At 62.8% G+C, this 57,671-nt stretch carries 46 protein-coding genes and 1 tRNA gene (2 of these 47 running past the window's edge); 30 read left to right on the plus strand and 17 right to left on the minus strand.

Features of this window, described 5'->3' with window-relative positions; translation table 11 throughout:
- Positions 1 to 15, minus strand: the beginning of a protein-coding gene (gene pgsA / locus ACKAMS_RS13500; protein WP_003942125.1) for a CDP-diacylglycerol--glycerol-3-phosphate 3-phosphatidyltransferase. Its footprint begins 627 nt before the window's first position; only the first 15 of its 642 coding nucleotides appear in the window; the start codon lies at positions 13 to 15; the stop codon falls past the left edge of the window.
- A gap of 120 nt (positions 16 to 135) precedes the next feature.
- On the opposite strand from pgsA, the gene ACKAMS_RS13505 reads away from it, so the two are divergent.
- Positions 136 to 660, plus strand: a complete 525-nt coding sequence (locus ACKAMS_RS13505) for an amino-acid N-acetyltransferase (RefSeq protein WP_019748183.1) — start codon at positions 136 to 138, stop codon at positions 658 to 660.
- Positions 661 to 719: 59 nt separating this feature from the next.
- Positions 720 to 1,004, plus strand: a complete 285-nt coding sequence (locus ACKAMS_RS13510; protein ID WP_019748182.1) for a YciI family protein — start codon at positions 720 to 722, stop codon at positions 1,002 to 1,004.
- A gap of 8 nt (positions 1,005 to 1,012) precedes the next feature.
- Here the strand turns inward: ACKAMS_RS13510 and ACKAMS_RS13515 are convergent, their stop codons facing one another.
- From ACKAMS_RS13515 to thyX, 6 genes are all read right to left on the minus strand, one after another.
- Positions 1,013 to 1,993 carry a TerC family protein gene (locus tag ACKAMS_RS13515; RefSeq protein ID WP_019748181.1) on the minus strand — a complete coding sequence of 327 codons (981 nt, stop codon included), beginning with the start codon at positions 1,991 to 1,993 and terminating at the stop codon, positions 1,013 to 1,015.
- Between the two features lie 45 nt (positions 1,994 to 2,038).
- A complete protein-coding gene (locus ACKAMS_RS13520) occupies positions 2,039 to 4,810 on the minus strand; it encodes a DNA translocase FtsK (RefSeq protein WP_019748180.1) in 2,772 nt (923 codons plus the stop codon).
- Positions 4,811 to 4,934: 124 nt separating this feature from the next.
- On the minus strand, positions 4,935 to 5,558 hold the full coding sequence (locus ACKAMS_RS13525) for a TIGR03085 family metal-binding protein (protein ID WP_408989120.1): 624 nt from the start codon (positions 5,556 to 5,558) through the stop codon (positions 4,935 to 4,937).
- 59 nt (positions 5,559 to 5,617) lie between these two features.
- Positions 5,618 to 7,627 (minus strand): ribonuclease J, encoded by a 2,010-nt coding sequence (locus tag ACKAMS_RS13530; RefSeq protein ID WP_019748179.1) that lies wholly within the window; start codon positions 7,625 to 7,627, stop codon positions 5,618 to 5,620.
- Positions 7,628 to 8,533 (minus strand): 4-hydroxy-tetrahydrodipicolinate synthase, encoded by a 906-nt coding sequence (gene dapA, locus ACKAMS_RS13535; RefSeq protein WP_003942142.1) that lies wholly within the window; start codon positions 8,531 to 8,533, stop codon positions 7,628 to 7,630.
- A gap of 43 nt (positions 8,534 to 8,576) precedes the next feature.
- Complete coding sequence (gene thyX / locus ACKAMS_RS13540) at positions 8,577 to 9,329, minus strand: FAD-dependent thymidylate synthase (protein WP_020907513.1); 753 nt, start codon at positions 9,327 to 9,329, stop codon at positions 8,577 to 8,579.
- A 154-nt stretch (positions 9,330 to 9,483) separates the two neighbouring features.
- Here thyX and ACKAMS_RS13545 point away from each other — a divergent pair, with 154 nt between their 5' ends.
- The 25 genes from ACKAMS_RS13545 to ACKAMS_RS13665 all read left to right on the plus strand — a co-directional run bounded on the left by ACKAMS_RS13545 (position 9,484) and on the right by ACKAMS_RS13665 (position 34,781).
- The gene (locus ACKAMS_RS13545) at positions 9,484 to 9,963 is read left to right on the plus strand and encodes a toxin-antitoxin system HicB family antitoxin (protein WP_021344051.1); all 480 of its coding nucleotides are present in this window, start codon (positions 9,484 to 9,486) and stop codon (positions 9,961 to 9,963) included.
- 86 nt (positions 9,964 to 10,049) lie between these two features.
- On the plus strand, positions 10,050 to 10,484 hold the full coding sequence (locus tag ACKAMS_RS13550) for an SRPBCC family protein (protein WP_020907512.1): 435 nt from the start codon (positions 10,050 to 10,052) through the stop codon (positions 10,482 to 10,484).
- Positions 10,485 to 10,664: 180 nt separating this feature from the next.
- Positions 10,665 to 11,057, plus strand: a complete 393-nt coding sequence (locus tag ACKAMS_RS13555) for a response regulator transcription factor (RefSeq protein WP_044480360.1) — start codon at positions 10,665 to 10,667, stop codon at positions 11,055 to 11,057.
- A gap of 262 nt (positions 11,058 to 11,319) precedes the next feature.
- Positions 11,320 to 11,679 carry an NADH-quinone oxidoreductase subunit A gene (locus ACKAMS_RS13560; RefSeq protein ID WP_003942165.1) on the plus strand — a complete coding sequence of 120 codons (360 nt, stop codon included), beginning with the start codon at positions 11,320 to 11,322 and terminating at the stop codon, positions 11,677 to 11,679.
- Positions 11,680 to 11,759: 80 nt separating this feature from the next.
- Entirely contained in the window at positions 11,760 to 12,314 is a 555-nt protein-coding gene (locus ACKAMS_RS13565; protein WP_003942234.1) for an NADH-quinone oxidoreductase subunit B family protein, read from the plus strand.
- Positions 12,311 to 12,973, plus strand: coding sequence for an NADH-quinone oxidoreductase subunit C (locus ACKAMS_RS13570; RefSeq protein ID WP_019748174.1), 663 nt, complete (start codon positions 12,311 to 12,313; stop codon positions 12,971 to 12,973). Before ACKAMS_RS13565 ends, ACKAMS_RS13570 begins: the two co-directional genes overlap by 4 nt.
- Positions 12,973 to 14,304, plus strand: coding sequence for an NADH dehydrogenase (quinone) subunit D (gene nuoD / locus ACKAMS_RS13575; protein ID WP_408989121.1), 1,332 nt, complete (start codon positions 12,973 to 12,975; stop codon positions 14,302 to 14,304). Before ACKAMS_RS13570 ends, nuoD begins: the two co-directional genes overlap by 1 nt.
- The gene (gene nuoE, locus ACKAMS_RS13580; RefSeq protein ID WP_020969458.1) at positions 14,301 to 15,125 is read left to right on the plus strand and encodes an NADH-quinone oxidoreductase subunit NuoE; all 825 of its coding nucleotides are present in this window, start codon (positions 14,301 to 14,303) and stop codon (positions 15,123 to 15,125) included. The genes nuoD and nuoE overlap by 4 nt, the downstream gene beginning before the upstream one ends.
- 1 nt (position 15,126) lies before the next feature.
- Positions 15,127 to 16,446 carry an NADH-quinone oxidoreductase subunit NuoF gene (gene nuoF, locus ACKAMS_RS13585; protein ID WP_019748171.1) on the plus strand — a complete coding sequence of 440 codons (1,320 nt, stop codon included), beginning with the start codon at positions 15,127 to 15,129 and terminating at the stop codon, positions 16,444 to 16,446.
- Positions 16,443 to 18,860 (plus strand): NADH-quinone oxidoreductase subunit G, encoded by a 2,418-nt coding sequence (locus ACKAMS_RS13590; RefSeq protein ID WP_408989122.1) that lies wholly within the window; start codon positions 16,443 to 16,445, stop codon positions 18,858 to 18,860. The genes nuoF and ACKAMS_RS13590 overlap by 4 nt, the downstream gene beginning before the upstream one ends.
- On the plus strand, positions 18,857 to 20,197 hold the full coding sequence (nuoH, locus tag ACKAMS_RS13595) for an NADH-quinone oxidoreductase subunit NuoH (RefSeq protein WP_042951737.1): 1,341 nt from the start codon (positions 18,857 to 18,859) through the stop codon (positions 20,195 to 20,197). The genes ACKAMS_RS13590 and nuoH overlap by 4 nt, the downstream gene beginning before the upstream one ends.
- Positions 20,190 to 20,762, plus strand: coding sequence for an NADH-quinone oxidoreductase subunit NuoI (gene nuoI, locus ACKAMS_RS13600; RefSeq protein WP_408989123.1), 573 nt, complete (start codon positions 20,190 to 20,192; stop codon positions 20,760 to 20,762). The genes nuoH and nuoI overlap by 8 nt, the downstream gene beginning before the upstream one ends.
- Positions 20,759 to 21,556, plus strand: coding sequence for an NADH-quinone oxidoreductase subunit J (locus ACKAMS_RS13605; RefSeq protein WP_070385269.1), 798 nt, complete (start codon positions 20,759 to 20,761; stop codon positions 21,554 to 21,556). Before nuoI ends, ACKAMS_RS13605 begins: the two co-directional genes overlap by 4 nt.
- Positions 21,553 to 21,852: an NADH-quinone oxidoreductase subunit NuoK gene (gene nuoK / locus ACKAMS_RS13610; protein WP_003942238.1), complete on the plus strand. Its 300-nt coding sequence runs from the start codon at positions 21,553 to 21,555 to the stop codon at positions 21,850 to 21,852. The genes ACKAMS_RS13605 and nuoK overlap by 4 nt, the downstream gene beginning before the upstream one ends.
- A gap of 1 nt (position 21,853) precedes the next feature.
- Complete coding sequence (gene nuoL / locus ACKAMS_RS13615; protein ID WP_021333588.1) at positions 21,854 to 23,746, plus strand: NADH-quinone oxidoreductase subunit L; 1,893 nt, start codon at positions 21,854 to 21,856, stop codon at positions 23,744 to 23,746.
- Positions 23,740 to 25,344 carry an NADH-quinone oxidoreductase subunit M gene (locus tag ACKAMS_RS13620; RefSeq protein ID WP_408989124.1) on the plus strand — a complete coding sequence of 535 codons (1,605 nt, stop codon included), beginning with the start codon at positions 23,740 to 23,742 and terminating at the stop codon, positions 25,342 to 25,344. The genes nuoL and ACKAMS_RS13620 overlap by 7 nt, the downstream gene beginning before the upstream one ends.
- The gene (gene nuoN, locus ACKAMS_RS13625; protein WP_408989125.1) at positions 25,341 to 26,936 is read left to right on the plus strand and encodes an NADH-quinone oxidoreductase subunit NuoN; all 1,596 of its coding nucleotides are present in this window, start codon (positions 25,341 to 25,343) and stop codon (positions 26,934 to 26,936) included. Before ACKAMS_RS13620 ends, nuoN begins: the two co-directional genes overlap by 4 nt.
- A 4-nt stretch (positions 26,937 to 26,940) precedes the next feature.
- Positions 26,941 to 27,624, plus strand: a complete 684-nt coding sequence (locus ACKAMS_RS13630) for a lysoplasmalogenase family protein (protein ID WP_408989126.1) — start codon at positions 26,941 to 26,943, stop codon at positions 27,622 to 27,624.
- 30 nt (positions 27,625 to 27,654) lie between these two features.
- Positions 27,655 to 28,239 carry an RNA polymerase sigma factor gene (locus ACKAMS_RS13635; RefSeq protein ID WP_046378461.1) on the plus strand — a complete coding sequence of 195 codons (585 nt, stop codon included), beginning with the start codon at positions 27,655 to 27,657 and terminating at the stop codon, positions 28,237 to 28,239.
- Positions 28,236 to 28,955 (plus strand): hypothetical protein, encoded by a 720-nt coding sequence (locus ACKAMS_RS13640; RefSeq protein WP_408989127.1) that lies wholly within the window; start codon positions 28,236 to 28,238, stop codon positions 28,953 to 28,955. The genes ACKAMS_RS13635 and ACKAMS_RS13640 overlap by 4 nt, the downstream gene beginning before the upstream one ends.
- Positions 28,956 to 28,975: 20 nt before the next feature.
- Positions 28,976 to 29,602 carry a trans-aconitate 2-methyltransferase gene (locus tag ACKAMS_RS13645; protein WP_020969448.1) on the plus strand — a complete coding sequence of 209 codons (627 nt, stop codon included), beginning with the start codon at positions 28,976 to 28,978 and terminating at the stop codon, positions 29,600 to 29,602.
- Positions 29,603 to 29,705: 103 nt separating this feature from the next.
- Positions 29,706 to 29,776: transfer RNA gene (locus tag ACKAMS_RS13650), tRNA-Cys, on the plus strand.
- Between the two features lie 121 nt (positions 29,777 to 29,897).
- Positions 29,898 to 30,689, plus strand: coding sequence for an ABC transporter ATP-binding protein (locus tag ACKAMS_RS13655; protein ID WP_019748159.1), 792 nt, complete (start codon positions 29,898 to 29,900; stop codon positions 30,687 to 30,689).
- Complete coding sequence (locus tag ACKAMS_RS13660; RefSeq protein ID WP_408989128.1) at positions 30,686 to 32,311, plus strand: ABC transporter permease; 1,626 nt, start codon at positions 30,686 to 30,688, stop codon at positions 32,309 to 32,311. The genes ACKAMS_RS13655 and ACKAMS_RS13660 overlap by 4 nt, the downstream gene beginning before the upstream one ends.
- Positions 32,312 to 33,332: 1,021 nt before the next feature.
- Positions 33,333 to 34,781, plus strand: a complete 1,449-nt coding sequence (locus tag ACKAMS_RS13665) for an MFS transporter (protein WP_408989129.1) — start codon at positions 33,333 to 33,335, stop codon at positions 34,779 to 34,781.
- Here ACKAMS_RS13665 and ACKAMS_RS13670 read toward each other — a convergent pair.
- The 9 genes from ACKAMS_RS13670 to ACKAMS_RS13710 form a co-directional block, all read right to left on the minus strand.
- Positions 34,730 to 35,575: a siderophore-interacting protein gene (locus ACKAMS_RS13670; protein ID WP_020907492.1), complete on the minus strand. Its 846-nt coding sequence runs from the start codon at positions 35,573 to 35,575 to the stop codon at positions 34,730 to 34,732. The genes ACKAMS_RS13665 and ACKAMS_RS13670 overlap by 52 nt on opposite strands.
- Complete coding sequence (gene entS, locus ACKAMS_RS13675) at positions 35,572 to 36,873, minus strand: enterobactin transporter EntS (RefSeq protein WP_007735127.1); 1,302 nt, start codon at positions 36,871 to 36,873, stop codon at positions 35,572 to 35,574. The genes ACKAMS_RS13670 and entS overlap by 4 nt, the downstream gene beginning before the upstream one ends.
- The gene (locus ACKAMS_RS13680) at positions 36,870 to 37,883 is read right to left on the minus strand and encodes a Fe2+-enterobactin ABC transporter substrate-binding protein (RefSeq protein ID WP_408989142.1); all 1,014 of its coding nucleotides are present in this window, start codon (positions 37,881 to 37,883) and stop codon (positions 36,870 to 36,872) included. The genes entS and ACKAMS_RS13680 overlap by 4 nt, the downstream gene beginning before the upstream one ends.
- Positions 37,884 to 37,923: 40 nt before the next feature.
- Positions 37,924 to 50,385, minus strand: coding sequence for an amino acid adenylation domain-containing protein (locus ACKAMS_RS13685; RefSeq protein ID WP_408989130.1), 12,462 nt, complete (start codon positions 50,383 to 50,385; stop codon positions 37,924 to 37,926).
- Between the two features lie 207 nt (positions 50,386 to 50,592).
- Entirely contained in the window at positions 50,593 to 51,045 is a 453-nt protein-coding gene (locus tag ACKAMS_RS13690) for a flavodoxin family protein (RefSeq protein ID WP_021333576.1), read from the minus strand.
- Positions 51,046 to 51,092: 47 nt separating this feature from the next.
- A complete protein-coding gene (locus ACKAMS_RS13695; RefSeq protein ID WP_019748152.1) occupies positions 51,093 to 51,740 on the minus strand; it encodes an isochorismatase family protein in 648 nt (215 codons plus the stop codon).
- A 36-nt stretch (positions 51,741 to 51,776) separates the two neighbouring features.
- On the minus strand, positions 51,777 to 53,441 hold the full coding sequence (locus ACKAMS_RS13700) for a (2,3-dihydroxybenzoyl)adenylate synthase (RefSeq protein WP_408989131.1): 1,665 nt from the start codon (positions 53,439 to 53,441) through the stop codon (positions 51,777 to 51,779).
- Positions 53,442 to 53,482: 41 nt separating this feature from the next.
- Positions 53,483 to 54,283 (minus strand): 2,3-dihydro-2,3-dihydroxybenzoate dehydrogenase, encoded by an 801-nt coding sequence (locus ACKAMS_RS13705; protein ID WP_021333573.1) that lies wholly within the window; start codon positions 54,281 to 54,283, stop codon positions 53,483 to 53,485.
- Positions 54,271 to 54,501, minus strand: coding sequence for a phosphopantetheine-binding protein (locus ACKAMS_RS13710; protein ID WP_003942230.1), 231 nt, complete (start codon positions 54,499 to 54,501; stop codon positions 54,271 to 54,273). The genes ACKAMS_RS13705 and ACKAMS_RS13710 overlap by 13 nt, the downstream gene beginning before the upstream one ends.
- Before the next feature lie 201 nt (positions 54,502 to 54,702).
- On the opposite strand from ACKAMS_RS13710, the gene ACKAMS_RS13715 reads away from it, so the two are divergent.
- Positions 54,703 to 55,860, plus strand: a complete 1,158-nt coding sequence (locus ACKAMS_RS13715; protein WP_408989132.1) for an isochorismate synthase MenF — start codon at positions 54,703 to 54,705, stop codon at positions 55,858 to 55,860.
- A 7-nt stretch (positions 55,861 to 55,867) separates the two neighbouring features.
- On the opposite strand, the gene ACKAMS_RS13720 is transcribed toward ACKAMS_RS13715, so the two are convergent.
- Positions 55,868 to 56,266, minus strand: coding sequence for a DUF1801 domain-containing protein (locus ACKAMS_RS13720; RefSeq protein WP_020907486.1), 399 nt, complete (start codon positions 56,264 to 56,266; stop codon positions 55,868 to 55,870).
- A 106-nt stretch (positions 56,267 to 56,372) separates the two neighbouring features.
- Here ACKAMS_RS13720 and ACKAMS_RS13725 point away from each other — a divergent pair, with 106 nt between their 5' ends.
- Together ACKAMS_RS13725 and ACKAMS_RS13730 are read left to right on the plus strand one after the other, a co-directional pair.
- Positions 56,373 to 57,416: a hypothetical protein gene (locus tag ACKAMS_RS13725; RefSeq protein WP_408989133.1), complete on the plus strand. Its 1,044-nt coding sequence runs from the start codon at positions 56,373 to 56,375 to the stop codon at positions 57,414 to 57,416.
- A gap of 47 nt (positions 57,417 to 57,463) precedes the next feature.
- Positions 57,464 to 57,671: the beginning of a DUF3105 domain-containing protein gene (locus ACKAMS_RS13730; protein ID WP_019748146.1), read on the plus strand. Its footprint extends 449 nt past the window's final position; only the first 208 of its 657 coding nucleotides appear in the window; the start codon lies at positions 57,464 to 57,466; the stop codon falls past the right edge of the window.

Here is a 57,671-nt window from a genome sequence, read left to right on the forward strand (position 1 = left end):
GCGCGGGGTACTCATCGGATCACCGCACAGGCGGTGAGCCGAACCCGGGATACAGCCGAGCGGCGCGGGAATTGCGTGGGGCGGACAGGCACGCGACTTAGAATATCGGTAGGGCCATTGACTAATGTGCACCACATGACTTCGACCGCGCCGACCTATACCGAGAGCCAGTTGATCGTGCGTCGCGCGCGAACGTCGGACATCCCCGAAATCAAGCGTCTGATCGACATCTACGCCGGCAAGATCCTCCTCGAGAAGAATCTCGTGACGCTGTACGAGGCAGTCCAGGAGTTCTGGGTCGCCGAGCGGGGCGACCAGGTAATCGCTTGCGGCGCACTGCATGTGCTGTGGGCGGACCTGGGTGAGATCCGCACCGTCGCAGTCGATCCGACTGCGAAAGGGCAGGGCGCAGGTTTCCACGTCGTCGACAAACTCATCGAGGTCGCCAAGGAATTGGAGTTGGAACGGTTGTTCGTTTTGACGTTCGAGACCGAGTTCTTCCACCGTCACGGATTCGCGGAGATCGACGGCACTCCCGTCACCGCCGAGGTCTATGCCGAAATGTGTCGGTCCTACGACGCCGGCGTCGCCGAGTTCCTCGATCTGAGCTATGTGAAACCCAACACACTCGGCAATACTCGCATGCTCCTGACTCTCTGAACCGTTCAGACTCTTCAAACACACCTGTCTCGATCACCAGCCTCCGAAAGCGGTTCACGATGTCGTTGTTCCTCGTCGAATACACCTACGCACCCGAGAAGACCCCTCAGCGCGACGAAGTCCGCAGCGATCACCGCGCCTGGCTCGCGGATCTGGTTTCCCGCTCGATCGTTCTGTCATCTGGCCCGTTTGCAGATGGAAACGGCGCGCTGATCATCGTCGACGCCGCTGACGCCGACACCGTTTCACTCCTCTTCACCCACGACCCGTTCGCGATCGCCGATTTGATCGAGAAGGTCCGGATCACCGAGTGGGTTCCGGTGTTGGGTCAGTTCAGCGCCTGAGCGTCGGCCTACTCCCCGGCCCGGTCGCGAGTCTTCAACAGGCTCGCGACCGTCGTCACCGCCAATACTCCGATGATCACTCCGAGTGAGAGTGCCGTGGAGATTTCCGGCACGGAGACGTGTTCACCTCCGTTGACGAACGAGAGGGTGTTCTCGTGCAACGCGTGAAGTACCAGTTTCACACCGATGAACGCCAAGATTATCGAGAGCCCGTACGAGAGATAGACCAGCCGTTCGAGCAACCCACCGATCAGGAAGTACAGCTGCCGTAGGCCCATCAGCGCGAAGGCGTTGGCGGTGAAGACCAGATACGGTTCCTGGGTCAGACCGTAGATCGCCGGAATCGAATCGAGCGCGAAGAGCACGTCGGCAAAGCCGATTGCGATGAGCGCCAACAACAACGGAGTCACGACGCGCTTGCCGTCGATCCGGGTGATCAGTTTGTCGCCGTCGTATTCCTCGGTAGTCGGCAGCACCCGTTTCACGAGCGAGATGATGCGACTGTCGCGCTTCTCCTCGGCTTCCTTCTCATGCCCGTGATCGCGGATCAGGGTGTACGCGGTGTAGATCAGGAACGCACCGAAGAGGTAGAACACCCAACTGTATGCGTTGATGGCGGCGGCACCGACACCGATGAAGATTCCGCGCATCACCAACGCGAGGACGATGCCGATCAGCAATACCTTCTGCTGGAACTCTCGTGGTACCGCGAAGGTCGACATGATGATCACGAAGACGAACAGATTGTCGACCGAGAGCGCCTTTTCCGTGACATAGCCGGCGAAGTACTCACCACCGTACGTGGTGCCCCAGATCCACATCACGACGAGGCCGAAGACGATGGCGATCGAGATGTAGACCGTCGACCAGAACGCGGACTCCCGGAAGGTCGGCGCATGCGGCGTGCGGACGTGGGCGAAGAAGTCGAAGACGAACAGGCCGAGGATCACCACGATCGTGATTCCCCAAGCCAACGGCGTCACATGCACGGGTTCCTCCGGTCGTCTGTCGACGGCTTGTCCGCCGAGGTGTCCCTACTCGTCTGCGGGTGCCTCATCCGGGTCGCCGCCGCGAATCGACCACAGCAGACCGTCGAGTTCCTCAGGCTTCATGAGTACCTCGCGGGCCTTCGAGCCCTCGCTGGGGCCGACGACGCCACGATTTTCCATGAGGTCCATCAGTCGGCCGGCCTTGGCGAACCCGACTCGCAGCTTGCGCTGAAGCATCGACGTCGAACCGAACTGGCTGGTGATCACCAATTCCACGGCCTGCAAGAGGACATCCATGTCGTCGCCGATGTCGGGGTCGACGTCTTTCTTCTCCCCGGCCTTCTGCGCGGTGACACCTTCGGTGTACTCGGGCTCCGCCTGGTTCTTCGCGAAGTCGACGACCGCCGAGATTTCTTCGTCGGTGATGAACGCGCCCTGCATACGGGTCGGCTTACCCGCACCCATGGGCAGGAAGAGGCCGTCACCCATACCGATGAGCTTCTCGGCGCCTGGCTGATCGAGGATGACTCGCGAGTCCGTCAGTGAAGACGTCGCGAACGCCAGACGAGACGGCACGTTGGTCTTGATCAGGCCGGTGACGACGTCGACGGAGGGGCGCTGCGTTGCCAGCACCAGGTGGATACCGGCAGCACGGGCTTTCTGCGTGATGCGGACGATCGCTTCTTCGACGTCGCGGGGAGCGGTCATCATGAGGTCGGCCAGCTCGTCCACAATTGCCAGGATGTACGGGTACGGACGGTAGACGCGCTCGCTGCCCAGCGGGGCGGTGATTTCGCCGGACTTGACCTTGGAGTTGAAGTCGTCGATATGACGCACCCGGTTGGCCTGCATGTCCTGGTAACGCTGTTCCATCTCCTCGACCAACCAGGCCAGCGCTGCCGCGGCCTTCTTCGGCTGAGTGATGATCGGCGTGATCAGGTGCGGGATACCTTCGTACGGCGTGAGCTCGACCATCTTCGGGTCGATGAGGATCATCCGTACTTCTTCCGGCGTTGCTCGGGTGAGCAACGAGACGAGCATCGAGTTCACGAAGCTCGACTTACCCGAGCCGGTCGAACCTGCCACCAGAAGGTGGGGCATCTTCGCGAGGTTGGCACTGACGAAGTCACCTTCGATGTCCTTGCCCAGACCGATCACCAGTGGGTGGTGATCGCGTCGGGTGCTCGGCGCGTTCAGCACGTCGGCGAGGCGAACCATTTCGCGGTCGGAGTTCGGTACCTCGATGCCCACCGCGGACTTACCCGGAATGGGGGCCAGGAGGCGGACGTTGTCGGTAGCCACTGCATAGGCGATGTTGCGGGCGAGCGCGGTGATCTTCTCGACCTTGACGCCCGGGCCGAGTTCGACCTCGTACCGCGTCACTGTCGGGCCGCGGGTGAATCCGGTAACGGCGGCGTCGATCTTGAACTGTTCGAGGACCTCGCTGATCGCTTCGATCATCGCGTCGTTCGCAGAACTGCGGAGCTTGGGCGGGTCCCCTTCGATCAGCAACGTCGTCGGAGGGAGGTTGTAGTCGCCGTCGGTGACCCGATCGGTGACGAAGTGTTCCTTCTCCTCCGGCTCCGGTTCGGGTTTCGGCACAGGCTTGGCGATAGGGACGGAACGGGCCGGCACCTTGGGGCGCGGCGCCGGAGTCTCCACGACGGGCGCGGCAGCAGCCACGACGGGCTCGTCGGGTACTGCGGTGTCGTCGGCGTTCCACAGACCGAGTACTTCGGTCTTCTTGTCGCCGGATTCGAACTCGTCCGTCGGGTAGTTGTCGATCGGTGCGCGTCGGCTGGTCCGCTTGGCGGGCTTGAGCGGTGGCTCGGCGTAGGTGTCGACCGGGTAGCCGTCGGCGTCGAACAGTGAAGGATCGTAAGCAGATTCGCCGTAGTGGTGCTCGCCGTCCTCGTCGAATTCGGATCCGTAGTCGCCGTATTCGTCCGAGCGATACGAGGCACCGAAGAAGGACTGGAACTTGCTCGGCACCTCACGCAGCGTGGTTCCGGTCAGAAGGAGGATTCCGAATCCGGCGGCGATGACCAGCAGCGGCGCAGACAGCCAGACGGTGAGCCCGTTGGTGAGCGGGCCGCCCACGACGTACCCGACGAACCCTGCTCCGTTGGAGCGACCGGTGGAGTCTGTCGGTGAACCCGAGATGATGTGCCAGAGGCCGAGCGCCGGCAGACCGACCAGCAACGATCCCATGATCAGTCGGGGGCGGATCTCAGGTTTCGGTTCTGTGCGCATCAACAGGATCGCGAGGCCGACGCCGACGATGGGGAGCACGGCCGAGGCCGCGCCGAAGATAGCGCGCACAAGGGTGTCGATGCCGCCGCCGATCGGACCACCGGCCTTGAACCAGACTCCGCCGGCGATGACGACGCTGAATGCGATCAGGCCGAGCGCTATTCCGTCGCGGCGGTGGCCGGCTTCGATCTCGCCGACCTTACTGACGGTGCGTGTGGTGGCGCCGACGCCGCGGGCAGCCAGGGACCACCCGGCTCCGATTCCCTTGCCGACAGCCGCCAACGGGCTGGCCCGCTGAGACGTTTTCGATACCGGGCGGCGCGCGGCCGACGACGTACCGGAGGCCTTCTTGGGCGCTGGCTTGGAGCCTTTGCCCGAGGCCGGGCGCCCACCAGCCCTGGCCGAAGTCGTGACGTTCCGAGGAGTCGACACGGTCCGTGTGGTGCGCGAGGTGCGAGGTTTTGCGGTCGTGCGCGCACTCGGAGTGGAGGCTGACGACCTGGTCGATGCCCTGGACGTGGACGTGCTTGTACTGGATCCCCGGGCGCTCGACTTACCTGCCATGGAGTTCAGGCTAGTCTGTGCGACCCCATCTGGACCATCCGCAACACCAGCAACACTGGTCGCGAGTGCGAAACGTGATCTTCGCAACCCGTCGTTCGAGCGCCACTCAGGTAGAAAAAGGCAATCAGAAACTGCGATCGAGCGCCATCACGGATTGGACGTCGGCCAGTTCACCTTTGGCTTCGATCTTCACTTCGTTGCGACCGAAAGCGTGCAGCAGCAACTCGGCGGGTTCGCCCTGCAAGACAACACTGCGAGAGCCGGATTTATGGACGACCGCACTCTCGCCGGAGGGAAGTTCGAGAATTACCTCGACAGCGGCCTTGCGGTAGCCCATCTTGCCGATCTGGCGTGCGTACTTCCACAGCTGAGCCTGCCGACCCTCCGACAACGGACGCGGCGCCCAGTTCAGATGTGCGCGGCGTACGTCTTCGTGGTGAACGAACATCTCGGTGGTGTTGACCTGCGCGTCGAGCCAGTACATCGGCGACCATCGCGGCGGCCCGCTCCGAACGTCGTCGAGGATCTCCTCCCACGGACGCGCCGCTGCGGCCTTTCGAACGCTCTCGGTGTGACCGGCAAGAGGGCTCAACATGATTCCGGGAGCGGCGTCGAGACGCCGCTCCCGGACAATCAGATGTGCTGCCAGGTCACGATTGGTCCACTCCCCACACAGTGTCGGAGCATCGGGGCCGAACTCGACCATGCTGTCCACCAGGGCGAGTCGTTCGTCATGAGCGAAGGTCACCTTCGCCAAAGTACTCGAACCGGACCGGGTTCGAGCGGAAGCGACCTGCTGTGCCGAATCTACGGAACCGCGATGACCGTCGGAATGATCATCGGACGGCGGCGGTACTTGTCCGCGACCCAGCGTCCGACGACGCGGCGCACGGACTGCGCGATGCGATGAGCGTCGATGACGCCTTCGCTCGCCAACCGGGCCAGGTCCGATTCCACGAGATCCGCGGCGGCCTTGAGTGCCGTCGGATCGTCGGAGAAGCCGCGACCGGACACCTCGGGAGTGCTGACTGCACGTCCTGTCGACTCGTTGATGACGATGGTGATGGCGATGAAGCCACCTTCGCCGAGTACGAGGCGATCGGAGAGCGTCGGCTCGCCGACGTCGCCGACTGAAAGACCGTCGACGTAGACGTGTCCGACCGGTACGCGTCCGACGATCTCGGCGAGGCCGTCGACCATGTCGACCACGACGCCGTCCTCGGCCAGCACGATGCGCTCTTCCGGAACGCCGGTGGCCTTGGCAAGGGCGGCGTTGGCACGCAGGTGCCGCCATTCACCGTGGACGGGCATGGCGTTGGTGGGCCGAACCGCGTTGTACAGGTAGAGCAACTCACCGGCGGACGCGTGGCCCGAGACGTGAACCTTGGCGCTCTGCTGCGTCACGACGGTGGCACCGCGCTTGGCCAAGCCGTTGACCACGGCAAAAACGGAGTTCTCGTTACCCGGAATCAGCGAGGATGCGAGAACGACCAGGTCGTTGGCACGGATGTTGATTTGGCGGTGTTCGCCGCGTGCCATCCGCGAGAGCGCTGCCAACGGCTCACCCTGCGAACCCGTCGAAATGAGCACCAGGCGATCGTCGGGAAGGGTGGCGGCGGTGTCGATGTCGACGACCAGTCCGTCTGGCACCGTGAGGTAGCCGAGATCCTGGGCGATCTGCATGTTGCGGACCATCGAGCGGCCGACGAAGACGATGCGACGGTTGTACCGAGCGGCAACGTCGACGACCTGCTGGATGCGGTGCACGTGGCTGGCGAACGATGCCACGATGACGCGCTGCTTCGCCTTGCCGATGACGTTGTCGAGCACTCCCCCGATTTCACGCTCGGGCGTGACGAATCCCGGGACCTCGGCGTTGGTCGAGTCCACGAGGAACAGGTCGACACCCTCGTCGCCCAGGCGGGAGAAACCGGCGAGGTCGGTCAGGCGGCCGTCGAGAGGCAGCTGATCGAGCTTGATGTCACCGGTGTGCAGTACAACTCCGGCGTCGGTGCGAATCGCGATCGCGAGCGCGTCGGGTATCGAGTGGTTGACGGCGAAGTACTCGCAGTCGAACGGGCCGTGAGTGGTGGTGTTTCCTTCGACGACCTCGACGAGGTTCGGTCGCAGGCGATGCTCGCGGCACTTGGCGGCAACGAGGGCGAGAGTGAACTTCGCGCCGATGACCGGAATGTCCGCGCGCAGGCGCAGCAAGAACGGCAGAGCACCGATGTGGTCCTCGTGGCCGTGAGTCAAGATGACGGCTTCGACGTCGTCCATACGGTCTTCGATGTAGCGGAAGTCCGGGAGGATCAGGTCGACGCCGGGCTGCTGGTCCTCGGGGAACAGCACACCGCAGTCGACGATCAGCAACTTGCCGCGGTGCTCGAACACCGTCATGTTGCGACCGATTTCGCCGATGCCGCCGAGAGCAACGATGCGCAGACCTGATGCCGGCGCCTTCGGGGGTGTTCCGAGGCGACCTGTGGGATCGACGGCCGGACGGTTCTCGGGGCGCTTGTTTCCGCGCCCGTTGCCCGCCTTCGACGCTGCCGGACGGTTGCCGCCGGCAGATTTGCGTGGCGACCTGTCTTCGGTCGATTTCTTGGGTGCAGCAGATTTGGTGGCTGCGGACTTGGTCGCTGCAGATTTGGCTGCTGCGGCCTTCTTGGGCGGGGCGGCTGCGGCGGGGGCCGCTTCTGCCGCCGGCGCAGCTGGTGCCTCTACCGGTGCGGCCTTCGCGGCCGTTTCGGGAGCCGGAGGCGAAGGCGGACCGGCTTGACGACTGGCACTACGACGTCGGGGGGGACGGGTCATTTACAAAACTCCTGCCGCATGCAGATCGGCGGCAAGACCGTCGATCTGCTCTTTAGTGGGTGCAACCTGCGGAAGGCGTGGTTCTCCGACATCGATTCCGATGAGTCGCAGACCCGCCTTCGAAGCGCTGACACCGCCGAGGCGGGCAACGGAACGAATCACAGGGATCAAACTGAGGTTTATCTCGCGTGCGCGGGCGATGTCGCCGGACACGAACGCGGTGTGGAGGTCGCGGAGGCGACCCGGAACGAGATGGCCGATGACGCTGACGAAGCCGGTAGCACCGACAGCGAGCCACGGCAGGTTCAGCGGGTCGTCACCGGAGAAGAACTGAAGCTCGGTGGTGCCGATCAACTCTGCGCCGGCGTTGAGGTCACCCTTGGCATCCTTGACGGCCTTGATCCGCGGGTGCTCGGCGAGTCGGCGGATCGTTTCGGTCTCGATGGGGACGACGGAGCGGGGCGGAATGTCGTACAACATGACGGGCAGGTCGGTCGCGTTGGCGACGGCGGTGAAGTGTGCAAAGAGTCCGGCCTGGGGCGGACGCGAGTAGTACGGGGTGACGACGAGCAGACCGTGCGCTCCGGCGCGAGCCGCGTCACGGGCGAGTTCGACACTGTGGGCGGTGTCGTTGCTCCCGGCGCCTGCAACGATCTTCGCGCGGTTGCCGACGGCGTCGATCACTGCGCGGAGCAGGTCGAGCTTCTCGGACTCGGTGGTGGTGGGAGACTCACCGGTCGTGCCGGCAAGAACGAGGCCGTCGCAGCCGTTGTCGACGAGATGGGCTGCGAGGCGCACTCCCGCGTCGACGTCCAACTTCCCGTCGGCAGTGAACGGGGTCACCATCGCAACGGAAATGGTGCCGAACGGACGCTCGACAAGAGAAGCGGAATCACCGTAGGTCATGGTCAGAAGGTTACCCGGTTCAGCTCTTACTTCTGCACACGAGTCACGACTCGGCCGCAAATGCACTGACGGCGATTTCCGATCCGTCGCTTCCGCGGAGAATCTCGTAGTCCCCGAACACATTTGGGGCGACGTCACGAAGCTGACGTAGGCACTCGATCGCGACTCGCCGGATCTCGACGTCGGCATGTTCGGTGGCGCGCATCTCGACGAAGTGCCGCCAGGCCCGATAGTTCCCGGTCACGACCAAGCGCGTCTCGGTTGCGTTGGGCAGCACCGAGCGCGCAGCTTGCCTGGCTTGCTTCCCACGCATCGGGGCACCGGGCACTGATTGCAATTTCCCCTCGAGGGCGGTCAGCAGTTCGCCGTAAGCGCGACGGCTCTCGTCGGTGGCAGACAGAAACAGTGCTTCGAGCTCAGGATCACCTTCGACCGCGGGAGGCACGACAACGTTCGCATCATTCTCGCGAACGAATCGCTGCGAGAGTTGCGAGTACGAGAAGTGCCGGTGACGAATCAATTCGTGAGTGCACGAGCGCGAGATACCAGTGATGTAGAAGCTCACCGTCGCGTGCTCTAGCACCGAAACGTGTCCGACCTCGAGCAGATGCCTGAGGTAGCCGGCGTTGGTTGCGGTTCGCGGATTCGGCTTGGACCAACTCTGGTAGCAGGCTCGGCCGGAGAACTCGACGAGCGCTTCGCCGCCATCCGCGTCCGTCTCCCACGGAATGTCCTCGGGCGGGAAGAACTCGGACTTCGCCACCAACTGCACTTTCAGCGACACCGTGTTCGGCACAACCCACTCCTCGACAAGCACGAAACGACCAGCACGAAACCCGGGCGCCGTTCGCCTCAGGTGCTGGGCAACTCTATAGCGGTTGCGCTCCCCCGAGATCGAGTGACGTCACCACACCCTTGACTGACGTCACTTTTGACGCCACTCTGGTGTCATGGACATTTCGGAGTACACCGCGAAGCTGCAGAATGACCTCGTCACCGCAGCCGAACTCGGCGACGATCACACGCGCCGGATTGCGGCGTCGTTGTCCGCCGCCATCGAACCCTCGGTCCGCCTGGTCTTGTTGGCCGCGGCGACGGAGTTGGCCAAGGAGATCGGGACCAAACTCGACGGCCGCGAGGTCAGGGTCAACCTCGACGGCAACGAGATCGTGACCGACGTAGTCCGCCCGACGAATTCGACCGGCGGCGAGGGCGGAAACGAGAAGGCAGACGATGAAAGAAAGGACTCCACTTACTCGTTCGACGACGTCAGCGGCGATATCAGCCGAGTGACGTTGAGGATGATGGAGCAGATCAAAGCTCGCGCCGAGGAGGCAGCCAATCAGAACGGAGTCTCCCTCAACTCGTGGGTTTCACAAGCCGTTCAGGGCGCATTGCGGGACCAGATGCGCAAGAACGGCATGGACTAGTTCGACGCCACCCTGATCGCCGATGATCTAATTGCGCAACTGCAGTAATCACGAACCGTTGCCGCAAGGCGAGAAGGAGCACGTTCATGGCCGTTTCGGGCGTCAAGGAATTCGAGATCAAGGCTGATCCGGAAACGGTGATGAAGGCCGTAGCTGCAGTCGATCGGCTGCCGGAGTGGTCGTCTGCGCACAAGAAGATCACCATCGAGAGCACTCACGACGACGGTCGACCCCATCGCGTTCGCATGGCCGTGTCCATTCTGGGAATCAACGACGAGCAGGTAGTCGACTACACCTTCGAGGGCGACGACAAGGTGACCTGGACCCTCGTCGAGAGCGGCCAGCAGAACCAGCAGGACGGCTCGTACGTCTTGACTCCCACCGACGGTGGAACCAAGGTCACCTTCGAACTGACCATCGATCCCAAGATCCCGCTGCCGGGCTTCCTGGTGAAGAAGGCGCAGAAGACGGCCCTGGAAACTGCAAGCAAGGGCCTGACGAAGTTCGTCGAAAACTTCTGAGCGCACACGCAATTCAGGCGGCCCTTACTTCGGCGTTCATCGCCGGGTAGGGGCCGTTTGCTGTGAAGCCCAGCTGCGATTTCTCGGAAGTTCTTGCCGATGTTGAACATTCGCCGGTAGCCGGGGACCGCCCGGAGTAACGTCGGCCGCGTGTCCGCCGAGACCGCAGAGCCCAACTCCATGGCACCCGTGCGCATCCTCGTCTACAGCGACGACGCACACACCCGCGAGCAAGTTCGGCTCGCTCTCGGAGAGCGCCCACATCCTTCGATGCCCACCATCGATTACGTCGAGGTCGCGACGGCGCCGATCGTCGTCGACAAGCTCGATGCCGGCGGAATCGATCTCGCCATCCTCGACGGCGAGGCGAGTCCGGCGGGCGGCATGGGCGTCGCGAAACAACTCAAGGACGAGATCGTCGACTGTCCGCCGATCCTCGTACTGACCGGTCGACCCGACGATGCGTGGCTGGCGTCGTGGTCGCGAGCGGAAGCCTCAGTGCCGCAGCCGATAGATCCGATGGAACTCTCTTCCACCGTCATCGCGCTTCTGCGTCGGCAACTGAGCCGGTGAGCACCCGTTGCAGCGGTGATTCGTTGCGGCGCCGACTACTTCGGACTTTCGAGAGCGAAACTCGGCACCTCGAAAATCAACCCAATGTCGGAGGCCTCCCCTAGTGTGGGTGTCGCAGGTCACATAAGTGTCGAATTGCTGGCAGTATCGAAATCGAACGGCACCTTCGGGTTAACGGCACCTTCGGGTTAACGGCACCTTCGGGTTAACGGCACCTTCGGGCTAGGCGGACATCCGCACAGCGGAGAGGAGTTCGGGTGAGATGAACGCTTACATCCCCATTCTCGTTCTCGGGGTCATCGCGATGGCCTTCGCTGTGGTGTCGGTTGTTCTCGCGTCCGTGGTCGGCCCGAAGCGGTACAACAGGGCGAAACTCGAAGCCTACGAATGCGGAATCGAACCGGCACCCCGTACCGCTGGTGGCGGACGGTTTCCCGTCAAGTTCTATCTGACGGCAATGCTGTTCATCATCTTCGACATCGAGATCGTTTTCCTCTATCCGTGGGCGGTGCATTTCGATTCGCTCGGCTTGTTCGGCCTCGCGGCGATGGGCCTTTTCATAGTCAACGTCTCGGTGGCATACGCATACGAATGGCGACGAGGCGGTCTCGGTTGGGACTAGCTCAGCGAACACAGGAACAGCACACACGAGTCAGACAAAACCGGTCACACCGCAGCTGTTACGACTGAAAAGAGTCGGATATGGGTCTCGAAGAAAAGCTCCCCAGCGGATTTCTACTGACCACGGTCGAGGGCCTGGCAGGTTATGCCCGCAAAGGATCACTGTGGCCTGCCACCTTCGGGCTCGCGTGCTGCGCCATCGAGATGATGGCAACCACGTCGGGTCGCTTCGACCTGGCGCGGTTCGGTATGGAGGCATTCCGCGCGTCGCCGCGACAGGCAGACCTTCTGATCGTGGCCGGGCGGGTCAGTCAAAAGATGGGCCCGGTACTTCGTCAGGTCTACGACCAGATGGCCGAGCCGAAATGGGTTCTGGCCATGGGTGTATGCGCGTCGTCCGGCGGAATGTTCAACAACTACGCAGTGGTTCAGGGCGTCGACCACATCGTGCCGGTCGACATCTACTTGCCCGGCTGTCCGCCGCGGCCGGAGATGCTCCTGAACGCGATCATCGAACTGCACCGAAAGATCCAGGAAATGCCCCTCGGCGTGAACCGCGAAGAGGCACGCGCGGCAGCCGAGCGCGCCGCACTGGCATCCACCCCCACCATCGACATGAAGGGGCTGCTGCGATGACCTCGGGTAACACCGGCGCGAGAGGGATGTTCGGGGTCCGCGGCACTGGCGACACCTCGGGCTACAGCAGGCTTGCCCCTCCGATCTCTCTAGAGGACAAGGCTTCTCGACCCTTCGGCGGTTATTTCGATGCAGTCGCGGATTCGTTGGACGCGGCATTGAGCAGCGCGGGTGGCACTTTCACCGCTGCAGTCGAGCGTGTGGTGATCTTTCGAGACGAGATGACGCTGCACGTCGAACGCTCCCACTTGCCGCAGGTTGCGCGAAGACTGCGCGACGAACCGGACCTTCGCTTCGAGCTCTGCCTGGGTGTCGACGGAGTGCACTACCCGCAGGACACCGGTCGTGAACTGCACGCCGTGTATCCACTTGCCTCGATTACGCACAACCGCCGAATCAGGCTGGAAGTATCTGTGCCGGATTCCGATCCGCATATTCCGTCGATTGTCGGGATCTACCCGACCAATGACTGGCATGAACGCGAGACGTACGACTTCTTCGGGATCGTCTTCGACGGTCATCCGGCCCTGACCCGCATCGAGATGCCCGACGACTGGAAAGGCCACCCCCAGCGGAAGGACTATCCGCTCGGCGGTATCCCGGTCGAGTACAAGGGCGCCCAGACTCCGCCTCCCGACGAGCGTAGGTCGTACAACTGATGAACGAGACGACAGGAAGCAACTCCGGTGCCACGACGGAAACCGTCGTCACGGCATCGGGTCAGGACTGGGACGACATCGTCACCGCGGCCGCCCGCCAGCGAACCGGCGAGGCGGAACGGATCGTGGTCAACATGGGCCCACAGCATCCGTCCACTCACGGGGTCTTGCGCCTCATTCTCGAGATCGAGGGTGAGACGGTCGTGGAAGCTCGATGTGGAATCGGGTACCTGCACACCGGAATCGAGAAGAATCTCGAATTCCGGAACTGGACGCAGGGTGTCACTTTCGTTACTCGAATGGACTACCTGTCACCGTTCTTCAACGAAACCGCGTACTGCCTCGGAGTCGAGAAACTTCTCGACATCACCGACGACATTCCCGAGCGAGCCACCGTCATTCGCGTGATGATGATGGAACTCAATCGGATCTCCTCACATCTCGTGGCCCTGGCGACCGGCGGAATGGAACTCGGCGCCGTAACGGCGATGCTGTTCGGATTCCGCGAACGCGAATTGATTCTGGACGTGTTCGAGACGATCACCGGACTGCGGATGAATCACGCCTACATCAGGCCTGGTGGTCTCGCTCAGGATCTACCCGACGGGTCGGTCGCGAAGGTTCGGGAATTGTTGAAGGTCCTACCGAAACGGTTACGTGACGTCGAACTGATGCTCAGCGACAACTCCGTCTGGAAAGCACGTACCCAGGGAATCGGATATCTCGATCTCACCGGCTGTATGGCGCTCGGGGTGACGGGGCCGGTCCTTCGCGCCACAGGTCTCCCCCACGATCAGCGTCGAGCGCAGCCGTACTGCGGCTACGAGAACTACGAGTTCGACGTAGTGACACACGACGGATCCGATTGCTACGGAAGGTACGTCATCCGCGTCGAGGAGATGAAGGAGTCCCTCAAGATCGTGGAGCAGTGCCTCGACAAGCTACAACCGGGCCCGGTCATGGTGGACGACAAGAAGATCGCCTGGCCTGCCGATCTCGCTGTGGGACCGGATGGCCTCGGCAACTCGCAGAAGCACATCGCCAAGATCATGGAGTCCTCCATGGAAGGTCTGATTCACCATTTCAAACTGGTCACCGAGGGTATCCGCGTGCCGCCAGGTCAGGTGTACGTCGCCGTCGAGTCTCCGCGTGGCGAACTGGGGGTGCACATGGTCAGCGACGGGGGAACCCGGCCGTACCGCGTCCATTTCCGGGACCCGTCGTTCACCAACCTTCAGGCAGTAGCCGCGATGTGTGAGGGAGGCATGGTGTCCGACGTGATCGCTTCGGTTGCCAGTATCGATCCCGTCATGGGCGGAGTGGACCGATGACCGGCCCGAACGGCTCGTCACGCGTGTTCATCGAACTCGGGCCGCGCCCGGAGGAGCCCACGCAATTGGTACGCCCTGGCGCACGATCGAGCTATCCACCCGACGTACTGGCCCGACTCGACGCCGACGCCGAAACCGTCATCGCTCGCTACCGTGAGCCTGACGCCGCCGCGACCACCAGTCGATCCGCCCTCTTGCCGCTCCTTCATCTCGTGCAATCCGAGGACGGGTACATCACCCCGGCCGGGATCGATTTCTGCAGTGCCAAGCTGGGTTTGACGGGCGCCGAGGTCGCCGCAGTTTCCACCTTCTACTCCATGTATCGCCGGGGGCCGACGGGTGAGTATCTGGTCGGAGTCTGCACCAACACGCTGTGCGCGATCATGGGCGGCGACGACATCCTCGCGGCACTCGAAGAGCACCTGGGCTCGACAGGCTCCAGAGATGAAGGTGGACACTCCATCTCGACGTCCGACGGTAAGATCACCCTCGAACACATCGAGTGCAATGCGGCGTGCGACTACGCCCCCGTCATGATGATCAACTGGGAGTTCTTCGACAATCAGACCCCGGAATCGGCGCGCTCACTCGTCGATGCGCTCCGCGCCGGAGAGCGCGTGACACCCGATCGCGGTGCCACGCTGTGCTCGTTCCGGCAGACTGCGCGCACTCTGGCTGGTTTTCCGGATACGCGAATCGAGGCAGCCGAAGCGCAGACCGTCGGCGATGCAACTCTTGCCGGACTACGTATCAGCCGATCTCTCGACGACAATCCACCCGGCTCGGCTTCCGCGGCCGACGCTCCCGGCGAAGGGAAGTGACATGACACTCGCCCCCGTCCTGAGTCGATACTGGGATCAACCGAATTCATGGACCCTCGACAGCTACCTTCGCCGCGACGGCTACCAGGCGCTGCGCAAAGCGCTGGCCACGCCCCCCGACGCCGTGATCGAAACCGTCAAGGACGCGGGCCTGCGCGGACGTGGCGGCGCGGGCTTCCCGACAGGCCTCAAGTGGAGCTTCATCCCCCAGGTCTCCGAAGACAAGCCAGGAGACGGCAAGCCTCACTACCTCGTCGTCAATGCCGACGAGTCCGAACCGGGCACATGCAAGGACATGCCGTTGATGATGGCGACCCCACACACGTTGGTGGAGGGAGTGATCATCGCGGCGTACGCAATTCGAGCAGCGAAGGCGTTCATCTACGTCAGAGGTGAGGTTGTCCCGGTTCTGCGACGCCTGCAGACCGCTGTCGCCGAGGCTTACGCGGCCGGATATCTGGGCCGCAACGTCCTCGGTTCGGGTTTCGATCTGGATCTCGTCGTCCATGCCGGAGCCGGCGCCTATATCTGTGGGGAAGAGACGGCCCTCCTCGATTCGTTGGAGGGACGACGCGGTCAGCCTCGACTGCGGCCGCCGTTCCCCGCTGTCGCCGGTCTCTATGCCTGCCCGACCGTCGTCAACAACGTCGAGTCCATCGCGAGTGTTCCGTCGATCGTCCTGGGCGGCCCGGAGTGGTTCCGGTCGATGGGAAGTGAGAAGTCACCGGGATTCACGCTGTATTCGCTCTCGGGTCATGTCACCACCCCCGGCCAGTACGAGGCTGAACTCGGGATCACCTTGCGCGAGCTGCTCGAATACGCAGGCGGGGTCCGCGCTGGACACACCCTCAAATTCTGGACTCCCGGCGGATCCTCGACACCGATCTTCACCGACGAACATCTCGATGTCCCACTCGACTACGAGGGCGTCGGCGCCGCGGGATCCATGCTCGGTACCAAGGCCTTGCAGATATTCGACGAGACAACCTGCATCGTGCGTGCGGTGTTGCGATGGACCGAGTTCTACGCTCACGAATCCTGCGGTAAATGCACGCCGTGCCGCGAGGGCACGTACTGGCTGGTGCAGATCCTGCGTCGGCTCGAAGGTGGAACAGGAACCGAGGCCGATCTCACCAAACTTCTCGATATCTCGGACACGATCCTCGGAAAGTCCTTCTGCGCGTTGGGTGATGGAGCGACCAGCCCGATCATGTCTTCCTTGAAGTACTTCCGCGAGGAATACGTAGCGCATTTCGACGGGAACGGATGCCCGTTCGATCCTCACCGGTCCGTTCTCGCGACAGGAGCGTTCGTCTCATGACTGCAGCCGACGCCACCACTGGAACCGATGCGGCACCGCCGATTGATCTCGTCACCCTCACCATCGACGGCCGGGAACTCCAGGTCCCCCAGGGCACGTTGATCATTCGCGCTGCGGAGATGATCGGCACCCAGATTCCGCGGTTCTGCGATCATCCTCTACTGGACCCGGTCGGTGCTTGCCGCCAGTGCATCGTGGAAGTCGAAGGTCAACGCAAGCCGGTGGCGTCCTGCACGACACCGGTTGCGGACGGAATGGTCGTCACCACACAGCTCACGTCGCCTGTGGCCGAGAAGGCGCAACGCGGGGTGATGGAACTCCTGCTCATCAACCACCCTCTGGACTGCCCCGTGTGCGACAAGGGCGGCGAGTGTCCGCTCCAGAACCAGGCGATGTCGACCGGTCGCACCGAATCCCGGTTCGGTGAGGAGAAAAGGACCTACCCCAAGCCCATCCCCCTCTCGTCCGAGATCCTCCTCGACCGCGAGCGTTGTGTCCTCTGCGCCAGGTGCACGCGATTCTCGAGTCAGATCGCCGGCGACCCGTTCATCGATCTCCTCGAGCGCGGCGCGCTTCAACAGGTCGGGATCTACGCCAACGAGCCCTTCGAGTCCTACTTCTCGGGCAACACCATCCAGGTTTGCCCGGTCGGCGCGCTCACCAGTACGGCATATCGATTCCGGGCGCGACCGTTCGATCTGGTGTCCAGCCCCAGCGTGTGTGAACACTGCGCCGACGGATGTGCTCAGCGCACCGACCACCGTCGCGGAAAGGTTCTCCGTCGTCTCGCCGGGGACGACCCCGACGTCAACGAGGAATGGAACTGCGACAAGGGGCGCTTCGCTTTCACGTACACGACCCAAGGTGATCGGATCACCACTCCCCTGATCCGCAATGCTGACGGCGAATTGATTCCGGCGTCGTGGCCCATGGCACTCGACCTCGTTGCGCGATCCTTCGCGCAGGCCCGCGGTGACGCAGGCGTACTCGTCGGCGGACGCTCTACCTTGGAGGACGCCTACGCCTACGGTAAGTTCGCGCGAGTTGCTCTCGCTACCAACAACATCGACTTCCGAATCCGCGCTCACTCAGCCGAAGAGGAAGATTTCCTCTCAGCTCACGTCGCTGGCCGCACACTTGAAGGGTCGGTGACGTACCAGGACCTCGAATCTGCCCCGACCGCGTTGCTGGTAGCTCTCGAGCCAGAGGAGGAGTCACCGATCATCTTCCTGCGACTGCGCAAGGCCGCACGTTTCGGCAAGACGACGGTGCTCTCCAGCGCGCCATTCGCTACGCGCGGCCTGCAGAAGATGGGCGGTGGTCTACTTCGGACCGTACCCGGAAGTGAAGCAGCTCTGATGGATTCGTTGTCCCACCCCAGCAGTGAGGAGGGTCAACTCCTCCGGCAGCCCGGTGCTGTGATCCTGCTGGGTGAGCGACTGAGTGCGGTAGCAGGCGGCTTCGCCGCGGCGCTGCGACTCGCCGAATCGACGGGAGCTTCTTTGGCCTGGGTGCCACGCCGCGCTGGTGATCGCGGCGCCGTCGAGACCGGCGCGCTACCGGGATTGCTTCCCGGCGGACGCCCCGTTGCGGACCCGGCAGCACGTCAGGAGGTGGAATCAGTGTGGGGGGCCTCCATCCCGGCATCCGACGGTCGCGACGCCGCGAGTCTGCTGGATCCGGGGCAGACGACTGCTGCGCTTCTTGTCGGCGGCGTCGAGTTGAGTGATCTCCCGAACCCGGCGAGGGCAAGGGCCGCGATCGAAGCCGCAGGGTTCGTTGTGAGTTTGGAGATCCGTCACAGCGGAGTCACCGAACTCGCCGACGTCGTCTTCCCGGTGGCACCGGTCGCCGAGAAGCCCGGAACCTTCCTCGACTGGGAAGGCCGCGAGCGCGTGTTCGACACCGCGTTGAGAACGACAGGAGTAATGCCGGATCAGCGCGTTCTCCACGCGATCGCAGCCGAGATGGGCATCGATCTGGGCCTACCCGACGCAGATTCCGCACGCTCGGAGATACACCGCCTCGGCGCTTGGTCCGGATCGCGCCCCACCTCGCCACAGGTCCCGTCAGGCACCATGCCCACACCGGCACTGGGCGAGGCAGTGTTGTCGAGTTGGCGAATGTTGCTCGACAACGGCCGATTGCAAGACGGCGAGCCCAACCTGGCGGGTACGGCACGGCCGTCGCTCGTGCGTTTGTCGGCCGAGACCGCTGCCGAGATCGGCGCCGACAACGGCGATCACGTTGCGGTGTCGACTGAATCCGGTTCCATCACATTACCGTTGGAGATCACCGAACTCCCGCCTCGAACAGTCTGGCTCCCGCTCAATTCACCGGGTAGCACGATCTACGAAACGCTCTGCGTCACCGCGGGGTCCGTGGTGAAGATTGCGAAGGCGGGAGCGCAATGAACACCCACGAGTACGGGACGGTCGCAGCTCCGGTCGACCTGTCGGCGTTCGGGCACGACCCGTGGTGGTTGGTGATCGGCAAGGCTCTCGCTATCTTCGTGTTCCTCGTACTCACCCCGCTGGTGGCGATCTACGCGGAACGAAAGGTCATGGCACGCATGCAGATGCGTGTCGGACCGAACCGCGTCGGCCCCCGTGGAATGCTCCAGAGCCTCGCTGACGGAATCAAGCTCGCCCTCAAGGAGGGCATCACACCGACCGGCGCCGACAAACCGATTTACCTCCTCGCGCCCGTCATCGCGGTCGTGCCCGCCTTCATGGCGTTTGCTGTCATCCCGTTCGGTCCACAGGTGTCGATTTTCGGAACCCGGTCACCCCTGCAACTGACCGATCTACCGGTCGGCGTTCTGTACATCCTGGCCGTCACTTCTATCGGTGTGTACGGGATCGTCCTTGCCGGCTGGTCTTCGGGATCGACGTATCCCCTACTGGGCGCACTTCGATCGACCGCTCAGGTCATCTCGTACGAGGTAGCGATGGGCCTGTCTTTCGCTGCCGTTTTCCTCTACGCCGGCACGATGTCCACGTCCGGCATCGTCGACGCCCAACAGGGAGCCTGGTACGTCTTTCTCCTCCTGCCGTCCTTCCTGATCTACGTGACAGCCATGGTCGGCGAAACCAACAGGGCTCCCTTCGACCTTCCCGAGGCCGAGGGTGAGCTGGTAGGTGGGTTCCACACCGAGTACTCCTCCCTCAAGTTCGCGATGTTCATGCTGGCCGAGTACGTGAACATGGTGACGGTGTCCGCTCTGGCCACCACGCTGTTTCTGGGCGGGTGGCACGCACCGTTCCCGTTCAATCTTTGGGACGGCGCCAATTCCGGTTGGTGGCCGGTGCTGTGGTTTGTCGCGAAAGTGTGGGGCTTCCTCTTCGTCTTCATCTGGTTGCGCAGCACGCTTCCTCGATTGCGCTACGACCAGTTCATGAATCTCGGCTGGAAGGTTTTGATCCCAGCAGCTTTGGTATGGGTGATGGTGATCGCGACCGTTCGTGCGTTCCGCAACGAGGGCTACAACACCTGGGTCGTACTTCTCTGCGTCGCACTGGTTCTCGGAGCTGCGCTCCTGATCGTGTTGGCCGGGACTTACCGCGGCCGACGCCGAACTGCCGCGTTGGTCACCGCTTCGGGGACCTTGCCTTTCGATGCAATGTCGGGCGGCTTCCCGGTTCCACCGCTGCCTGGTCAAAAACTGCCTGGTCAAAAACTGCCTGGTCAGAACGTGCCACCGCCGCGACGCACAGATGTTTCCGACACATCGGAGGACTCCCATGCCTGAATTCCTCGGACCTATCGCGGGTTTCGGAGTGACGCTCTCGACCATGTTCAAGAAACCCGAGACCGAGTTCTATCCGGAGGAGAAGCGCCCCACCGCGCCCGGATACCACGGTCGCCATCAACTCAACCGGTATGCGGACGGACTCGAGAAGTGCATCGGTTGCGAACTGTGTGCCTGGGCCTGCCCCGCCGACGCGATCTATGTCGAGGGTGCTGACAACACCGAAGAAGAACGGTTCTCCCCCGGTGAGCGCTACGGGCAGGTGTATCAGATCAACTACCTGCGGTGCATCGGCTGCGGCCTCTGCGTCGAGGCCTGCCCCACTCGGGCCCTCACGATGACCAACGAGTACGAGATGGTCGACGACAATCGAGCTGGATTGATCTACGAGAAGGACCGACTGCTCGCGCCCCTGAAACCCGACATGACAGCGCCACCACACGCGCTGCGTCCCGGCACAACTCAGGACGACTACTACCGCGGCGACATCACAGCAGTACCCGAACAAGCAGTATCCGAGCAAGCAGCACCCGAGCGAGAGCCGAACCCGGAGACCGAGAAATGATCGCGGCGGTCACGACCACGATCCTGGCGGAGGGAACGATGACATCGACCTCCACCGGCGAGGCGGTGCAGTTCTGGATCCTCGGAACCCTTGCGGTGATCAGCGCTTTGGGTGTCGTCGCCGCTCCCAAGGCCGTCTACTCTGCACTCTTCCTTGCGATGACGATGATCATCCTGGCCGTGTTCTACATCGTGCAGGGCGCACTGTTCCTGGGTGTCGTTCAGATCGTCGTCTATACCGGCGCGGTGATGATGTTGTTCTTGTTCGTCCTGATGCTGGTGGGCGTGGATTCTTCGGACTCCCTGGTCGAAACGCTACGCGGACAACGAGTCAGCGCGATCGTGATCGGCGTCGGATTCGGGCTACTCCTCATCGGAGGCCTCGGAAATGCGTCGATCTCGGGCTTCACCGGATTCACCGGACTCGACCAGGGCAACATCGACGGACTCGCCGATCTCATCTTCATCCGCTACGTCTGGGCCTTCGAACTGACCGGCGCACTGCTGATCACGGCGACACTCGGCGCAATGATGCTCGCACACCGGGAGAAGATCGGAGCCACACTCAGCCAACGCGAACTCTCCAAGCAACGATTCGCGTACCTGGGCAGCGATGAAGACAATCCCGAAAAGGGCTCGGCCACTCCACTCCCCAGTCCCGGCGTGTACGCACGTCACAACGCAGTGGACATGCCGGCCTTGTTGCCGGACGGAACATTCTCGACGCTCTCGGTCAGCAGCGCGCTCACTCCACGTTCCCCGGATCCGAGCACCGGTGAGGAGACTCAGCGATGAATCCCGAGAACTATCTGTATCTGTCCGTCCTGTTGTTCACGATCGGAGCTGCAGGAGTCCTCCTGCGCCGCAACGCCATCGTGGTGTTCATGTGTATCGAATTGATGCTCAACGCCGCCAACTTGGCGTTCGTGACCTTCGCGCGCATGCACGGCAATCTGGACGGCCAGATCTTCGCCTTCTTCACGATGGTGGTCGCTGCGGCCGAAGTAGTCGTCGGCCTGGCAATCATCATGATCATCTTCCGATCTCGGCGTTCTGTATCCGTCGACGACGCAGACCTGCTGAAGTACTGATATGTCAGGAGGAATCACGTCCGCCATCTGGTTGCTCCCCGCCCTGCCGCTGTGCGGCGCCGCTGTCCTTTTGCTGGCCGGTCGTCGCACGAACGCGTGGGGTCACCTGCTTGCCTGCGTCATGGCTATCGCGTCGTTTGTCGTCGCAGTGGTGTTTTTCATCGCCATGCTCGGCCGTGACACCGCCGACCGCACCGTCACCGAGCACCTGTTCAGTTGGGTCCCGGTCGACAGTCTTCAGGTCGAGTTCGGACTGCAACTGGACCAACTGTCGATGTGTTTCGTTCTGCTCATCACCGGTGTAGGTTCGCTGATCCACATCTACTCGGTCGGATACATGGCGCACGACCCCGAGCGTCGTAAGTTCTTCGCGTACCTCAATCTTTTCCTCGCTGCAATGCTGCTTCTGGTGCTCGCCGACAACTTCCTCGGACTCTACGTCGGCTGGGAAGGCGTCGGTTTGGCGTCATACCTGCTGATCGGCTTCTGGCAGCACAAGCCGTCGGCGGCGACTGCCGCCAAGAAGGCTTTTGTCGTCAATCGGGTGGGCGACATCGGATTGATGATCGCAATGATGTTGATGTTCAGCACATTCGGCTCGCTCTCGTTCAGCAATGTCTTCGGCGACGCGTCCGGCGCAAGCGAAGGTGTCCTGACGGCGATCGGTCTGATGCTCCTCCTCGCTGCGTGCGCGAAGTCGGCGCAAGTGCCGCTGCAGTCGTGGCTCGGCGACGCGATGGAGGGCCCCACCCCCGTTTCGGCTCTGATTCACGCGGCCACGATGGTCACCGCCGGCGTCTACTTGATCGTGCGCTCCAATCCGATCTTCGATCTCGCGCCCGACGCTCAACTCGTGGTTGTCATCGTCGGTGCCGTGACGCTCCTGTTCGGTGCGATCATCGGCTGTGCGAAGGACGACATCAAGAAAGCGCTCGCCGCATCGACCATGAGTCAGATCGGATACATGGTCCTGGCCGCGGGTCTCGGACCAGCCGGATACGCCTTCGCAATCCTTCATCTGATCACCCACGGATTCTTCAAGGCGGGCCTGTTCCTCGGCGCCGGCTCCGTGATGCACGCGATGAACGACGAAACCGACATGCGGCGCTACGGCGGACTCCGAGCGTTCATGCCACTGACTTTTGTCACGTTCGGGCTCGGATATCTTGCCATCATCGGTGTTCCGCCGTTTGCCGGGTTCTTCTCCAAGGACAAGATCATCGAGGTTGCAATCGGCGAGGGCGGCGTCAAGGGTGTTGTGCTTGGCATCGTCACGCTCTTGGGTGCGGCGCTCACTGCCTTCTACATGAGCCGCGTGATGCTGATGACCTTCTTCGGGAAGGCCCGCTGGGAGAACCAGAAACCTCACGAATCTCCGGCGGTGATGACGTCTCCGATGATCATTCTGGCGGTGGGATCCGTCGGGGCCGGCATGCTCCTGACCATCGGGTCCAGCTTGCAGAACTGGCTGGAACCGGTAGTCGGCTCCCATCACGTCGAACCGCCGATACCCGCATGGTCGATCACCGCGCTGGCGCTGCTCGCAGTCGCCGCCGGCGTCGCGATTGCTTATCGCGAGTACGCCACCCGGGAGATTCCCGTGGTGGCACCGACTCCGGTTTCTCCGTTGACCGTTGCGGCTCGCCGTGATCTGTACGGTGACGCCTTCAACGAGGCGGTGTTCATGAAGCCGGGACAACAACTCACCAAGTCGCTGGAAGTGGTCGACACCAAGGGAATAGGCGGCGTCGTGGGTAGCTTTGCGGTGGTCGTCACCGGGTTGTCCACGCTCACGCGGAAGCTGCAGACCGGGTTCGTTCGTTCGTACGCGCTGGTGATGTTTGTCGGAGCAACACTCGTGGTCGCGACAATGATGGCGGTGACACTGTGGTGATCGAAGCGGCGGTGAGCGACTCTGTGACCAATGCCGGCTTCCCTGCGCTGACGGCGCTCTGGCTGCTTCCGCTCATCGGAGCGGGTGTTGTCCTCGCTCTGCCTGCACGGTCGTACCAATTTGCCAAATCTCTCGCGCTGGCAGTGTCCGTGGCAGTCCTGGTGATCGCCGGCGGTCTCGGAGTTGCGTTCGACCGCGGCGGCGGGCAGTTTCAGTTCGTCGAAAGCCATAGCTGGATACCGGCTTTCGGTACCAGCTACACACTCGGGCTTGACGGCATCGCACTCGTTCTGGTTCTTCTCACCGCAGTGCTGGTGCCATTACTACTGATCGCGGGCTGGAACGACGTCCCCGCGGACCCAACATCACCCAAGCGGATGCCGCACACCTATTTCGCGCTGATCCTTGTTGTCGAGTCCATGGTGATGATTTCGTTCAGCGCCTTGGATATTCTCCTGTTCTATATTTTCTTCGAGGCAATGCTGATACCGATGTATTTCCTCATCGGCGGGTTCGGCGGAGTGGGCAGATCTCGCGCAGCCGTGAAGTTTCTGCTCTACAACCTCCTCGGCGGCCTGGTTATGCTCGCTGCGGTCATCGGCCTGTACGTGGTCACCACGCGCGACGAGAGTCCCTTCACCAGCGGCACTTTCGACTTCCGAGCGATCGCGTCCGCGGCGAGCAGCGGTGAACTCGGCGTCGGACCCGGGGTGCTCAACGCCTTGTTCCTCGGATTCATGTTCGCGTTCGCGGTCAAGGCACCGCTCTGGCCGCTGCACAGTTGGTTGCCGGACTCCGCGGTGGAATCGACTCCGTCGACAGCAGTGTTGATGATGGCGGTCGTGGACAAGGTAGGCACCTTCGCGATGATTCGCTACTGCCTGCAACTGTTCCCGGAGTCGTCGTCGACTTTTGCACCGTGGATCATCACGCTCGCCGTGATCGGAATCGTCTACGGCGCAATACTGGCGATCGCGCAGACAGACGTCATGCGACTGATCGCCTACACGTCGATTTCACACTTCGGCTTCATCATTCTCGGAATCTTCGCGATGACCAGCCAGAGCCAGGCAGGTTCCGCGCTGTACATGGTTAATCACGGAATCTCCACTGCCGCGCTGTTCTTGATTGCGGGCTTCCTGGTCTCGCAGCGAGGTACACGATCGATCGCAGCGTACGGCGGCGTCCAGAAAGTCGCACCCGTCCTGGCCGGCACATTCCTCGTTGCGGGGTTGGCAACACTGTCGCTGCCGGGTCTCGCGCCGTTCGTCAGTGAGTTCCTGGTGCTGATCGGAACGTACTCGCGCTACCACGTGGCCGCTATCGTGGCGACTGTCGCGCTTGTACTGTCCGCGATCTACATACTCTGGCTCTATCAGCGCATGATGGGCGGACCGGTGAAGGAAGGGCAGGGAACGATCCGCGACCTCGCGCGACGCGAACTCGTGGTGGTCGCCCCTCTGATCGCACTCCTCCTGCTTCTCGGCATCTACCCCAAGCCTGCCTTGGACGTCATCACTCCTGCAGTGAGCCACACGGTCGTCTACGAGGCACCGACGCCGCTCGTCGCCGACCACGAAGGAGGTGTCCACAAATGAGTTCCTTCAACGACGTGACCATCCTCGGCTCGGCCGACGCGGCATCACCCAGTATCGAATACAGCCTGCTCTCGCCGATGTTGATCGTGTTCGGTGTTGCGGTGGTCGGGGTACTCATCGAAGCCTTTGCACCCCGGCGTATTCGGTACCCAGTGCAACTCGTTCTCGGTGTCGGAGGTTTGGCGGCTGCGTTCGTGGCAGTGCTTTTGCTCGCCGGCACGCGGTCGACGGCGATGATGGGTTCTGTTGCGGTCGACGGACCGACGCTGTTCTTGCAGGCCACGATCCTTCTTGTGTCGATCCCCGCGGTACTGCTGATTGCCGAGCGAGGCTCGGGCAACACCGCCCAAGTGATTGCGCAACATGACGCGCTCGGCAGTTTCACACCTCAAGCGTCGAGCGTCCCGGGAAGTGTTGCGGAGCAAGAAGCAGTGAAGGTCGGTATCGCCCAGACCGAAGTCTTTCCGCTCACGCTCTTTGCGGTCGGCGGTATGTTGTTGTTTCCGGCTTCGAACGATCTACTGACGATGTTCGTTGCGCTCGAAGTGTTCTCACTGCCTCTGTATCTCCTGTGTGGTCTGGCACGTAGACGTCGCCTGCTCTCCCAGGAAGCTGCGCTCAAGTACTTTCTGCTCGGGGCATTTTCGTCGGCGTTCTTCGTTTTCGGAATTGCGTTGCTGTACGGCTATGCCGGGACGGTCACGCTCTCCGGTATCGCCGACGCAGCACGCATCGGGTCGGGCACCGACGCCTTCCTCTGGCTCGGAACGGCCCTGGTGGCAGTGGGGTTGCTGTTCAAAGTCGGTGCAGTGCCGTTTCATTCGTGGATTCCCGACGTCTATCAAGGGGCGCCGACGCCGATCACCAGTTTCATGGCGACTGCGACCAAGATTGCCGCGTTCGGCGCCATCCTTCGCGTCTTCTACGTGGCCCTGCCCAATGAATACGTGAACTGGCGCCCGCTGATGTGGGCGGTCGCGATTCTCACGATGGTTGTCGGATCGATCGTTGCAGTGACGCAGACCGATATGAAGCGAATGCTGGCCTATTCGGCTATCGCGCACACCGGATTCATTCTGACCGCCGTGGTGGCGGACTCGGATGCCGGCCTCGCCTCGGCGATGTTCTATCTTCTGGCTTACGGATTCAGCACCGTGGGTGCGTTCGCCGTCGTCAGTGTGGTCCGGGACGCTGACGGTGAGGTCGCTGCGCTGTCGCGCTGGGCCGGATTGGGCAGACGCTCACCATTGGTCGGCGTTGTGTTTGCACTGTTCCTGTTGGCTTTCGCCGGGATTCCGTTGACCAGTGGGTTCATCGGAAAGTTCGCGGTGTTCAGCGCGGCCGCCGAGGGTGGGGCGGCGCCTCTCGTGATCGTCGGCGTCCTGTGCAGCGCGATCGCCGCCTACTTCTACGTGCGAGTGATCGTGTTGATGTTCTTCACCGAATCGGCGGAAGACGCACCGACCGTCGTGGTGCCGAGTGCACTGACCAGCAGTGTGATCGGCCTCGGCGCCGGTGTAACGCTCATCCTCGGCATACTCCCCCAGCCGGCGCTCGATCTCGCCGAGCGTGCAGCGGACTTCGTGCACTGAGCCGATGCGTGAATCTGTTCGCGACGTCGGACTGCCGAGTACCTTCCGGTCGCCATGGTTTGTCGGGTTTTCCGCGGTGGCGATTCTTCATCTGATCCTGAATGCCGCTGATGCTGTGCCCTGGGACGGGATCACCAAGGTCATGCTCGCGCCGATTCTGGCTGCCTGGGTTGTCGACCAAGGCGGACCGAGGATTGTTGCTGCTGCGCTGATTGCCTGCGCTTTCGGAGACCTGTTCCTGATCTGGGACTCCACGTTTGTCATCGGGATGGCCGCCTTCGCGATCGGTCACGTCTGTTTCATCCGATTCTTTCTCTCGCACGGCGCTCTTCGGGAGATACGAAGGCGGCCATGGTTTTTGTGCGCGTACGCCGTTGCCGGAATTGCCCTTGTGTCGTACGCCTGGACCGGTCTCGATCCGGCACTTCGGATTGCCGTCCCTGTGTACGCCGCAATCCTGGTGGGAACCGCGTCCACCGCACTGGCCTACAACACGATCACCGGTATCGGCGGCGCACTGTTCCTCACCTCTGACGCCCTGATCCTGCTCGGTCAGGCGAACAAGTGGCAGCCTGCCGCTGCCGGCATCTGGATCATGACGCTGTACATCCTTGCGTTGTTGCTCCTGACCGTCGGAATCCTCGGCCGGAGTAACACGGCATACCGTCCATTGGCGCCCACGCTGTAAGGATCAGCAACCAGCCGGACATCTCTTCTTATGACGCCGAAATCCGAGGACGGGCCACCACCGAGCGACGAAGAGCGTTTCACCGTCTTGTGGGACGCCTACGCCGGTCGGGTGTTCGCGTACACCTGCCGCCACGTTGATCATCACAGTGCACAGGAAGTTGTCTCCGAGACGTTCCTCGTTGCCTGGCGACGCTTGGACGAGGTGCCCGAACAGGCACTTCCATGGCTGTTGGTGGTGGCTCGAAACACCGTGAACAACAACCGTCGGAGCGTTCGGCGCCATGATGCGTTGACCGAGAAGATGCGACGCATCGAACAGATTGCGGCATCGACGCCGGGCGCCGACGTCACTGTCACCGACCGCACAGAACTGCTCGAAGCACTGACAACACTCACCGTCACCGAGCGTGAAGCCCTACTCCTGACTGCCTGGGACGGATTGACCGCCACCGAAGCAGCGCGGGTCGCCGGGTGTTCGGTTCCAGCCATGCATGTTCGACTCTTTCGCGCTCGGCGTCGATTGAGCACCGGGCTGGCTTCAGAACCTGACACCGCGATCCCGATGAACACCGCCCGACCTTGCGCTGCCGCCGAACACGGGAGTACTCCATGAGCAAAGATCTGCTGACCACCCTCGAGAAGCTGCGGCCGACCGATTCTCTTTCCGCCGAACTCTGGCCCGAGAACGTCCAGGTTGCCACTCGCATCCGAATCATCGCTGACGAAAACAACATTGGAACACCCAGAGTTCCACGCCGCCGAGTAGGCGCCGTAGCTCTCGTCGCGATGCTCTGTGCAGCGGGAATGGTGGGCTGCGCCGCTGCCACGGCGATGATGCCAAAACCGTTTACGGATATGTACTCGGGTTGGCATACCATGCCGGGAACCAACGGCGGAATAGATCCGTCCACCGCCGAGCGGGTCGGGTCCATCCCCGGACCTGACGGAACCGTGTTCAGCGTCTTCGTTGCCCACGGCGCTGATGGCTGGAGGTGCGTCGCCCCGGTTTTCGAGACGTCATCCGAGACCGACAAGGTTGGTCCGTCGAAGTTCATCAGCCTCGGACACGGCTGCAGATCGAACGACGACTTGTACGGCGCAGATTCATTCGGGGGCGGCGCCGGGTACGAGGCCGGTCCGCACGAGGCGACCTACGACGCAGGGGCGGGAGGTGCCGTTCGGGCCGAACTTCACACCGCAGACGGCCAAATCTATCCGACAATTCTTGCCGAAGACCGCTTCTACGGATGGATTCCCCTCTCACTCACCTTCCCGCGTCCAACTCTCGTCGGATATGCCGCAGACGGGACGGTCGTCGGCACCCGGTGAGCTGTCGGTACCCTCGAAAGATGACTGCACAGGCCCCGAACGAGCGCATCCCCAGCCAGTGGGAAGAGATCACTGCAGCCGACTCGACGCATTCCACACGATATGTCGAGCGTTTCCGTTCCATGAGAGCGGACGGCAAGGACATTGTCGGGGAAGCACGTTTGATCGACGCGATGCTCGGACGCGGTGGCCGGGTTCTCGATGCAGGGTGCGGGCCGGGCCGACTCGGCGGTTATCTGCACGACGTCGGGCATGTGGTTGTCGGAGTCGACGTTGACCCGGTTCTCATCGCTGCCGCGGAGGAGGACCACCCCGGCCCGACGTGGCTTGTCGGCGATCTCGCCGAGCTCGATCTACCGGCCCGCGGTGTCGAGGCGAATTTCGACGTCATCGTGTCGGCAGGCAACGTGATGGCGTTTCTCGCTCCGCCAACCAGGCACGCAGTATTGTCAGGATTTGCTCGTCATCTCGCTCCGAGCGGCCGAGTGGTCATCGGATTCGGTGCCGGCCGCGGCTACGAGTTCCCCGAGTTTCTCGCCGACGCGGCCGCGAGTGGCCTCGAGGCTGATCTGCTGCTGTCCACGTGGGACCTGCGCCCGTTCAAGGACAATTCCGAATTCCTGGTCGCGGTGTTCTCCCGCGCCTAGCCCGCCAGTTCACCGCCTTCCCCACAATCCGTCACATGGCGATCAATTCACCCTGATCACAATCCTGGCGACTGTTGTTCACTACGAACATAATTGGATCAATGCGGGTGTGGCCGAGCGGCAAGGCAGCGGTCTGCAAAACCGTCCACGCAGGTTCGACTCCTGCCATCCGCTCAGCTTGCGAACCAGCGACTCATGCCGCGACCAACCACCTACCGATGACATTCGGTGCACGCAGCCTGCATCGCTCCGCTCTGTCTCCGCGCACAGGGCTCCGGACAGTTACCCTCGATCGATGCACCCTCTCCCCGAGACAGGCCAGTTGCCTCCCGGACCGATGGCCTTACAGGTGGAACACCTCTGCATGGCGTTCGGCGCGAAAGTTGCTGTGAACGACCTTTCCCTCGCGGTGCCCTCAGGTTCGTTGTTCGGCCTGGTGGGCCCTAACGGTGCGGGAAAAACGACCACACTGTCGATGGCTGTCGGATTGCTTCGCCCGCACTACGGTCGCAGCCTGGTGTACGGCTACGACGTGTGGAACGACCCTGTCGCAGCGAAGAGTCTGCTCGGCGTTCTACCCGACGGTCTGGCGCTACCCGCCCAGTTCACCGGCCATGAACTACTCACCTATTTCGGACGCCTGCGCGGCATGCCAGAGGACGTCATCGCGTCACGACGCGACGAACTGTTGGCCGCGCTCGATCTCGCCGATGCAGGCGGAACGGTCATCGCCGACTATTCAGCGGGTATGACGAAGAAAATCGGGTTGGCCTCCGCCTTGTTGCACGGCCCTCGCCTCCTGGTCCTGGATGAGCCGTTCGAAGCTGTCGATCCCATTTCTTCGGCCGGAATTCGAAGCATTCTGCTCTCGTTCGTCCACTCAGGTGGATCGGTCATTCTTTCCAGTCACGTGATGGCCCTTGTCGAACAACTGTGTACTCACATCGGAGTCATCGCAGACGGTCGCGTCGTGGCTTCAGGAACGGTCGACGAGGTGCGCGCAGGCAACACTCTCGACGAGGCATTCGTTCGCCTTGTCGGTAGCCGCAGTCCCAATCCCGACGGACTGTCATGGATGCGCGCATGACCACCACCAGCTTTTCACCGACACACTGGAACACGTCGGACTCTGTGTGGCGCACGGTCCTTCGAATGCGCATGACCCTCTACAAACGTCAGTTCACCGGCGGAAGAGCTGTAATCAAGGTCATTGCAGCGTTGTTCGGGGTTCTGGGGGCAGCTCTACTGTGCCTACGAGCTTCGGGAACAAACGGTGTTTCTCCCGAACTCGTCAGTGGCACAACCAGTCTCGCACTGTCGGCTATCGGCGTGATGTGGATCCTGATGCCGATCATGTCTGGTCTGTCAGATGACAATCTTCACCCCAGACAGTTCCAACTACTCCCCCTGAAACCCGTCCGACTCGCCAGAGCACTGTTCTCGACGTCACTGTTCGGTATGACCGTGCCGATTACCGCGTTGGCTGCAGCAGCGATTCCAATTTATGCCGCTACACACCACCCTGCCGCACTGCCATTGGCCATTATCGCTTGGCCCGCAACGGTCCTGCTCATTGTCGGCACCTCACGGGTCGCGATGCTGGCGATGTCGCAGCTCCTGCGGAGTCGTCGCAGCCGCGAACTGGGACTGTTGGCATTCGGCACGTTCTTCGGCGGGCTGTATCTGCTGCAATTTCCGCTGCAGAGTCGCCTCGGCACGGTCGTGGACGGCGACGTCACGTGGCCGCTCACGGTCGCGCATTCGATCCCGTTCGCGTGGGGAATCACCAGTGTCGACGCAGCAGCAGGAGACGCCTGGCTCCTCGCCGCCGGAGCAGTCCTCGCCCTGGTGCTGGTCGATCTCGCACTGCTGTGGTCATGGCAACGCCTGGTCGTTCGCTACTTCAACGGGAAGGTCGCAGAATCAGCGGGCGCCACTTCCGTGCAATTGAAGAACCAGGGCCGCGACATTCGAACCGGTTGGCGCGCATCCCGACTGGGCACCGTCATCTCTCGCGAGCTTTCGCTCTGGCACGGAGACATGCGCCGACGAACACAACTGCTCTCCGTTGCCATCATGACCTTGGTCTCCGGCTTGGGACCGCTGATCTCGTCATCGATCCCCTTCTCCGCCGCATGGGGTGCCTGGTTCCTGATCTACCTGGCAATGGCAGCCGGATCGAATCTGTACGGATTCGACGGCGCATCGATCTGGCATCTGGTGATGATCCCCGAAGCCGCTGCCGCTGACGTCCGGGGCCGACAAATCGCGTGGGCAATCGTGATGACACCCTTCGTGGTCGTCGCAACAGCTGCTGTACGGATCTTCGGGGACCTCGGGACCGACCGACTGGCCGTGCCGATCGCCGTCGGCATTTCGATGATGGGAGTCGGTGCAGGATTGGTAGTGGCGATATCCGCCAAAGCGCCCTACCCGGTTCCGGAGATGAAGAAGACGTTCTCCTTCAACACCCGCGGGTCCTTCAACGGCTCGTCCTTCGGACTGATCATCCTCGCCATCGGCATCTTCGCCGCGACAACGGCGCCCGGCGTGCTACTCGGGGCGCTGCTACCGAACCCGGTGAACTATTTCGCCATCCCTGTCGCTGTTGCGATTGGTGCACTTGGTGCTTGGATCGGAGGCCGCGTCGCGATCACCCGTATGCAACGCGAGCCGGATCGGATTCTGTTCGCGGTTACCACCACATGATCGTTGCCCAGATAGTCCGAGAATTTCTGGGCGTCAGCGCAGTAGCCGCAACTTGCACCAAAAAACTCAGTCTGCGCAATCGGATTATCAGGGAGCCAGGTAGCGCAGCCTCAACGCGTTCGGTCCTCGCATATCGCCGCCAGGCTTTCGTGACATAGCTTCCGCTCGAGCCGAACCATTGCCCTGGAAACATCGCACCACCAAGATGTTTGGCATGCCCCCGGAGCACCACGGTTCCGTACGTGTCGCCGAACGTCCCGGCCGATGCGGGAACTGCGCGCACCCGGCCCCTTCGCTCGAGCGCGGCTGGATCGAGCGCTGCCTCAGGTTCGCACCGCAGCCCGCTCGGTGCGCAGAAATCCTGGTGATGGACCACTACACCGGAGCGATGGAATTCTGCCGGTGCCGACATCCGTTCCACGGGTCCTGATCGCGCCGGATCCTCGAGATCCGCTGCCGAGCCGAGTCCCTCGGCGCCCCGGCTCGACAGCGAAATCACACCTGAATCAGCTCAGCGAACTCAGCAGCGGCTCGAGCAGCTTGTAGAGCTCGAAGATGCCGATGATCGTTGAAATAGAACCCATGATGATCCTCCGTGATTCGTGAACTTTCCGTGACGTCGCGTCACAGGCAGAAAGCTAACAAACCCGGCATTCAAACGGGGACCTTGGATGTGTCCGGCAGATGAACTCCCTGCTGGCAGAGCCCTTTTGGTGACCAGCGTCATGTTCGACGAGAAATACGCCTCATCGTCACATCACCTGACCCTGACCGACCACAACAGCGAAAGTCTGCCGGTTGTGGTCTCGCGATACTTCGCGCCAATTCCGCCCCATCCGGCTCTTGCTTTGTGCGCTGAATCCGACTACATTTCTCCACAATAACGGTACGCGTAACGAAATAACAAGACGCTCTACTGCACTGACCGATATACCCAGTGCCACAACCCTTCCGGACTCTTGCTGGGGCGGCGCTTCGTCGTGTCCAGAAGCCCCTCACTCCCCGATCGAAAGAGAGCACGATGACCACAGAGAGCATCTCCGGAAATCAGCCGCGACCGGTAGCAACTATCGCAAGCCTGACCCTGCTGATCGCTGCCGTGGCCGCGCTCGAAAGCATCATCGTCCCCGCACTCCCCCTGATACAGAGAGACTTCGGAGTGACGGCCGACGTCGGAGCGCTCGCATCCGTCGCTCTGACGTTGAGCACTGTTCTCGTCACACCGATGGCCGGGCGAATAGCCGACGTGTACGGCGCCCGCCCCACCTTGCTCGCGATCACGACAATCGTCGTCCTGGGCGGCAGCGTGTCCGCTCTTGCAACGATCTTCCCGCTGTTCGTCCTCGGCCAGTTTCTCCAGGGATTCGGGCTCGGGTTGTTGCCCGTGAGCTTCGTGGTCCTACGACGCACTTTGTCCTCGGACCGACTTAAGACGGCCACGGGTTTGCTCGGGGCTGTCGTCGTGGCCGGCGGCGCTCTGGGAGTCGTATTGGCCGGGCCCGTCGCGGAAAACGTCTCACGCAGCGCGATGTATGCAGTTCCGACCGCGTTCGTTTTGCTCGGCGCAATTGCTTTTGCCGTGAGCACACCACGAGATCACATGTCGAACGTCGGCGGCCGACTCGATTGGCCGGGAGCTGCCGGATTGGCGCTGGGGTTGTTGACGCTGACGGCGTGGCTGGCGAGCGCATCGAGCAACGGGTGGGGCGCACCGACGTCGATGCTGCTGCTTCTCGCTTCCGCTGCCGTGTTCACGATCTGGGCCAGGTATCAGAGCCGGACAACCGAGCCGATGGTCGACCTGACGATGATGCGGCATCGTTCGATGTGGAGCGCCGTGGTCGTCGGCGTGGTTTTCGGGTTCACTTACGGCGCTGTTGTCTATCTACTTCCGCAACAACTCGCCGTGCCGGAGGAGAGTGGATTCGGCCGCGGTGCGTCGACCAGCGCCATCGGCTTCGTACTGTGCGTCGGCTACGGCGCAGCGGTGATCGCGTCGGTGATCTCCGGAAAGCTCGCACAACGGGTCGGCACGAAAGCCATTGCGGTAGCGGGAGTTGCCTTTCTCCGCCTGAGCGGCGCCGTCGGGGTCTTTGCAACCACGATGTGGCAGATCGTTGTGGTGCTGATCCTTGCGGGTACCGGCGTTGCCGCCGCGTCGACGGCAGTGTTCGTCATCTCCGCCGACAGCGCACCGGCAGACCGCGTAGGTGTCACGACGGCAATAGTCACTATCGCCAGATCGCTGGGTTCTGCTGTGGGAACCCAAATTGCCGCCGGGATCATCGCGAGCGCGACTTCATCCGGCGGCCTTCCCCAGCACTCGGCATTCGCCACGGCTTTCGGAGTAGCGGCAATCGTTGCGATTGTCGGACTCGTTGTCGCGGTGACGATGCCGAAACCGGCGTCAACCGATGTTCAGTGGTCGTCGTCGTCCTCGTCGAAGTCTGCGACTCCGCGCTTCCAGTAGCCCGTGATCAGGTGGTCGCCCGAACTCAGGCCGAGTTCGTCGCGCACGAATCTGCGAATCGGCTTGAGACTGGTGGCCTCACCGGAGATCCAGGCGTAGACGCGCTCACCTTCGGGCACGGTGACCGTCCGGACTGCCTGCTCGAGCAGATCCGAGTGACCGGCTGGGACGTCACCGCGGTGCAGCCATCGCACCTCGACTCCTTCCGGAACAGTGAGTTCGATTTCCTGTGAAGGGTCGGTGATCTCGACGAACACCCACCCGGCGGCAGCAGCGGGCATCATCTCGAGCCAACGAGCAATGGCAGGAAGGGCGGTGATGTCACCGGCCAGCAGATAGCGGTCGTACGTCCACGGAACCACGACGCCACCGGGCGGACCTGCCACGTGCACCCGAGTGCCGACGGTGGCCGCCTGAGCCCAATCAGAGGCGTACCCGCCATCGTGGAGCGCGAAGTCGAGGTCCAGCTCCCCCGCCTCGGCGTCGTATCGACGGACGGTGTACTCACGCGAGATCGGCAATGGACGAGGCCACTTCAGGCTGAATCCGTCGCGTTCGGGTAGACGTAAAGTTCCGTCTGCATCCGGGTAGACCAGGCGAACATGCTCGTCGGGAGCGTGCGATTCGAAGCCCGCCAACTCCGGTCCACCCAAGGTCAGACGCAACAGTCCGGTCCCGACCATTTCGCTGCGAACAACTTCGAGTTCGCGAATGCCGATGGGGTACGGCACTTTTGCGCCGGTGGTTCCCGCCAGAACTTCGGCGATGGTCGCGAGGTGGTCTCCTCGGTTCATGAACTACCTTCCTTTTCCGGCGGAGCATTCCCCACCGGCACAGTGTTTTCGGAGAGATCGACTTCGTTGATCTCCGAAGTTACCCGGCGCACCGAACCCAATGCTGCCAGGAGCACCAGGCCCAGTGTCACACCGGCGAGCCCCAAGACCAGTAGCGCGGCGCCAGGCTCGAGCCACTGCCCGAGGAACCCGGCTGCCATCGAACCGATCGCCGTACCCGTGACGGCTTGCACCATCCACAGACTGGACACGCGTCCGCGCAATTCGTCCGGCGTGTTCTGTTGAAGGACTGCAAATCTCAGAATGTCGTTGAGTGCGCGGCCGAGGCCGAATCCGGCCAGGCCCAGGAACGCGACAATCGCTGCTCCCGACGCACCCAGTACCACCAGGCCGAGAGGCATCAGCGCAACAGAGATCAACATCGCGGCGCCGTTGCGGTGGACTCGTCCGGTCCAACCGCTGGTGAGGGAACCGACCACAGCGCCGACAGCGGGGGCGCCGTAGAGCAGACCGAGCATGGTGGGTCCGCCGCCGAGAACCTGGTCGACGAAGGCAGGCAGCAACACCATCGGCCCGCTGACGAACATGACCAACAGACCGCTGATCAGGATGCCGCGAATGACTGTGTGCGTGCCGGCGAATTTCACGCCGGTCACCAGCGCGCGCATCGGGCTTTCGTGATTCGTGCCCGGTGCAGGAGAAGGGCCGATGGCTTGGAACAACGTGACAGTTGCTGCGGTGGCCACCGCAGCAACAAAGTATGTCGCGGGAATGCCGCCGGAGGCGATGATCACGCCGGCGATTGCCGGCGAGATCATCGTCCCGATGTCGGTGGTCAGCGCTACCAAAGCGCCGGCCGCAGCCATCTTGTTGCGCGGCAACAACGTCGGCATCAAAGCCATCAAGGCCGAGCTGCTGACACCGCCGGCCAAGCCGTCGACAGCTGCCGCGACGTAGATGACCCACATCGACGGGTGTGGCAAGAGCGCGTTGCACCCGAGAATGACAAAGCCGAGACCCGCAGCACTGCGGGCCAACTGGATGGTGCGTCGCCGATCGTAACGGTCAGCGAGCACGCCGCCGAACAGGCTGCCGAAGAACATGGCGATGGCCATCGCCGTGGACACTCCGGCAACCTGCAAGGTCGAGCCGGTGAGCTGGTACGTCTGCGCGGGGACGGCTACGACGAGCAGTCCGATCCCGAGCAGCGAGATCAATCGCGCGGAAAAGGCGTACCTGAAGGGACGGCTGGTCCGCAAGGGTGAAACATCGATCACCAGCCCACCGAATCGAGTCATGCGAAGGTCTGGCCGATCAGGTCGAGGGTAGCCATTGCGCCGTCGTAGTCAGGACGGTAGCTGCTGGCGGGGAGCTCGAACGTCGTGCCTGCCTTGAAGGACGGCAACTGCGAGTAAAGCGGATCGGTGGCAAGTTCGGCCATCGGGCGACCGGACACCGGAATCACAAAGGCGACAGGAGCATCGGCGACCTGCGAGAGCAGTTCCGGGCTGACCTCGAACGAGTCACCCGAGCCGAAGAGCTGCGGGTTGCCGGCCTTGGCCATGACGTCGTCGGCCTTGAAACCGAGCTCGGCGAGCATCGCGGGCAGCGCGGCCGTCGGCGGAACGAGGTACGGCTTGTTGCTCGAGACCGAGAGGAAGTAGACGACGTTGCCCTCGGGAACCTTGATCTTGCCCTTGACCTCTTTGACCTTGTCCTCGTATGCGCTCATCAGCGCCGGAACCTGGTCGGAACGGCCCGCCGCGTCGGCGACGATTTCGAGCTGCTTGTCCCACGCGGCGACCGTCTTGGGGACCAAGACGGTGGGTGCGATAGCAGTGAGCTGATCGTAGAGTTCCTCGGACTGAACGGAGGTGATTCCCTGGCCACCGCCGATGATCAGGTCGGGCTCAGCCGCCGCGACGGCTTCGATGTTGAGCTGTTCGCCGGCCGGCAATTCCTTGGTGCCCTGCGCCTTTGCGGCATCCGACCATGCCGGCGGGAATCCACCGTCGAGGTTCGTGACACCGAGGACGCGGGTATCGGTGGCAACCACCGGTGCGTCCAGGGCGTACAGGTATCCGGCGAGACCGCCGCTCAGAACCACGATGCGCTCCGCCGACGCGGGCACGGTGACCGAGCCCTTTTCGGTTTCGATCACGCGCGTCGTGGGCTCTGCAGCCTTGGTCGGTTCGTCGTTCGAATCGCTACTGCAACCGATCATCGCCACGAGTGCGACGATCAGCAACCCTGCGATGGCGACGAATCGTCGCCAACTCCGTATCGCGAGGGGCGGTGTGGACTTCATCATTGAGCTCCCATTGTGTTTCAACTGTGTGGTTTTCAAACTATGTGGCCGTGCGTTTCGACAAATGGCTGTCGAGCAGCGGGGCAATTGCCGCCCACCCGGCTGGGGTCACCAATCCGGCGTGGTCGTACGGCAGATGGTGTACTGCCATGTCCCGGTCCCCGCGGACTCTGCGCCAGCGATCGGCCAGCAGCTGTCCGGACGCCTCGGCGTCGGCGGTGATCAGAGTAACCGGTCCGTCGTAGGTTGTGTCAGTCGAGCGGGCCACGAGCAAACGAGTGGCATCAAAACCCGCCCGAACATCCTCGACCAGTCCCGGTGCCTGAGTGAGGATCTCGGGTGGCAGGGCGGCGGCCAGATCTCGGTCGTCGGCATCGTCGCGACCGCGATCGTCACGATCTCCCAGTGGATGAGTATCGATCAGACCGGCGAACTCCACCCTCTCGCCGATACCGACCAGCTGAGCCGCCATCGCGGCAACGACGTTGCCACCGAACGAGTAGCCGAGCAGGTGGTACGGCCCGCTCGGCTGAACGCCCCGAATCGTGTCGACGTACATCGCTGCCAGTTGGTCCACGTTCGTCGGTTCGAGTGGCTCACCGGCAACTGTGGGAAGTTGCAGGCCGAATAGTGGACGGTCAGCCTCGAGGACACCGATCAAAGGCGCAAAGGGCCAAGCGAATCCACCGGCCGGATGCACGCAGAACAGTGGTTCTTCGCTGCCTTCGGCTCGGAGTGTCAGAAGGCGATCGCGACTTAAATCGATTTCGGACGCCGACTCGCCAAGGTGTGCTGCAAGTTCTGCAACTGTCGGACGGGCCATCAGCGTTCCCACACCGACGCTCACCGACAGGTCGTGCTCCATCTCCCCCACCAGTCGCATGGCTCGAAGCGAGTCGCCGCCGAGATCGAAGAAGCTCTCGTCGGGATCGACGGCCTCGACGCCGAGTACCCGCGCAAAGACCTGGCACAGTTGCCTTTCCATCTCGGTTCGCGGTGCTCGGGCCGCTGCTCGGGCGGGGGGTGCCGGCAACGCACCGCGGTCCAGTTTTCCGTTGGGCGTCAGCGGAATCGAATCCACGACGACGATGTCCGACGGAACCAGGTGTGCCGGTACGCGTTCCCGCAACGCAGCTCGCAGATCGGTTGAATCAGCGCCGGGTTCTTCGATGACGTACCCGACCAGTCGCGGCGGCCCACCGCCTTCGCTACGGACTGACGCTGCCGCTCTCAACACTCCCGGCAACGACGCCAGCGCGGATTCCACTTCACCCAATTCGATCCGAATGCCTCGGATCTTGACCTGATGGTCTGCGCGACCCAGATATTCGAGTTCGCCGTCGCGGCGACGCAGAACGACGTCACCCGTGCGGTACATGCGGTGACCGACCGAGTAGGGATCAGCGACGAATACGGAAGATGTCAGCGCGGTCCGGTGAAGGTAACCCATCGCCGTTCCGTCACCGGACATGTACAGCTCGCCCGCCGCTCCGATCGGAACCTCCCGCAGCCCCGAATCGAGTACCCGCGCGGACGCGTTCAGAATCGGACGACCCAAGCACGGTGTCTCGCTCCCCTGAACCGGGGATCCCATCGCGTTGATCGTGAACTCCGTCGGCCCGTAAAGGTCGTACCCGTCGACACCGTCCTGATCGCGCAATCGCGACCACAGCTCGGCAGGTACAGCTTCTCCTCCGAGCATCACCAATACAGGCGTCCGCTGCCCGTCGAGGAGACCGGCGGCCATCAGTTCCCGTGCATACGAGGGGGTTACATTCACGACGTCGATACCGACTTCGCGGTAATGCTTCACCAGAGACGCGGGGTCCAGTCGCGCCTGCTCGTCGATCACGTGAACTTCATGCCCCGCGAGCAACCAGAACAGTTCCTCCCACGACATGTCGAACGAGAACGAGACTGTGTGCGCGATGCGCAAACGTCGGCCACCCACACTGTTTTCGGTCGGAGTGAAGATCTCGGCCTTGTGATTGTGATACATCGTCGTCAACCCGCGGTGACCCACCACGACGCCCTTGGGTTTTCCGGTACTGCCCGAGGTGTAGATGACGTAGGCAGGCTGGTCCGGTGAGGTCGGCCCGCACACCGCGGCCTCGTCGACTACAGGTGCCGGGGACTGCCCGTCGAGTACCCCGGTTACGTCCGGGTCGTCGAGGACCAGACATACCTGTCCGTCCGGAACAACAAGGTCACGCGTCTGAGTCGTGGTGATCACCAGCGCCGCATCGCTGTCGAGGATCAGTTCGCGCAGGCGTGCCGGCGGGTGAGCCAGATCCAAGGGAAGGTATGCCGCTCCGGTTCTCATGACCGCGAAGATCGCTACGACGTGATCGGCGGTACGCGGAAGTGCGAGCGCCACAACACGGGTCGATCCCGCGCCTGGCACCGACTGCCCCAGCGCCGAAGCGAGTATCCGTGCCAGCCTGTCCACTCGAGTGTTCATCTCGGATGCGCTCAGTGTGACGTCTCCGAAGACCAGCGCCGTCTCGTCCGGAGTTGCCGCTGCCCTTTCGCGGAGCAAGGCGTCCACGCTACCGCCGGCCTGGTCCGGCCGCGGCATCACAATGTGCTCCGAAGCGAATTCCGCGGGGGTGCGCGAAAGCGGAACCGCCGTGTCCGCCACCGTGGCGGTATCGGAATTCGCCATCACTTCGAGGATCGTGATGGTGCGCGAAAGAACGTCCCGAGCCACGTCGTGGGGAATCAGGTCGGGACGATTTTCGAGAGTGAGCGCCATCGGCGCATCCCCGGCACCCGGATCCACGTCGAGCGTGAGCGCATAGTGGGTGCCGTCCACTGCGTCGAACCCGACGATTCCACTGCGCCCGAACGTGTCTCGACGTGCCTGTTCGTCACGAGGCGTGTTGCGGAAGACGTAGAGCGTGTCGAACAGCGTTGCGAACCCAGCGCTTCGCTGCACGTCGCCGAGCCCGAGATGGTGATGCCCCAGCAGCGAACCCTGTTCACGGAACAGGCGTCCGAGCAACGCCGAGATCTCCTCGCCTGGCCGGACCCGGACACGCACGGGAATGGTGTTGAGCGCCAAGCCCACCATGCGGTCGGCGCCCTCGACCTCGGGTGAACGTCCCGAAACCGTCGATCCGAAGACCACGTCGTCACGCCCCGTCACGGCGCGCAATGCCAGGCCCCACGCCGCAGAGACGACGGTGGACAGCGTCACTCCGCTACGTCTGGCCAGCTCGCGAACGTGCTCGGTGATGCTCTGTTCGAGCTGAACGCGGGTGAACACCGGCAACGGAGCGCGTCCGCCTGATCCCGTACCACCCACGAGTGTGGGTTGCTCGAGATCCGCGAGGTAGTCCTTCCAGGACAAGAGGGCGTCCGTGCGATCCGCTTCGGCGATCCATCGCAGGTGATCACGGAAGTCCGCAGGCTTGTCGAGCGCGCCGTCGAGTCCAACCGGGTCCGTGCCGTGAGTGCGAGCAAACTCGTAGAGCGCAAACAACTCCGCGTACATCAAGGTCTGCGACCAACCGTCGGTCAGCAGGTGGTGCTGAGTGAAGACGAGATGCGCTCCCCCACCCGGTAACCAGACCAGCACCATTCGAATGAGTGGTGGTGCACTCAAGTCGAAGAGCGTGCCGAATTCGGCCTCGTCGACGGCGCGAACCTCGCGATCGATGTCCTCGGTCGCAACTGCGCTCAGATCGATCTCGCGGAAAGGCATTTCGGCTGCCCTGGGCACGAACTGCACCGGAGCGTCGAAACCGGCGTGTGTGAAGCCGGCCCGCAGGTTCGGATAGCGCCGCAAGAGCGCATCCCCCGCTGCTCGGAGTGAGCGAACGTCGACGGCAGCATCGGCGGAGAACTCGAATCGCGGCTGCATGTGATAGACATCCGTACCGCCGGCGCCGTCGAAAACCGACTGGAAGTACATGCCTTCCTGCAAGGGACCGAGTGGCAGCACGTCCTGCCAGCCCGGGCTCAGCGACTCGAGCCGTGCCCGACGATCCGCATCGACGGCTACGAGTGGACTCGGCACACGATCCGGCGCGGTGTCGGGCAATGCCTTTCGGTCCACCTTGCCGTTGAGGGTGAGCGGGAGTGCTTCGAGCACCGTGATGCTCTGCGGCACCATGTGCTCGGGGAGCAGCCGCGCAATCTCCTTGCGCACCAGTACCGAATCGAGCGTGGTTCCACCTTCGGGAACCACATATCCGTGCAGACTTCCGGTACCCGCCGCATCGACACGGACGGTGGCTGCCGCGCGGAACACACCGGCCACCGATCCGAGCGCGCCTTCGACCTCGCCGAGCTCGATGCGGAAGCCGCGAACCTTCACCTGATCGTCCGCACGACGAAGGAAGTGCAAAACCCCTCGCCTGCGTCGGACCAGATCACCGGTGCGGTAGAGGCGTGCCCCCGGCAGAGAAGGGTCGGCAACGAACCGAGCTACGGTCAGATCGGGGCGATTCAGGTATCCGCGGACCACCTGCGCACCGCCCAGATACAGCTCGCCCGCAACGCCTTCCGGAACCTCACGCAGGTCGTCGTCGAGGATTCGCACGTGCACGTCGGTCCAGGGCTGACCGATCGTGACTCGGTCGCCGGTCGTGATGACCGAAGATGTCGCCCACACCGTGGCCTCGGTGGGTCCGTAGACATTCCGGACCGAAGCAGCGTTGGCCACCAGATCGTCAGCCAGATCCTGCGGGAGGGCTTCCCCTCCCACCAGGGCTCGCACCATGGCGAGTCCGACTGCGTTCTCGTGTTCGGTGACCACTCGCCACAGCGCCGGCGTTGCCTGCATCACTGTCGCATCGCTTGCGATGATCAACGCCGACAACGCATCCGGATCGCGAACCGTCCTGCGGTCTGCGATCACGACAGTCGCGCCCGCTGCGAGCGGGCACAGCAACTCGAGTGCGGCGATGTCGAACGACACCGTTGTCACCGCGACGATGCGATCGCCGGGCCTGATCCAGCAATCCTCGAGTACCGTGTCCGCGAAGGCCGCGAGGTTGCCCGTCGAGACCATCACGCCCTTGGGGCGACCCGTCGAACCGGAGGTGTGGATCATGTAGGCGAGGTGATCACCCGCCGCGGGCGGTGAAGGAAGCACAACGCCCGAGTTGGTGAACTCACCGTCCACGAAGACACTCGTGGCGACCGTCGACGGAAGTTGCCCGGCGCTGTCGATACTGGTCAGGACACACACCGGGGCCGCGTCCTCGATCATGAACTCGAGCCGCTCACTCGGGTAGTCGACGTCGAGTGGCAGGTACGCCGCACCAATACGCAGTACCGCGAGCAGTCCGGCCACCAGATCCGCATCTCGATCGAGCGCGACGGCGACTACCTTCTCGGGTCCGGCGCCGGCCGCGAGAAGTTCGCGGGCCAGCTCGTCGACGCGCGCCGACAGTTCCCCGTAGGTAATTCCGACCTCGCCGGAGATCACCGCGACGTCGTCGGGGTGACGGCTGACGTGTCGAGCGAACAACTGCGCGATCCCCGACGGCGGCGTCGCGCGTCGGCCCGGGTCGCGATCCGACTTGTTTTCCGCCAGTCGCAGATCCGCGACGACAGTGCTGTTTTCGTGACCGAGGACCGCGATCACACCGTCGAGCAATGCGTCCGCAGTCGCGGCGTCGAACAGCCCGGCATCAACCGTCAATCGAAGTTCTGTTGCGGTTCGGACGAATTCGAGGTCGACGCTCGCTCCGGGCGAGTGACCGACACGGGCAGCGAACAGACTGCTGGTGGGACGCCCGAGTAGATCGGCGATTCGGTCCAGGCTGACATCGGAATGCGCAAGTGCCTCAGAGACAGCGTTTTCGACTCGTCGAACGACATCGGCAATTCTCGGCCGACCGGACAGATCGACCCGAATCAGGCTGTCAGTCCCTTCCGAGAACAGTCCGACCGCAAGGTCCCGACCGCCACCGAAGCCGTTCAGCGTCGCCGCCACTGCGGCCAACAGCACCGCGTCGAATCCTGATCCGTCACCGAACCGAGCATCGCGTAGCTGACGAACGTAGGTGTGCGGGCGGTACTCTTCGCCGCGCGGGCGATCGTAGGGAAGGTCCGTTTCGAGGGGCAAGCCCGCGAGCGTGCGAACCCAATACCGCTCGTGATCAGGATTTCCCGCCACTGCCGGGGCGCGGAACGTCGCCACGGTCACGGCGGGTCGATCGACGACAGCAACCGAATCCGGCGAGAACTTCTTCTGATCGACGCGTGCGGCCATTGCAAGACCGAGGGGGGTCGGGGTGTCGAAGACATCGGAGACGACGACGCGTATTCCCAGCTTCCGCAGACTTCCCACCAACCGCATCGCTGTGAGCGAGTGACCGCCGAGAGTGAAGAAATTGTCACCCGGATCGACGTCGGGAATCTCCAACACCGTTGCGACACAGGCGCACACTGCATCGACGACCGCTGGATCGACATCGATCGCTTGATCAGACGCGGCCGCCTTTTTCGTGACAGCCACCATTTTTGTGACAGCCACCGCATCGGCAACGCGGCGGGTCTGTCGGACAACCGAGAGCACCGCGGATGCGGGAGCTGTCGGCTCGGTCAGCAACCCACGCAGGATCTCCGCGAGCCGTGTGACCATGCGCTGCGCCGTGGCTTCGGAGACAACTGCCGGATCGTGGTACAGGACCAGATCCAGACCGGTGCTCGGCGGCGCCATCAACGTCATCGGATAGTGCGTGACTCCGCGGTTGGTGAATCCCTCGACTCGAAGTGTGTGCGATGCAGGCTGTCCCGCACCGGAGTTCGGGAAGTTCTCGAACACCAGGAGCGTGTCGAACAGTTGACCGATCCCGGCGATGCGTTCGATCTCGGCCAAACTGGTGTGCTCGACGTCCACGATGTCGAACTGCGCGTTCTGCAGACCGACGAACTGATCCAGCAAGGGCTGATCCGCGACGATGTCGAGGCGGGCCGGAATCGTGTTGCTGAACAACCCGACCATTCCCTCCACCCCGGAGAGTTCGGCAGGTCGGCCGGACACCGTGGCCCCGAACACGACGTCCCACTGTCCCGTCGCTTCGGCGAGCGCCGCTGCCCACGCACCCTGAACCAGGGTGTTGACCGTCAGCGCACGCGCACGACCGAGTTCGATCAGCGCTTCGGCGTCCGATGTCGCGAGAGGAACCTCGAGCGCGACGGGCACACTTCGCGGCGCCCCTGCGTCGGCAACGAGAGTCGGCGCGGTGAGCCCACGCAGACGCTCACTCCACACTGCGCGGGCAGAGTCCTGATCACGGCCGGCGATCCATGCCAAGTAGTCGCGATACGGCGTCGGCGCAGGAAGGTGCGCATCGCCGTCGTGGTAGACGTTCATCAGCTCGCGCAGGACGATCGGAGTCGACCACCCGTCGGTGAGCAGGTGATGCGCATTGAGGACCAAACGGTGCACCCCGCCGGGCAGCCGAATCAGCAGCGCACGCAGCAGAGGCGGTGTACTGACATCGAAGACGTAATCGGCGGCCTCGTCCTCGAGCTGATCTGCAGAGCGGAATGCAGTGTCAGCTGGAACGGAGGTCAGGTCGACCGAACGCCACTCGACTTTTGCACCGCGCGGAATGATCTGAACGGGCCGTTCGAACTGCTCGTAGTGGAAAGCTGCGCGTAGGTTCGGGTGCCTGTCGATCACGGTCTCGAACGCGTCGGCCAACTTCACCTCGTCCAACGGGCCGGAGAGGTCGAAGCGTGCAGTAAGGGTATAGACGTCTGCTTCGCCGTCACGGACCGCGTGGAACAGGAGGCCTTCTTGTAGCGGCGACAGCGGAAGTACATCGGCAAGCGGTCCGTGGACGGCTTCGAGTTCGTTGATCCCGGCTTGATCGACCACCGCGCCCTGGCCGAAGATCGTCGCCGAGCAATCGGAAGGCGTCAAACCACCCTCGAAGAGCGCGGCATGCGCGGTCAGTGCAGCGAGCGCACGTTCCCAATGCTCTTGCAGCTCGACGATCGTCGCGGCGTCGAGCACTGAACCCGCCGCAGTCCATTCGACTGCCAGCGTCGTCGAGTCGTCCTCTCGGACAAATGCGTTGAGCGCCAGCACTTCCGACATTGCCTTGCTCGCCGGTTCGATGACCGCGAATGGATCCTGCTCCGGCAATCGCCATCCGGTTCCGGGTAGGGACGGGAAGCGGCCGAGATAGTTGAGCAACAGTTCAGGTGTAGCGCACGCGGAAAGGTCAGGTGCGGTGTCGCGATCCAGATGCCGCAGAACTCCGTAGCCGACTCCACCTCCGGGTACGGCGCGTTTTGCTTCCTTCACCGCACGAAGCAGATGCCCGGCAGCCGCTCCGCCGCTCAGTGCGTCGGCAAGATCGTCTGCGGTGAGCAGTGCATCGGTGGGAACCCGGACGGGGAACTCACTGGTGAACCACCCGATGGTTCCGGCGAAGTCGGTGTCGCTGGTGAGCGCGTCGCGGCCATGGCCTTCGACGGTGACTGTCTGCGCGGGCAGGCCGATGAGGCCGCGGCCGTGCTGCCATGAGCGCAAGGCAAGCATCAAACCCGCGAGAAGCACTTCGTCGGCCTTGGCTCGATACGCCGCCGGAAGCGTGGTCAACAGCGCGTCGGTGACAGCCGGGGGTGCAACAGTTGTCGTGCGAGAGGCGGTTGCGGTGAGGTCGACTTTCGGGTCGAGACGACGACTGCCGATCGGCTCGTCGTCCGCCTGTACCGACGCGGACTTCCAGTACTCGAGCTCCGATGCCATGCTGCCCGAGGTCCCGAATTCTGCGAGCAACCCCGCGTATCGGCGCCACGAACTTCCACCAGCACCCAGCCGGGCCGACCTACGCTCGCGCGCTGCATCGGTAGCTTCGTGGAGGTCTGGAAGCAGAATTCGCCAGGACACACCGTCGACGATCAAATGGTGAGCCACGACGATCAAGTGGTCGGGTCGACCGGCCTCGGTATTGACCAGTACGACTCGCAGGAGTTCACCGGCGCGTGGGTCGAGACTCGCCGCCGACGCCTCCGCGAGCTCTCTGATCCGGGACGGGTCGGAGGTGTCGGACACCTCGTGAACGAGCCCCTCGCTGCGCACCGCGCCGACGTCTCGGACGATCAATTCGGTAGTGCCGCTGTCGTTGTCACGGCGCAGGAGCAGACGTAGAGCGTCATGGTGATCGAGGATCGTCTGCACGCCGGACTGCAGGTCGCCCAGCGAGAGGCCGTCGTCGATGCGCACTGCGGTCCACTGCGCGTAGCCCGCGATTGCCTCGTCTGTCGGATTCTTGTCGATCAGTGCCCGAACGATCGGCGGAGCGATCACGGTGCCGGTCGCCACGTCCGCAACCGAGGCTACGGCGTCGGCGTCATCGGCAATCTCACGCGCCGCAGCGGCGATGGTTCCCAGATCTCGCTGTGCAAGTAGCTCTTTCGGAGCGACGACCAGTCCGCGCACCCGCAGGCGACTGCTGACACTGATTGCCGTGATGCTGTCACCACCGAGGCCGAAGAAATCCTCGTCCACGCCGACGCGCTCGCGGCCGAGCACCTCGGCCACCACGTCGCAGAGGATTTCCTCGTGCGGTGTCGATGCAGCGCGACCTTCCGATTCGGTAGCCGGCGCAGGTAGTGCCGCACGATCGAGCTTTCCGTTCACCGTGACGGGTAGTTCGTCCAGAACGACGATTGCGGCCGGAACCAAATGATCCGGTACGCGAGCGGCGAGATCTCGGCGCAATTCTTCCTGCGGCGGAAGCGTCGTGCCGGCGGCGGCTACAACGTAGCCGACCAGGCTGGGCCGTCCTCCATCCGTACGGATCAGCGCGGCGGCCGCGCCGATTCCGGGCACCGATCCGAGAACAGCCTCGACCTCGCTCAACTCGACGCGATGTCCGCGGATCTTCACCTGCTTGTCGCTACGACCGATGAAGTCGTATCCCCGCCCGGGTACCCAGCGCGCGACGTCCCCGGCGCGGTACATCAGATCTCCCGGAGCCCCGAAAGGATCTGCGACAAAACGCTCGGAGGTCGCGCCGGCGCGACCGAGGTATCCCCTGGCCAATTGCGGTCCGGCCAGATAGAGCTCACCTCGTTCGCCGTCGGCGACCGGTTCGAGCGCGCTGTCGAGCAGGTACGCGCGGGTTCCCGCGAGCGGGTACCCGATACGCGGTCCGGCACCTTCGACCGTGGTCGCGATCGCGTCGACCGTCGTTTCGGTGGGGCCGTACAGGTTTCGAGCGGGAACACCGGATTCGATGATTGCGTCCCACAGTGCGGGCGGTGCCGCCTCGCCGCCCACGACGAGGAGCTGCAACCGCTGCGTACGCAGCAATCCGTTGTCCACCATCGCTGCCGCCATCGACGGCGTCGTGTCGACCACGTCGACGCAATCTCGCTCGAACGCCGCGACCAGGGCAACGGCGTCCTTCTGCAGTTCTTCGTCGTATACGTGCACCCGATGACCACACAGCAGCCACAACAGCTGATCGAGAGACGCGTCGAAGGCGAACGACGCCGTATGCGCGGTGTGCAGTTGCCGGTTTCCGACGCGCGCGGCCGTGTCCCGGTAGATGGTGGCGCGGTGATGGTGAAGCAGGTGCGCCAATCCACCGCTTCTGACCAACACGCCCTTCGGCTTGCCTGTCGATCCCGAGGTGTAGATGACGTACGCCAGGTGATCGCCATGCCGCGCCGTCGCCAGTTCACCGAGTTCGAGTGGAAACTCGGAATGGGCACGGAGTTCTTCGCGCACTTCGTCGGAATCGAGTACGAGCGGGTCGGGTCGAGAATCTCCGACGAGTTGCTCGGCCAGCGCGGAAGTGGTGAGCACCACCTTCGGTTGCGCGTCGTCGATCAGATCCCGCAACCGCTCGGCCGGGTGCTGCGGATCCAGGGCCACGTACGCTGCGCCCGCGTTCAGTGTCGCGAGCAGAGCCACCACCATCTCGGAGGTACGCGGAAGCGCAAGTCCGACAATGTCGTCCGGGCCGACATCGCGAGCCCGAAGCAACCGGGCGAGTTTGTGGACGCGGCCACCGAGTTCTGCGCCTGTCAGACGTTCCTCACCGCACACCAGGACCGTGTCATCCGCATGATCGGCGACGATGCGGTCGAAGACGTCCGGGACGAGGGCGACGGAGCCAGGCACAGGTTCAATTTCACGGCCGGCAAGGATCCGCGCAGCTTCGGGTGCCGGCATCATCTGCACCTGTCCGACGGCAGGGTCTCCCTCCCCCACCATCGCGTTGACGATGCTCACGAAACCAGCGAGGCGACGCTGAACCGAATCCCGAGTGTTGGTGCGCGCGTCCACTTCGAACCCGAGGAGAACTTCGCCGTCCGCGATGGGGGTGACCGTCAAACCCAGGTCCTCGGGCGGACCTCCGGCGACGTTACGTAGTACACCCACAGCGCCGGCGAGATCGAGGGCGAAGTCGAAAGCCTTGAGATTGATTCCGATCCCGTGAAGCAGTGCGCCCGTGCCGGCGACGCCCAGGTCCCGAGCAAGATTCTCACCGCGGTAGCGCTGGTGTGCGCGCAGGCTTTTCATCGTGGCGGCCACCTGCTTGCTCAGGTCACCGAGTCGATCGTGGCTGCGAATCGTCAACCGGAGAGGCAGAACGTTGACTGCCATGGCCGGGGTCTTGAGTGCCGTGCGCCCCACGCGCGCCATGAGTGGCATCGCGATGACAACATCCGTCTCACCGAGCAACCGGTGGAGAAACGCGCCGTAGCAGGCGATCAGTGCCTCGGCCCACGTTGTTCCCGTCGCGTCTGCCACCTCTTTGAGGCGGCCGAGGGCGTCGGCACTGATGACCTCGCGAACCTGGATCGTTCGTTCCGCTGGACCGGTGACCTGCTGGCCCCGTCCGTCCAACGCGGGCAAAGGCGTCAGGACATCACGCCAGTAGTCACGATCTTCGACGAACTGGTTGCCCGCCCGGTACGCCTCGTCCTCGGCGACCAACGCACTCATCGAACCGAATCGCGTTGGCGCGACCTCGGTTCCCTTCTTCGCGGCCGTGTAGTGCGCGGCGACTCGGCGCGAAATCATTGCTGCGCTGTATCCGTCGACGATCAGGTGGTGATAGAGCTGAATGCACCAGATCTCGCGATCGGAGAGCCTGATCAGCGAGTACGTGTAAAGCGGGCGCTCCACCATCAAGCGGCAGTACTCGGACGCCCGGCTGCGCTCGGCGTCGACCAGTGCGTGCGCCACGGCTACGGGATCGCGCTCGTCACGGACGTCGGTGATCGGGATGACGCCAACCGGCTCGTCGGAGATGTACTGACGCGGGCCATCCGCCGTCTCGATCATCCGCAGCCGCATGGTTTCGGCTTCGCCGATCGTCGCCCTGATGGCGGCCGTCAGAAGTTCGGTGTCGATCGGTTCGTCGCCCGAGATTTCGAGCACCTCACCGACGAGATAGCTCCGAGATTCGGGATCAAGCCTCTGTGCGTTCCAAATCCCGAGTTGAGCTCCTGTGAGAGCAAACGTAGCTTCGTTTGCCGCTCCGGAGTTCGAACCTGGAAGAACGCTCACACTGATCCCCTCGTCTGTGGACACACGTCACCCAAGGGTGACCTAACGTCGTTTTGGGTAGCCTAAACTAAATGTCGATGAATCGGGGAATCCGCCTCGCCGGTGACCCGAGAACCGACGGCTCCCGACGCGTTCACCAGAGGACACGAACTTCTACAACCGCTTGCGGGACAGTCTCTTTCGTGAACCGAAACGAGAAAGTGAAGGCTAGTCCATCAGCATTGCTGCGACGGTTCCGCCCAGTTCATAACAACCATCGCGGACAGATTTGTCCACGCTCACAGTCACTTCGAGCGGATCCGCCACCGCGACCAACCCGAGCCCTGTCGCGAGTTTGCGCACCGACGACACGGCACCAGCAGTGTCGTTGTTGCCGTGAACCCACAGGCCGTACGGCCGATCCGACACCGCACCGAGGCATTGGTAGTACGTGGTATCGAAGAAGTATTTCAGCGCGCCCGACATGTAACCGAAATTGGCGGTGGTACCGAAAAGATAGCCGTCAGCAGCGAGGACGTCGGGCACCGTCGCCGCCAACGCCGGCACCACCTTCACCTCGACGCCCTCGATCTCGGGATCGCGAGCCCCGGCCAGGACTGCATCCAACAATTCGTGGGTTGTCGGCGAGGGCGAGTGGTGAACCACCAACAAAGTCTTCACGCACCTGACAATACGGCGACGGGTGGCGCACCCGTCGCCGTTCACGCCTACGCCGAAACCGTTTCCGCGCTCATCGCCTTGACCAGGTCATCGGTTCGGGTGACCGAGGCGCAGCGCCCGGCCGCGTACTCGAGGGCGCCGACATGCTCGCCCAGGGAGAAGTCGGCCACCGCGTCGCCCACGAAGAAGATCTGCACGTCTTGCATGAACCCGTCCAAAGCGGTAGTCAGGCAACCGATGTGGGCATAGATTCCGGTGATGATCAGCTGGTCACGCCCACTCTCGCGCAGCCGCTCACGCAGATCCGTTTTGATGAAGGCGCTGTAGCGCCATTTTGTGAGCATCACGTCGTCCGGATGCGGAGCCAACTCGGCGATCACGTCGGTGTGAGCGGGATCTGCCTTCAGACCCGGTCCCCAGAAATCCGACAGCAACGCACGCTCCTCGGGATCCTGATCACCGGGTTGCGCGGTGTAGACGATCGGGATTCCGGCAGCTCGCGCCGACGAACGAAGCCGGTCGATGTTCGGAACCACGGTTTGGAGCGGGTCGACGCTTCGGTCGTACGCGTTCACGAAATATTCCTGCATGTCGTGCAGAAGCAGCACCGCTCGGGAAGGATCGAGAGTCCAGTCGACCCGATTCTGCGGAAACTCGGTGGGCATCTCGTATCGCACTGCTGTGGGTAGCGCCATGATGAATCTCCTCGAAAATGTGGGGGTGGGAACCGATCAACTCGACAGAGTCTGTGCGGCAATCGATTCGCTGAGAACACGGCGCAAGGCCGCCTTGCTGGTCTTTCCGACGCCGGTGACGGGGAACTCGGTCACGAACTCCACTCGATCCGGAACCTTGTACGCCGCAACGCCTCGGCCTCGTATGTATCGCTTGATCTCGCCGACGGTCGGTGCATCTCCGGAAATCACCAGAACGGCGCAGGTTCGCTCGCCCAGGTACTCGTCGGGAACAGCGACGACGGCCGCATCGTGGACAGCAGGATGCGAGAGCAGGTGGTTCTCGATCTCCTCGGCGGCCACCTTCTCGCCGCCGCGGTTGATTTGGTCCTTTGCGCGGCCCTCGACAATCAGGTGTCCCGTATCGGTGACGCTGACCAGATCGCCGGTGCGATAGAAACCTTCGGCGTCGAAGACCTCGGCATTGTGCGCATCCGCCCGGTAATAGCCACGGATCGTGTATGGCCCCCGAGTCAGTAAGTGCCCCGTGGTTCCGGGCTCGACGAGCGCGCCATCGTCATCGACTACACGAACCTCGTCGTCCGGTGAAATGGGCCGGCCCTGCGTGCTGACGATCAATTCTTGCGTGTCGTCGAGGCGGGTGTAGTTGACCAAACCCTCAGCCATGCCGAACACCTGCTGAAGGGTGCAGCCCAGCTCCGTGGGTACGCGTGCGGCAGCTTCGGCGCTGAACTTCGCTCCGCCGACGCCGAGAACCCGCAAGCTCGACAGGTCGTGATCTGCCTTGCTGGGGGCGGCCATCCAGGCCAATGCGATCGGTGGAACCAGCGACGCGTGCGTGACTCGCTCTGATTCGATCAGACCGAAAGCTGTGGACGGCATGGTGTCCGGCGCCAGAACCAGGGTGCCGCCCGCGTGGAAGACACCGAGAATGCCCGGCGAACTCATCGGAAAATTGTGCGCAGCAGGGAGAACCACCAACATGCGCGTCGAATCGTCGACGCCGCAGATCGGGTTGGATGCCCGCACCGAGTAGAGGTAGTCGGCGTGCGTTCGCGGAATCAGCTTCGGAACACCGGTCGTGCCACCGGAAAGCTGAAGAAAGGCGACCGACAACGGATCGACGTCGGCAAGAACGGGAATCTCGTATCCGCGTAGCGAATCGAAACCGACAAACTCTTCGGGGTCACCGGCCACGATCACAACAGGCGGAGTCTCGAGGCCTTCGTTCACCTCACGCGCCAGTGCGCGGTAGTCGAACCCGCCATGACGGTCTGCGACGATATAGGCAGCGACATCAGCGAACTGGCAGAAGTATCCGATTTCGGTTCGGCGATGCGCCGGCAACCCGAATACCGGCAGGGCGCCGAGCTTCAACACACCGAACAATGCTTCGACGTATTCCACGATGTTCGGTAGCTGCAGAAGCACACGGTCACCGGCGCGAACACCCAACCCGGACAGGCCTCCGGCCACTGCCGAGCTGCGACGATCGAGGTCGATATACGTAAGCCGTGTTTGTGCCCCAGTGGCATCGCTGCCTACCACCGCTTCGTTGTCGGGATGCCGTGCGGCCGCGGCCGTGATGAATCCGGCCAGCGTCTCGTCAGTCCAATAGCCTCGTTCCCGATAATGCGTCACCAATTCGGGTGGATACTGTGCGACGGGCGCCAAGGGCTCGCGAGCGATCCTCGATGTCATGCAAGTGACTCCTCTTCGAAAGTGCTGTCAGCAAATACATCTCACGCTTTGAGCGTCGCTCCGCCGTCGACGTACAGCGCCTGCATGGTGATGTGGGCCGCCCGGTCGGACAGCAGGAAGTGCACCGAGTCCGCGATATCGTCTGCGGTGGCAAGTTTTCCGAGCGGAATGCCCAGGCGATAACCCGCCAGATTGCCTTCGATGACCGCGTCGGCACCCGAATCGTCGGAAGGGTCCGACCACAATGACCGCTGCATCGCTGTGTCTGTGGAACCCGGAGCGACAACGTTGACACGAATCCCGTCGACAGCCAACTCCAGGCCCGCGGTTCGAACCAACATGGTGGCAGCAGCTTTGGACGAACCGTAAGCACCCATCCCGATACGTGGGACACCGGCCGCGTTGGACGAGACCACCACGATCGACCCGGCCCGCCGGCGACGCATTTCCAGTCCCACACTTTGCAGAACGTTGAGCAATCCGAATACGTTGACGCCGAATATCTTCCGCCACTGGTCTGGATCGGAGTCAAGCACCGATCCGGTGTCCAGAATTCCGGCGACGTGCGCGAGCGCGTCGATCCGGCCGAACGTATCCATCGTGGAGGCCACTGCAGCGTCGACTGCCTGCCGATCGGTCACGTCCACGACGTGACTCTCGATATCGGCGCCTTCGACGATTGCTTCTGCCAATTCCGCAGTTGCCCGCTTCAGTTCGACGTCGTCGCGATCGAGAAGTGCCAGCGAATACCCGTCGCGCGCAAGAGTCCGGGCCACTGCGGCGCCGATCCCCGCCGCCGCACCGGTGACTACGGCAATTCGGCGATCGCTCACTGCGGGCACAGCACCTGAACCCAGGCATTGATGGTCGGTTCTTCTGCCAACTCCGCGAAGTCGGCATCCGCGCCCGCTCCTCGCCAGCGTTCGACGAGCGTCATCAAGCGAACCGAGTCCAGGCCTTCGTCACCCAGGTCCGCGTCGTCGCCGAGTTGTTCTGCCCTCATCGACAGAACCTCGGCGACGTCGCGCACGATCTGGTCACGGTCCACGGTGTTGCTCATCGGTCTCCTCGAGTAGTGGTCGACGCGCTCAGATCGAGCCAACCCACCCCTCGTGTCGACCCCGTCCGCACGCCTTTACTTTAGGCCAGCCTAACCATAACGGTACGGAAGTACACAACCCGGATGCTCACGACACAAATTCACCCGAACTAAGGCTAGCCTCAACATAGCAAGTAATCCTGTCGAACTGGAAGGGTGTCCATGTCAGCACTCGCCGAAGTCTCCGAATTCCCGTTGCGCAACAACCGGACTGACAATGGAACGAACTCCGTTTTCCTGCTCTCACGTAGGCAAACGTCGATCCGCACTTCGGGAGTAGTCGAAGAATTCGACTCCGCCTTCGACGCCGCTGAAGCCCTCAAAACGGGCCGCATCGACTCGGTCGTCGGCGCCCTGCCGTTCTCACCGGAGACGCCGTCCGCCCTCACCGCGCCACTGAGTTTCACACGAATCCGCGGTGATCTATATCACTCGAACGTACCGACGCTACCCACTTCGCGGGTAGCCGGATTCGAACCCAGCCCGCAGATCCACACCGACAGAGTCCGCGGCGCCATCGAACGTCTTCGAGCAGGCGAACTCGACAAAGTTGTCCTCGCACGCTCCCTGACCATCGAGGCCGAGTCCACGATCTTTCCCGCCGCTCTGGCCGAGAAACTGATTGCACTCGATCACGCGCACAACGGTTTCTGCGTCGACTTGTCCCCCGCCGGAGGAAAGTACCGCGGGCGTTCGCTGGTCGGCTCGACACCCGAGGTTCTGATCGAACGGCGAGGCGACGTCGTCACCTGCCACCCCTTGGCGGGCTCGATTGCACGGCACCCGAATTCGGATCAGGACGAGGCGAATGCCGAGCAACTCCGCGCGTCGACCAAAGATCTCGCCGAACACGCGTTTGTCGTCGACTCCATCAGCGCGATACTCGGACCACTGTGCACATCATTCACTGCACCCAGCGCACCGGAACTCCTTCGGACACCGCAACTGTGGCACCTCGGGACCAAGATCGAAGGTGTCCTGGCCGATCCGAGCCTGACCTCGCTCGAGCTGGCAATGGCGCTGCACCCGACCCCCGCTATCTGCGGAACACCGACGGGCGCCGCACGCGAGCACATCACCGCGACCGAAGGGGACCGCGGGTTCTACGCCGGTGCCGTGGGCTGGTGCGACCGAACCGGAGACGGCGAGTGGATGGTGGCTATTCGTTGCGCCGAGATTGCAGCAGACGGCCTCTCGGCGCGGGCGTACGCAGGCGGCGGAATCGTCGCTTCCTCCGATCCGGAAATCGAGCTGATAGAGACCAGTACAAAATTCCGCACGTTACTCAGTGCGTTCGACCTCGCTGAACATCAGCTCTGACCAGGCATCACTTCTTCGAGGTGTTCAGGGCAATCGCGGCGTGAACGAGTGCCTTGAACGCCTTTTCGTCGACGGCTTCACCTTCGTGAAAATCGATCGCCCGTCTCGTATTGCCCTCGAGGCTGGAGTTGAAGAGACCTGAGGCGTCGTCGAGTGATGCGCCTTTGGCAAAAGTCACCTTCACTGCACTCTTGTAAGTCTCACCGGTACAGATCATTCCGGCGTGGTACCACACGGGAACTCCTCGCCACTTCCATTCCTCCACCACATCCGGATCCACCTCTTTGATCAGAGTTCGTATCCGGGAGAGCATCTCGCCCCGCCAGTCTCCGAGTTCCTCGATTCGCTGGTCGATCAACTGAGACGGGGAATCTGCGCCTTGCTTTTCGGAATCACGCTTCGCCATCGCTTCGTCACTTCCTGCTCGTTGCCGCCGATCTCCGGTGAGTCGAGTATCCCCTCCTGCACCAACATTCACTCAGCGAATCACTGACGCATCACGACGTCCCGGCATGCGCGATTTCTTGGAATTCGGACAAAGTGAGACGGACGTCCAGTATTCTCTGGGTACTAAGTCCCGATTCTTCGGCCCGGAGGACTGCATCGTGATGTGGAATCGCCCGCTCGCCCATTCAGTCGGTGCGGCTGCCGGATCGGTTCTTCTCGCCGCAGCAGTCGTCGGCGTTCACACTGTTCCGGCGGCGGCGCAACAGGCCGCGCGCGTCTTCGACGTACTGTGCACACCCACCGATGCAGGCCTTTACGAGCTGTCCGGACTCACCGTCACCGCGGCCGGGATATACGCAATCGGCGACAGCGGTTCCGATGATCGAGTCGCCGAACTCGATTCGAACTGCCACGTTCAGCGCTGGATCAACGTGGGCACCCCTCGTGTCGATATCGAGGATCTCTCGTCGACTCCCGACGGCCACCTGTGGCTGGCAGACATCGGCGACAACAACGCGGTACGAACGTCGATCGGGCTGATCGAACTCGATCCGACTTCAGGTGCCGCGACCTCCTACCCCCTGGTTTATCCGGACGGGGCGCACGATGCCGAGACACTGCTGATCCAGAGCAACGGGCTTCCCGTCATCGTCACCAAGGATTACCTGGGCGCAAGCGTGGTCTACACAACCGCTGAACGACAGCAGGTTCAGGATCTGAGTACGGCGTCGCCGACCATGTTGGCCAAGGTAGGTCAGCTCAGATTTACTCCCACCCTCACTTCCGGTGGACCGGTCCCCCATGCCGGAACGATGGCTGTCACCGGAGGCGCCGTGAGCAAAGACGGCACGGTGGTAGCGCTGCGCACCTACACCGATGTCTACCTCTACACAGCTCCCGACGGCGATGTCGCGAAAGCCTTGACCACCAATCCTATTCGTGTGCCCCTTCCCGACGAGCCACAAGGTGAAGCGATCGCGTTCGACGCGGCCGGTGATCTGATCAGTGGCTCCGAGGCATACCAAGGGCCGCTGCCTCCGCTCCGAATTCTTCGAGGCGCCAGTGACATCGCGCGCTCGGGCGGAACCACAAGCTCTCTCGGGTCGTAGTCGATTCACGTCTCGGGAAAGCGGACAGGCGCCGCTATCATGGCCGAGTGAACAAACAACTTCGAGCAACAGTGGCGATCTCGACAGTTCTCGCGCTGGCTTCGTGCGCGAATTCTCTCGAAGGAACACCTCGACCGGATGCGTTTGTTCCGAGCGTCGACAATCCGGATCCGTCCGAATCCATCGACGGAGTTGTCACGGTCGACTACCCGGCAGCTCAACACGTACGGCCGAACGAACGTGTGGCGTACACAC

The sequence above is a fragment of the Rhodococcus sp. 5A-K4 genome (assembly GCF_046097995.1).
In the GTDB taxonomy this organism is placed as follows: Bacteria; Actinomycetota; Actinomycetes; order Mycobacteriales; family Mycobacteriaceae; genus Rhodococcus_F; species Rhodococcus_F erythropolis.

What these genes read in the sequence shown, in the direction of transcription:
- ACKAMS_RS13550 (WP_020907512.1), top strand. Translation starts at nt 10,050, where the DNA reads ATGGCCGTTTCGGGCGTCAAGGAATTCGAGATCAAGGCTGATCCGGAA.
- ACKAMS_RS13680 (WP_408989142.1), bottom strand. Translation starts at nt 37,883, where the DNA reads ATGAAGTCCACACCGCCCCTCGCGATACGGAGTTGGCGACGATTCGTC.
- nuoL (WP_021333588.1), top strand. Translation starts at nt 21,854, where the DNA reads ATGTCAGGAGGAATCACGTCCGCCATCTGGTTGCTCCCCGCCCTGCCG.
- ACKAMS_RS13590 (WP_408989122.1), top strand. Translation starts at nt 16,443, where the DNA reads ATGACTGCAGCCGACGCCACCACTGGAACCGATGCGGCACCGCCGATT.
- ACKAMS_RS13505 (WP_019748183.1), top strand. Translation starts at nt 136, where the DNA reads ATGACTTCGACCGCGCCGACCTATACCGAGAGCCAGTTGATCGTGCGT.
- ACKAMS_RS13510 (WP_019748182.1), top strand. Translation starts at nt 720, where the DNA reads ATGTCGTTGTTCCTCGTCGAATACACCTACGCACCCGAGAAGACCCCT.
- ACKAMS_RS13560 (WP_003942165.1), top strand. Translation starts at nt 11,320, where the DNA reads ATGAACGCTTACATCCCCATTCTCGTTCTCGGGGTCATCGCGATGGCC.
- ACKAMS_RS13715 (WP_408989132.1), top strand. Translation starts at nt 54,703, where the DNA reads ATGTCAGCACTCGCCGAAGTCTCCGAATTCCCGTTGCGCAACAACCGG.
- nuoH (WP_042951737.1), top strand. Translation starts at nt 18,857, where the DNA reads ATGAACACCCACGAGTACGGGACGGTCGCAGCTCCGGTCGACCTGTCG.
- ACKAMS_RS13555 (WP_044480360.1), top strand. Translation starts at nt 10,665, where the DNA reads ATGGCACCCGTGCGCATCCTCGTCTACAGCGACGACGCACACACCCGC.
- ACKAMS_RS13605 (WP_070385269.1), top strand. Translation starts at nt 20,759, where the DNA reads ATGATCGCGGCGGTCACGACCACGATCCTGGCGGAGGGAACGATGACA.
- ACKAMS_RS13520 (WP_019748180.1), bottom strand. Translation starts at nt 4,810, where the DNA reads ATGGCAGGTAAGTCGAGCGCCCGGGGATCCAGTACAAGCACGTCCACG.
- nuoK (WP_003942238.1), top strand. Translation starts at nt 21,553, where the DNA reads ATGAATCCCGAGAACTATCTGTATCTGTCCGTCCTGTTGTTCACGATC.
- ACKAMS_RS13655 (WP_019748159.1), top strand. Translation starts at nt 29,898, where the DNA reads ATGCACCCTCTCCCCGAGACAGGCCAGTTGCCTCCCGGACCGATGGCC.
- ACKAMS_RS13530 (WP_019748179.1), bottom strand. Translation starts at nt 7,627, where the DNA reads ATGACCCGTCCCCCCCGACGTCGTAGTGCCAGTCGTCAAGCCGGTCCG.
- nuoE (WP_020969458.1), top strand. Translation starts at nt 14,301, where the DNA reads ATGACCGGCCCGAACGGCTCGTCACGCGTGTTCATCGAACTCGGGCCG.
- ACKAMS_RS13695 (WP_019748152.1), bottom strand. Translation starts at nt 51,740, where the DNA reads ATGGCGCTACCCACAGCAGTGCGATACGAGATGCCCACCGAGTTTCCG.
- ACKAMS_RS13635 (WP_046378461.1), top strand. Translation starts at nt 27,655, where the DNA reads ATGACGCCGAAATCCGAGGACGGGCCACCACCGAGCGACGAAGAGCGT.
- dapA (WP_003942142.1), bottom strand. Translation starts at nt 8,533, where the DNA reads ATGACCTACGGTGATTCCGCTTCTCTTGTCGAGCGTCCGTTCGGCACC.
- ACKAMS_RS13545 (WP_021344051.1), top strand. Translation starts at nt 9,484, where the DNA reads ATGGACATTTCGGAGTACACCGCGAAGCTGCAGAATGACCTCGTCACC.
- ACKAMS_RS13645 (WP_020969448.1), top strand. Translation starts at nt 28,976, where the DNA reads ATGACTGCACAGGCCCCGAACGAGCGCATCCCCAGCCAGTGGGAAGAG.
- ACKAMS_RS13570 (WP_019748174.1), top strand. Translation starts at nt 12,311, where the DNA reads ATGACCTCGGGTAACACCGGCGCGAGAGGGATGTTCGGGGTCCGCGGC.
- ACKAMS_RS13565 (WP_003942234.1), top strand. Translation starts at nt 11,760, where the DNA reads ATGGGTCTCGAAGAAAAGCTCCCCAGCGGATTTCTACTGACCACGGTC.
- ACKAMS_RS13725 (WP_408989133.1), top strand. Translation starts at nt 56,373, where the DNA reads ATGCGCGATTTCTTGGAATTCGGACAAAGTGAGACGGACGTCCAGTAT.
- ACKAMS_RS13720 (WP_020907486.1), bottom strand. Translation starts at nt 56,266, where the DNA reads ATGGCGAAGCGTGATTCCGAAAAGCAAGGCGCAGATTCCCCGTCTCAG.
- nuoN (WP_408989125.1), top strand. Translation starts at nt 25,341, where the DNA reads ATGAGTTCCTTCAACGACGTGACCATCCTCGGCTCGGCCGACGCGGCA.
- ACKAMS_RS13640 (WP_408989127.1), top strand. Translation starts at nt 28,236, where the DNA reads ATGAGCAAAGATCTGCTGACCACCCTCGAGAAGCTGCGGCCGACCGAT.
- ACKAMS_RS13630 (WP_408989126.1), top strand. Translation starts at nt 26,941, where the DNA reads ATGCGTGAATCTGTTCGCGACGTCGGACTGCCGAGTACCTTCCGGTCG.
- ACKAMS_RS13665 (WP_408989129.1), top strand. Translation starts at nt 33,333, where the DNA reads ATGACCACAGAGAGCATCTCCGGAAATCAGCCGCGACCGGTAGCAACT.
- ACKAMS_RS13660 (WP_408989128.1), top strand. Translation starts at nt 30,686, where the DNA reads ATGACCACCACCAGCTTTTCACCGACACACTGGAACACGTCGGACTCT.
- ACKAMS_RS13670 (WP_020907492.1), bottom strand. Translation starts at nt 35,575, where the DNA reads ATGAACCGAGGAGACCACCTCGCGACCATCGCCGAAGTTCTGGCGGGA.
- entS (WP_007735127.1), bottom strand. Translation starts at nt 36,873, where the DNA reads ATGACTCGATTCGGTGGGCTGGTGATCGATGTTTCACCCTTGCGGACC.
- nuoD (WP_408989121.1), top strand. Translation starts at nt 12,973, where the DNA reads ATGAACGAGACGACAGGAAGCAACTCCGGTGCCACGACGGAAACCGTC.
- nuoF (WP_019748171.1), top strand. Translation starts at nt 15,127, where the DNA reads ATGACACTCGCCCCCGTCCTGAGTCGATACTGGGATCAACCGAATTCA.
- ACKAMS_RS13700 (WP_408989131.1), bottom strand. Translation starts at nt 53,441, where the DNA reads ATGACATCGAGGATCGCTCGCGAGCCCTTGGCGCCCGTCGCACAGTAT.
- ACKAMS_RS13710 (WP_003942230.1), bottom strand. Translation starts at nt 54,501, where the DNA reads ATGAGCAACACCGTGGACCGTGACCAGATCGTGCGCGACGTCGCCGAG.
- nuoI (WP_408989123.1), top strand. Translation starts at nt 20,190, where the DNA reads ATGCCTGAATTCCTCGGACCTATCGCGGGTTTCGGAGTGACGCTCTCG.